Annotated in this window: 58 protein-coding genes (1 of these 58 running past the window's edge); 30 read left to right on the top strand and 28 right to left on the bottom strand. The window is 57.8% G+C overall.

The genetic code is table 11. From position 1 onward, the window contains the following. The first annotated feature begins 23 nt into the window (after positions 1-23). The 5 genes from EDF70_RS24725 (at position 24) to EDF70_RS24745 (ending at position 4,369) form a co-directional block, all read left to right on the top strand. The gene (locus EDF70_RS24725) at positions 24-392 is read left to right on the top strand and encodes a transposase (RefSeq protein WP_132279136.1); all 369 of its coding nucleotides are present in this window, start codon (positions 24-26) and stop codon (positions 390-392) included. Next, positions 389-736 carry an IS66 family insertion sequence element accessory protein TnpB gene (gene tnpB, locus EDF70_RS24730; protein ID WP_056533973.1) on the top strand — a complete coding sequence of 116 codons (348 nt, stop codon included), beginning with the start codon at positions 389-391 and terminating at the stop codon, positions 734-736. Before EDF70_RS24725 ends, tnpB begins: the two co-directional genes overlap by 4 nt. Before the next feature lie 217 nt (positions 737-953). Further along, a complete protein-coding gene (istA, locus tag EDF70_RS24735; protein WP_132279139.1) occupies positions 954-2,450 on the top strand; it encodes an IS21 family transposase in 1,497 nt (498 codons plus the stop codon). Beyond that, positions 2,447-3,205: an IS21-like element helper ATPase IstB gene (gene istB / locus EDF70_RS24740; protein ID WP_132279142.1), complete on the top strand. Its 759-nt coding sequence runs from the start codon at positions 2,447-2,449 to the stop codon at positions 3,203-3,205. Before istA ends, istB begins: the two co-directional genes overlap by 4 nt. Before the next feature lie 321 nt (positions 3,206-3,526). Then, the gene (locus tag EDF70_RS24745) at positions 3,527-4,369 is read left to right on the top strand and encodes a helix-turn-helix domain-containing protein (protein WP_132279145.1); all 843 of its coding nucleotides are present in this window, start codon (positions 3,527-3,529) and stop codon (positions 4,367-4,369) included. A 309-nt stretch (positions 4,370-4,678) separates the two neighbouring features. On the opposite strand, the gene EDF70_RS24750 is transcribed toward EDF70_RS24745, so the two are convergent. The 5 genes from EDF70_RS24750 to EDF70_RS24770 all read right to left on the bottom strand — a co-directional run bounded on the left by EDF70_RS24750 (position 4,679) and on the right by EDF70_RS24770 (position 11,436). Beyond that, positions 4,679-5,434, bottom strand: coding sequence for an SDR family oxidoreductase (locus tag EDF70_RS24750; protein ID WP_348639734.1), 756 nt, complete (start codon positions 5,432-5,434; stop codon positions 4,679-4,681). 113 nt (positions 5,435-5,547) lie between these two features. Then, entirely contained in the window at positions 5,548-6,456 is a 909-nt protein-coding gene (locus EDF70_RS24755; protein WP_132279148.1) for a LysR family transcriptional regulator, read from the bottom strand. Positions 6,457-7,611: 1,155 nt separating this feature from the next. Then, a complete protein-coding gene (locus tag EDF70_RS30230) occupies positions 7,612-7,983 on the bottom strand; it encodes a hypothetical protein (RefSeq protein ID WP_207908317.1) in 372 nt (123 codons plus the stop codon). Between the two features lie 266 nt (positions 7,984-8,249). Further along, positions 8,250-10,418, bottom strand: a complete 2,169-nt coding sequence (locus tag EDF70_RS24765) for a malate synthase G (protein ID WP_132279151.1) — start codon at positions 10,416-10,418, stop codon at positions 8,250-8,252. Between the two features lie 121 nt (positions 10,419-10,539). Then, a complete protein-coding gene (locus EDF70_RS24770; protein ID WP_132279154.1) occupies positions 10,540-11,436 on the bottom strand; it encodes a LysR family transcriptional regulator in 897 nt (298 codons plus the stop codon). 117 nt (positions 11,437-11,553) lie between these two features. Between EDF70_RS24770 and EDF70_RS24775 the strand changes: the two genes are divergently transcribed. Next, the gene (locus tag EDF70_RS24775) at positions 11,554-11,982 is read left to right on the top strand and encodes a heme-binding protein (protein WP_132279157.1); all 429 of its coding nucleotides are present in this window, start codon (positions 11,554-11,556) and stop codon (positions 11,980-11,982) included. 24 nt (positions 11,983-12,006) lie between these two features. Here EDF70_RS24775 and EDF70_RS24780 read toward each other — a convergent pair whose 3' ends face one another. After that, positions 12,007-12,693, bottom strand: a complete 687-nt coding sequence (locus tag EDF70_RS24780; protein WP_132279160.1) for a GntR family transcriptional regulator — start codon at positions 12,691-12,693, stop codon at positions 12,007-12,009. Between the two features lie 25 nt (positions 12,694-12,718). On the opposite strand from EDF70_RS24780, the gene EDF70_RS24785 reads away from it, so the two are divergent. The 10 genes from EDF70_RS24785 (at position 12,719) to EDF70_RS24830 (ending at position 25,630) form a co-directional block, all read left to right on the top strand. After that, positions 12,719-13,789 carry an Ldh family oxidoreductase gene (locus tag EDF70_RS24785; RefSeq protein ID WP_245519335.1) on the top strand — a complete coding sequence of 357 codons (1,071 nt, stop codon included), beginning with the start codon at positions 12,719-12,721 and terminating at the stop codon, positions 13,787-13,789. Between the two features lie 42 nt (positions 13,790-13,831). Next, positions 13,832-15,082 (top strand): iron-containing alcohol dehydrogenase, encoded by a 1,251-nt coding sequence (locus EDF70_RS24790; RefSeq protein WP_132279163.1) that lies wholly within the window; start codon positions 13,832-13,834, stop codon positions 15,080-15,082. 1 nt (position 15,083) lies between these two features. Next, the gene (locus EDF70_RS24795; protein WP_132279166.1) at positions 15,084-16,562 is read left to right on the top strand and encodes an NAD-dependent succinate-semialdehyde dehydrogenase; all 1,479 of its coding nucleotides are present in this window, start codon (positions 15,084-15,086) and stop codon (positions 16,560-16,562) included. Positions 16,563-16,587: 25 nt separating this feature from the next. Further along, positions 16,588-17,703, top strand: a complete 1,116-nt coding sequence (locus EDF70_RS24800; protein WP_132279169.1) for a mandelate racemase/muconate lactonizing enzyme family protein — start codon at positions 16,588-16,590, stop codon at positions 17,701-17,703. A 24-nt stretch (positions 17,704-17,727) separates the two neighbouring features. Then, a complete protein-coding gene (locus EDF70_RS24805; protein ID WP_165932122.1) occupies positions 17,728-19,341 on the top strand; it encodes an ABC transporter substrate-binding protein in 1,614 nt (537 codons plus the stop codon). 173 nt (positions 19,342-19,514) lie between these two features. Beyond that, positions 19,515-21,053, top strand: a complete 1,539-nt coding sequence (locus EDF70_RS24810; RefSeq protein WP_165932123.1) for an ABC transporter substrate-binding protein — start codon at positions 19,515-19,517, stop codon at positions 21,051-21,053. A gap of 11 nt (positions 21,054-21,064) precedes the next feature. Beyond that, positions 21,065-21,997 carry an ABC transporter permease gene (locus tag EDF70_RS24815; protein ID WP_132279178.1) on the top strand — a complete coding sequence of 311 codons (933 nt, stop codon included), beginning with the start codon at positions 21,065-21,067 and terminating at the stop codon, positions 21,995-21,997. Positions 21,998-22,000: 3 nt separating this feature from the next. Continuing rightward, a complete protein-coding gene (locus EDF70_RS24820; RefSeq protein WP_132279181.1) occupies positions 22,001-22,882 on the top strand; it encodes an ABC transporter permease in 882 nt (293 codons plus the stop codon). Next, complete coding sequence (locus EDF70_RS24825) at positions 22,879-23,751, top strand: fumarylacetoacetate hydrolase family protein (protein ID WP_281033635.1); 873 nt, start codon at positions 22,879-22,881, stop codon at positions 23,749-23,751. Before EDF70_RS24820 ends, EDF70_RS24825 begins: the two co-directional genes overlap by 4 nt. A gap of 34 nt (positions 23,752-23,785) precedes the next feature. Continuing rightward, positions 23,786-25,630, top strand: a complete 1,845-nt coding sequence (locus EDF70_RS24830) for an ABC transporter ATP-binding protein (protein WP_245519342.1) — start codon at positions 23,786-23,788, stop codon at positions 25,628-25,630. 781 nt (positions 25,631-26,411) lie between these two features. On the opposite strand, the gene EDF70_RS24835 is transcribed toward EDF70_RS24830, so the two are convergent. Beyond that, positions 26,412-27,296 carry a LysR family transcriptional regulator gene (locus EDF70_RS24835; protein WP_132279354.1) on the bottom strand — a complete coding sequence of 295 codons (885 nt, stop codon included), beginning with the start codon at positions 27,294-27,296 and terminating at the stop codon, positions 26,412-26,414. 120 nt (positions 27,297-27,416) lie between these two features. On the opposite strand from EDF70_RS24835, the gene EDF70_RS24840 reads away from it, so the two are divergent. From EDF70_RS24840 to EDF70_RS24855, 4 genes are all read left to right on the top strand, one after another. Beyond that, positions 27,417-28,154, top strand: coding sequence for an SDR family oxidoreductase (locus EDF70_RS24840; protein WP_132279184.1), 738 nt, complete (start codon positions 27,417-27,419; stop codon positions 28,152-28,154). A gap of 49 nt (positions 28,155-28,203) precedes the next feature. After that, positions 28,204-29,103, top strand: coding sequence for an SDR family oxidoreductase (locus EDF70_RS24845; RefSeq protein WP_132279187.1), 900 nt, complete (start codon positions 28,204-28,206; stop codon positions 29,101-29,103). A gap of 113 nt (positions 29,104-29,216) precedes the next feature. Next, positions 29,217-29,441 (top strand): hypothetical protein, encoded by a 225-nt coding sequence (locus EDF70_RS24850; protein WP_245519336.1) that lies wholly within the window; start codon positions 29,217-29,219, stop codon positions 29,439-29,441. 41 nt (positions 29,442-29,482) lie between these two features. After that, the gene (locus EDF70_RS24855; RefSeq protein ID WP_132279193.1) at positions 29,483-29,959 is read left to right on the top strand and encodes a DUF1097 domain-containing protein; all 477 of its coding nucleotides are present in this window, start codon (positions 29,483-29,485) and stop codon (positions 29,957-29,959) included. Here EDF70_RS24855 and EDF70_RS24860 read toward each other — a convergent pair. The 4 genes from EDF70_RS24860 to EDF70_RS24875 are packed head-to-tail and all read right to left on the bottom strand — an operon-like array spanning position 29,935 to position 33,892. Continuing rightward, a complete protein-coding gene (locus EDF70_RS24860) occupies positions 29,935-30,195 on the bottom strand; it encodes a hypothetical protein (RefSeq protein ID WP_132279196.1) in 261 nt (86 codons plus the stop codon). The genes EDF70_RS24855 and EDF70_RS24860 overlap by 25 nt on opposite strands. A 27-nt stretch (positions 30,196-30,222) precedes the next feature. Then, positions 30,223-31,683 (bottom strand): cytochrome c, encoded by a 1,461-nt coding sequence (locus tag EDF70_RS24865; RefSeq protein WP_132279198.1) that lies wholly within the window; start codon positions 31,681-31,683, stop codon positions 30,223-30,225. Then, positions 31,683-33,293: a GMC family oxidoreductase gene (locus EDF70_RS24870; protein ID WP_132279201.1), complete on the bottom strand. Its 1,611-nt coding sequence runs from the start codon at positions 33,291-33,293 to the stop codon at positions 31,683-31,685. The genes EDF70_RS24865 and EDF70_RS24870 overlap by 1 nt, the downstream gene beginning before the upstream one ends. A gap of 29 nt (positions 33,294-33,322) precedes the next feature. Further along, positions 33,323-33,892 carry a sugar dehydrogenase complex small subunit gene (locus tag EDF70_RS24875; RefSeq protein WP_132279204.1) on the bottom strand — a complete coding sequence of 190 codons (570 nt, stop codon included), beginning with the start codon at positions 33,890-33,892 and terminating at the stop codon, positions 33,323-33,325. Positions 33,893-34,134: 242 nt separating this feature from the next. Between EDF70_RS24875 and EDF70_RS24880 the strand changes: the two genes are divergently transcribed. After that, positions 34,135-35,139 (top strand): LacI family DNA-binding transcriptional regulator, encoded by a 1,005-nt coding sequence (locus EDF70_RS24880; protein WP_132279207.1) that lies wholly within the window; start codon positions 34,135-34,137, stop codon positions 35,137-35,139. A 48-nt stretch (positions 35,140-35,187) separates the two neighbouring features. Here EDF70_RS24880 and EDF70_RS24885 read toward each other — a convergent pair whose 3' ends face one another. After that, positions 35,188-36,120 (bottom strand): LysR substrate-binding domain-containing protein, encoded by a 933-nt coding sequence (locus tag EDF70_RS24885; protein WP_132279210.1) that lies wholly within the window; start codon positions 36,118-36,120, stop codon positions 35,188-35,190. Positions 36,121-36,267: 147 nt separating this feature from the next. On the opposite strand from EDF70_RS24885, the gene EDF70_RS24890 reads away from it, so the two are divergent. The 4 genes from EDF70_RS24890 (at position 36,268) to EDF70_RS24905 (ending at position 39,055) form a co-directional block, all read left to right on the top strand. Further along, positions 36,268-36,966 (top strand): type 1 glutamine amidotransferase domain-containing protein, encoded by a 699-nt coding sequence (locus EDF70_RS24890; protein WP_132279213.1) that lies wholly within the window; start codon positions 36,268-36,270, stop codon positions 36,964-36,966. Positions 36,967-37,027: 61 nt separating this feature from the next. Continuing rightward, positions 37,028-37,468, top strand: a complete 441-nt coding sequence (locus EDF70_RS24895; RefSeq protein ID WP_132279216.1) for a heme-binding protein — start codon at positions 37,028-37,030, stop codon at positions 37,466-37,468. Positions 37,469-37,657: 189 nt separating this feature from the next. Next, on the top strand, positions 37,658-38,419 hold the full coding sequence (locus EDF70_RS24900) for an alpha/beta hydrolase (RefSeq protein WP_132279219.1): 762 nt from the start codon (positions 37,658-37,660) through the stop codon (positions 38,417-38,419). Between the two features lie 339 nt (positions 38,420-38,758). Beyond that, on the top strand, positions 38,759-39,055 hold the full coding sequence (locus EDF70_RS24905; protein WP_132279222.1) for a hypothetical protein: 297 nt from the start codon (positions 38,759-38,761) through the stop codon (positions 39,053-39,055). A 133-nt stretch (positions 39,056-39,188) separates the two neighbouring features. On the opposite strand, the gene EDF70_RS24910 is transcribed toward EDF70_RS24905, so the two are convergent. Continuing rightward, the gene (locus tag EDF70_RS24910; RefSeq protein ID WP_207908318.1) at positions 39,189-39,782 is read right to left on the bottom strand and encodes a TetR/AcrR family transcriptional regulator; all 594 of its coding nucleotides are present in this window, start codon (positions 39,780-39,782) and stop codon (positions 39,189-39,191) included. A gap of 133 nt (positions 39,783-39,915) precedes the next feature. Here EDF70_RS24910 and EDF70_RS24915 point away from each other — a divergent pair, with 133 nt between their 5' ends. Both EDF70_RS24915 and EDF70_RS24920 read left to right on the top strand, forming a co-directional pair. Then, positions 39,916-40,680: an inositol monophosphatase family protein gene (locus tag EDF70_RS24915; RefSeq protein WP_207908319.1), complete on the top strand. Its 765-nt coding sequence runs from the start codon at positions 39,916-39,918 to the stop codon at positions 40,678-40,680. Between the two features lie 30 nt (positions 40,681-40,710). Beyond that, complete coding sequence (locus EDF70_RS24920; RefSeq protein WP_132279228.1) at positions 40,711-41,349, top strand: NAD(P)-binding domain-containing protein; 639 nt, start codon at positions 40,711-40,713, stop codon at positions 41,347-41,349. A gap of 117 nt (positions 41,350-41,466) precedes the next feature. Here the strand turns inward: EDF70_RS24920 and pqqE are convergent, their stop codons facing one another. From pqqE to EDF70_RS24955, 7 genes are all read right to left on the bottom strand, one after another. Further along, positions 41,467-42,558: a pyrroloquinoline quinone biosynthesis protein PqqE gene (gene pqqE / locus EDF70_RS24925; protein WP_245519343.1), complete on the bottom strand. Its 1,092-nt coding sequence runs from the start codon at positions 42,556-42,558 to the stop codon at positions 41,467-41,469. Between the two features lie 50 nt (positions 42,559-42,608). Continuing rightward, positions 42,609-42,920 carry a pyrroloquinoline quinone biosynthesis peptide chaperone PqqD gene (gene pqqD / locus EDF70_RS24930; protein ID WP_132279231.1) on the bottom strand — a complete coding sequence of 104 codons (312 nt, stop codon included), beginning with the start codon at positions 42,918-42,920 and terminating at the stop codon, positions 42,609-42,611. After that, positions 42,917-43,708 (bottom strand): pyrroloquinoline-quinone synthase PqqC, encoded by a 792-nt coding sequence (gene pqqC / locus EDF70_RS24935; protein WP_245519344.1) that lies wholly within the window; start codon positions 43,706-43,708, stop codon positions 42,917-42,919. The genes pqqD and pqqC overlap by 4 nt, the downstream gene beginning before the upstream one ends. A gap of 1 nt (position 43,709) precedes the next feature. Continuing rightward, the gene (pqqB, locus tag EDF70_RS24940; RefSeq protein ID WP_132279237.1) at positions 43,710-44,615 is read right to left on the bottom strand and encodes a pyrroloquinoline quinone biosynthesis protein PqqB; all 906 of its coding nucleotides are present in this window, start codon (positions 44,613-44,615) and stop codon (positions 43,710-43,712) included. After that, positions 44,612-45,268, bottom strand: coding sequence for a YceI family protein (locus tag EDF70_RS24945; RefSeq protein WP_132279240.1), 657 nt, complete (start codon positions 45,266-45,268; stop codon positions 44,612-44,614). The genes pqqB and EDF70_RS24945 overlap by 4 nt, the downstream gene beginning before the upstream one ends. A gap of 214 nt (positions 45,269-45,482) precedes the next feature. Next, positions 45,483-45,578 (bottom strand): pyrroloquinoline quinone precursor peptide PqqA, encoded by a 96-nt coding sequence (pqqA, locus tag EDF70_RS24950; RefSeq protein WP_132279243.1) that lies wholly within the window; start codon positions 45,576-45,578, stop codon positions 45,483-45,485. Positions 45,579-45,805: 227 nt separating this feature from the next. Next, entirely contained in the window at positions 45,806-48,184 is a 2,379-nt protein-coding gene (locus tag EDF70_RS24955) for a glucose/quinate/shikimate family membrane-bound PQQ-dependent dehydrogenase (protein WP_132279246.1), read from the bottom strand. 394 nt (positions 48,185-48,578) lie between these two features. Here EDF70_RS24955 and EDF70_RS24960 point away from each other — a divergent pair, with 394 nt between their 5' ends. After that, on the top strand, positions 48,579-49,238 hold the full coding sequence (locus tag EDF70_RS24960; RefSeq protein WP_165932125.1) for a TetR/AcrR family transcriptional regulator: 660 nt from the start codon (positions 48,579-48,581) through the stop codon (positions 49,236-49,238). A gap of 549 nt (positions 49,239-49,787) precedes the next feature. Beyond that, a complete protein-coding gene (grxB, locus tag EDF70_RS24965; RefSeq protein ID WP_132279252.1) occupies positions 49,788-50,429 on the top strand; it encodes a glutaredoxin 2 in 642 nt (213 codons plus the stop codon). Positions 50,430-50,662: 233 nt separating this feature from the next. Here grxB and EDF70_RS24970 read toward each other — a convergent pair whose 3' ends face one another. From EDF70_RS24970 to EDF70_RS24995, 6 genes are all read right to left on the bottom strand, one after another. Next, entirely contained in the window at positions 50,663-50,971 is a 309-nt protein-coding gene (locus EDF70_RS24970) for an antibiotic biosynthesis monooxygenase (RefSeq protein ID WP_132279255.1), read from the bottom strand. Positions 50,972-51,000: 29 nt separating this feature from the next. Then, positions 51,001-52,050 carry an ABC transporter ATP-binding protein gene (locus EDF70_RS24975; protein WP_132279258.1) on the bottom strand — a complete coding sequence of 350 codons (1,050 nt, stop codon included), beginning with the start codon at positions 52,048-52,050 and terminating at the stop codon, positions 51,001-51,003. A gap of 3 nt (positions 52,051-52,053) precedes the next feature. After that, positions 52,054-52,878, bottom strand: a complete 825-nt coding sequence (locus EDF70_RS24980) for an ABC transporter permease (protein WP_245519337.1) — start codon at positions 52,876-52,878, stop codon at positions 52,054-52,056. Then, complete coding sequence (locus tag EDF70_RS24985; RefSeq protein ID WP_132279261.1) at positions 52,847-53,671, bottom strand: ABC transporter permease; 825 nt, start codon at positions 53,669-53,671, stop codon at positions 52,847-52,849. The genes EDF70_RS24980 and EDF70_RS24985 overlap by 32 nt, the downstream gene beginning before the upstream one ends. A 24-nt stretch (positions 53,672-53,695) precedes the next feature. After that, positions 53,696-54,724, bottom strand: coding sequence for an ABC transporter substrate-binding protein (locus EDF70_RS24990; RefSeq protein WP_132279264.1), 1,029 nt, complete (start codon positions 54,722-54,724; stop codon positions 53,696-53,698). Between the two features lie 90 nt (positions 54,725-54,814). Next, on the bottom strand, positions 54,815-55,492 hold the full coding sequence (locus EDF70_RS24995; RefSeq protein WP_132279267.1) for a DUF1028 domain-containing protein: 678 nt from the start codon (positions 55,490-55,492) through the stop codon (positions 54,815-54,817). Positions 55,493-55,647: 155 nt separating this feature from the next. On the opposite strand from EDF70_RS24995, the gene EDF70_RS25000 reads away from it, so the two are divergent. Beyond that, a complete protein-coding gene (locus EDF70_RS25000) occupies positions 55,648-56,673 on the top strand; it encodes a LacI family DNA-binding transcriptional regulator (RefSeq protein WP_132279270.1) in 1,026 nt (341 codons plus the stop codon). A gap of 23 nt (positions 56,674-56,696) precedes the next feature. Here EDF70_RS25000 and EDF70_RS25005 read toward each other — a convergent pair whose 3' ends face one another. Together EDF70_RS25005 and EDF70_RS25010 are read right to left on the bottom strand one after the other, a co-directional pair. Then, a complete protein-coding gene (locus EDF70_RS25005) occupies positions 56,697-56,891 on the bottom strand; it encodes a hypothetical protein (protein ID WP_132279273.1) in 195 nt (64 codons plus the stop codon). Between the two features lie 22 nt (positions 56,892-56,913). Next, positions 56,914-57,408, bottom strand: partial view of an MFS transporter gene (locus EDF70_RS25010; protein ID WP_132279276.1) — the 3' end only. 1,074 nt of this gene lie beyond the right edge of the window; only the last 495 of its 1,569 coding nucleotides appear in the window; the start codon falls outside the window, past its right edge; its stop codon occupies positions 56,914-56,916.

Raw genomic sequence — 57,408 nt, forward strand, 5'->3', positions numbered from 1 at the left:
ACGTGTCTTATGCGGGGATTGCGATGCGCGTTGAGATTCTTGGGCAGGAACGTCGGCGCCGATGGCGCGACGATGAGAAGCTGGCCATTATCATGTCGGTTGGGGATGGTGGAGCGACAATCACAGAGGTTGCCCATCGGCACGATATCACGCGCCAGCAGATTTACGCCTGGCGTAGCGAGCTGAAGAAGAAGGGGCTTCTCTCGGTGTCTTCGAATGCATTGTTCATTCCCATCGACGTGAATGCCGTGCAGACTGATGTTCAGGACGGCAGGGAAAGCCGCGCCGGGATGATCGAGCTGCGATTGAGCTGCGGTCGCACCCTTCGCTTTGGCAGTGCGGTCGATACCGCCGCCCTGACCCAGCTTATTCGGGCGGTGGAAGCAGCATGATCGGGCCTGGGACCGGTGTCCGGGTCTATCTTGCTTGCGGGATCACGGACATGCGTAAAGGAATAGAAGGCCTGGCAGCCCTTGCACAGGATGTCCTGCGCCAGAAGCCAACGGGCGGCGCGGTATTTGCCTTTCGGGGCAAACGAGGCGATCGATTGAAGCTGCTGTATTTTGATGGCCAAGGCTTCTGCCTGTACTACAAGATCTTGCAGAAAGGTCGGTTCCCATGGCCGTCTGCGTCCGACGGGACGGCGCGACTGACGTCGGCCCAACTGGCGATGTTGTGGGAAGGGATCGATTGGCGTCGTCCGGATTGGGGAGCGCCACCGGCTCGTGTCGGGTGATTTTATCCCTCTGAAACCACTCGTTTTTATGGCAATTTCTCCTGACTTATGGTAGTCAGGATCATGTCAGACGCAACGGCAAATCTTCCGGATGAGAGCGGCGGTGCAAAAGTCTGCCACGGTAACGGCGCGATAATCACGCCGTAGGGGCGGAGTAAAATCCGGCCACCTATCTTCCTTCTGCATTGGAAGCAGGAGGGACAAGGGGATCTACACCGTGGAATTGTATCTCAAGGTTCGCTTGGCCGTGTCGGAGGGGATGACCCGGCGTCAGGCTGCAAAGCATTTCAACATATCTCGCGACAGCGTTGCTAAGATGTTGTCGTATTCGACGCCGCCGGGCTATCAGCGTCAGTTGCCGATCCGGCGGCCGAAGCTGGATGCGTTCGTCTCGACAATTGATCATTGGCTCGATGAGGACGTGAAGGTGCCGCGCAAGCAGCGCCACACGGCCAAGCGGGTGTTCGACCGGCTCCGGGACGAGCGCGGCTTCACCGGTGGCTACACGATCATCAAGGATTACATGCGCGAGCGGGATCAGCGCCGCCAGGAGGTGTTCGTGCCGCTGGCTCATCCGCCGGGCCATGGGCAGGCCGACTTCGGTGAGGCTCTGGTGGTGATCGGCGGTGTCGAGCGGAAGGCGCACTTCTTCGTTTTGGATCTGCCGCACAGCGACGGCTGTTATGTGCGGGCCTATCCAGCGGCCGTATCAGAGGCCTGGGTCGACGGCCACATCCATGCGTTTGCGTTCTTCGGGGCCGTGCCGCAATCGATCGTCTACGACAATGATCGTTGCCTGGTCGCAAAGATCCTGCCTGATGGGACCCGCAAGCGTGCGGCGCTGTTCAGCGGTTTTTTGTCCCACTACCTGATCCGGGATCGTTACGGGCGGCCGGGCAAGGGCAACGATAAGGGAAACGTCGAGGGGCTTGTTGGCTATGCCAGACGCAACTTCATGGTGCCGATACCGCAGTTTCCAACATGGGAGGCGTTCAACGTCTGGCTGGAGGAGCAATGCCGCAAGCGCCAGCGCGACAAACTGCGGGGCGAGAGCGAGACGATCGGCGAACGGCTGCAGCGGGATCTGGCTGCCATGCGCATGTTACCGGCATCTCCATTCGATGCGTGCGATCAGGCCGGCGTCAAGGTAACGGCCCAGTCGTTGGCGCGTTACAAGACCAATGACTATTCCGTCCCGGTCGCCTACGGCCATCAGGATGTCTGGGTCAGGGGTTATGTCGACGAAGTGGTGATCGGCTGCCGCGGCGAGATCATCGCCCGTCATCCCCGGAGCTGGGACCGCGAGGACGTCGTCTTCGATCCTGTGCATTACCTGCCGCTGATCGAGCAGAAGATCAATTCGCTGGATCAGGCAGCACCTCTCCAGGGCTGGGATTTGCCAGAGGAATTCGCCACGCTGCGCCGTTTGATGGAAGGCCGCATGGCCAAGCATGGCCGGCGAGAATATGTGCAGGTCTTGCGCCTGCTGGAAAGCTTCGAGCTCGCCGACCTGCACGCGGCGGTAAAGCAGGCGCTCCAACTCGGCGCGATCGGCTTCGACGCCGTCAAGCATCTGATCCTGTGCCGAGTGGAGCGCCGGCCGCCACGACTGGACCTGTCCATCTACCCGTATTTGCCGAGGGCGACGGTCGAGACGACGTCGGCGAAGGCCTATATGCGACTGCTTTCCGCGCATGGGGAGGAAGCGGCATGAGTGACGAAGTGCCCGAGATCCTGCTCTCCCATTATCTCAAAACCCTCAAGCTCCCGACCTTCCAGCGCGAGTACCAGAAGCTGGCCCGGCTATGTGCCACCGAGGGCGTCGATCATGTCGAATACCTGTTCCGGCTTTCCGAAAGAGAGATGATCGAACGGGACCGCCGCAAGGTCGAGCGCCGTATCAAGGCGGCCAAATTCCCCGTCGTCAAAAGCCTCGACAGCTTCGACTTCGTAGCCATCCCCAAACTCAACAAGATGCAGGTGCTGGAACTGGCGCGATGCGAATGGATCGAGCGCCGGGAGAACGTCATCGCACTCGGGCCAAGCGGCACGGGCAAGACGCATGTCGCACTCGGTCTCGGCTTGGCCGCATGCCAGAAAGGCCTGTCCGTAGGCTTCACTACGGCCGCCGCTCTGGTCAGCGAGATGATGGAGGCACGTGACGAACGGCGTCTGCTCCGCTTCCAGAAGCAAATGGCTGCCTACCAGCTTCTCATCATCGATGAGTTGGGCTTTGTGCCGCTGTCCAAGACTGGTGCGGAATTGCTGTTCGAGCTGATCTCACAACGCTATGAACGCGGCGCGACCCTGATCACCAGCAATCTTCCGTTTGACGAATGGACAGAGACACTGGGATCGGAACGACTGACTGGTGCACTGCTCGATCGCATCACCCACCATGTCAACATTCTCGAAATGAACGGCGACAGCTATCGTCTCGCCCAAAGCCGCGCCAGAAAGGCCGGCTAAACCCTCCTTGAAAATCGCCACGCACGCATGAGACCCCCGCTCGGGCTACGCCCTCCCGGAGGTCTCATGCGTGCGCCAAAAGTGGCCTGGTTTTACTCCGCCGCCTGGCCTTAATTTGCTCCGGCGTTGACATCGCTTGGTGTCGAGAGCACATCGCCGAGAATGTTCTGAGCGAAGACGGTGCTGCCTGCGCCGACCAGACAAATCTTTGGCATGGGATGGCCTTCTTATGGATTTCGTTGATATCAACATGCATCATTGAATTCCGGAATTCATCCGGTTATAGACCTATTTATTCCCGGATCGGCGCATGGGCTGACGATGAAAGAAGAATTCTCCGAATTTGTCGAATGGTCTGCTCCGTCTCACAGCTTTTTCATAGAGCGCCACGTGGCGAGCGCGATGAGTGCTGCGCATTGGCATGACCACGTGGAATTAAACGTGCTGCTAGACGGCAAAATGACCTACCTGTTCAATGGGACACAGGTGCAGATCGAAGCCGGACAGCTTTCACTGTTTTGGGCGGCAATCCCGCATCAGGTGATCGTGGTGGCACACGACGCGCCGGTGATTTGCATCTACCTTCCGCTCGTTGATTTTCTCGCCCTGCCGCTCGATCAGTTTGCTCGCCAGGCCGTCATGCAGGGAACTTTCGTCAAGGAAGACGTTGCAGGGCAGAGCACCAGTTTAGCGGCAGGCCGTTGGCTTGAGGAATGGGAAACTGGTGGGGAGCTTCGGCGGCAACTTGTGTGCGACGAGGTCAAGCTCGCGGTTCGCCGACTAATTCTCGATAAGGCCGGCGCGCCAACGCCTGCAGTCAGTTTCGGGGTGCCGCACAATCAATCCGTCGGGCATGCCCAACGTATTACCGAAGTCATCAACGAGCGATATGACGAAGCGCTGACCCTGACGTCGCTTTCGAAACTTGCGGGTGTGCATTCCGCTACTGCAAATCGCGCATTTCGAGATGTCTTGGGAATTTCGGTCGTGGAATATCTCACACGTTACCGTTTGGCGCGCGCAATGCAGCGACTTGCCGAAACGGATGACGGCATCCTGGATATCGCACTCGACTGCGGCTTCGGCTCCAACTCGAGGTTCTACGAGATTTTCCGCCAGAGGACCGGAACGACACCGCGTCAGTTTCGTGCGTCGACGCGCTAGATCACTTCATCGTTGAAAGAGGCAACGGTTCGCAAAACGAGATCGCTGAAGGATGCGGGAAGATTGCGGGGGCGGGTTACATCGCGAAGGCGATATCGAGATACTCAATCATTTCGGAAGCGTAGCTTTGATAGATAGCGGGTCGAACGTTCACATCCCATCACATCAAAAGCTTTGATCTTATTGGCCTTGGGTGCAGCATGTCGGTGGTTAAAAGACAGCGTCGCAGCAAAGCGCAGACGACTGCTTTGCGCCGACACCAGTCATCACACGGCTAAGCGGATGACTGGTCGTGCCCCGCCATTGAGATCAGACTTGCGCCCAGCCACCGTCCACGGTCAGTTCAACGCCGGTGATGAACTCCGAATCGTCCGACGCCAGAAAAAGAACCGTCTTTGCAATATCGTGGCCGGTACCCTTGCGGCCGAGCGGTGTGAGGTCAATCGCTTGGCGGTTCATCTCGCGGATCATCTCCTCGCTCAGCCCCGTCTTACGCATGATATCGGTGTCGATATAGCCTGGAGCCATGGCATTGATCCGGATCCCTTTGGCGCCGTATTCGGCCGTCAGCGAGCGCGCAAGCGAGCGCAGTGCCGCCTTGGTGGCGGAATAGACGGACAGACCAGCCGTACCGCGCACACCTTGGATCGAGGTATTGAGAATGACGGAACCGCCCGAGCCCATCAGGCCGATAAGCTTCTGGATCGTGAAGAACGTGCCTTTGAAATTCGTGTTTGCGGTAAAATCGAAGTCCGCGTCGGTCACCTCCTCAAACAGTCCTGGTCGCGCGCCGCCTGCATTCGCGAACAGGATATCGAGGCGACCGTATCGGCTTTCGACATGAGCCCGCAGAGCATCAAGATCCTCCAGTTTCGCAATGTCTCCATGAAATCCGTCAGCCCCCTGGCCGATCTCTTGGACCGCAGCCTCGAGCGTTGCCTGATCGCGGCCTGTGACGACAACCTGCGCGCCCTCCTGAACGAAGAGCTTTGCGGTCGCAAACCCCATCCCGGCGCTGCCACCGGTAATGACGGCTATTTTTCCATCCAGCTTATTCATTGACATGGTCCTTCCGCTTGAAGCCGCACGGATGCAGCGATGGAAGGGAACCTAGGCAGTGACAAAGCGGGATCCCAGACAGGTCGATCGACTAGGATCTATTCCTAGCAGGAATGATGCTAAGCCGAAGTACGCAGGCCAGGTTTTTCAGCGCAGATCTCGACGAGAAAATCGATGACGACCCGAAAGCGTTGCGGCATCCTCCGGCCGCTCGCGCATATCACGTGGATCGGCGACGGTTCGGCCGCGAACTCTTCGAGGATCGGGACGACAGTGCCGGCTTTCAGATCTGCGGAGAACATCGCAAGTCCGGCATATCCAATGCCAAGCCCCATCAACACCGCTGCGCGCTGATCCTCGATATCGTTCGATCTGAGATTGCCCTCTGGCTGCATGATGAGCGGGCCATCGGGGCTGTTGAACCTCCAGGGCTGTGTCGCGCCCCGCGTTTGTCCGGCAATGAGATTGTGCGACCGCAGATCGGCCGGAATGCGCGGCGTGCCAAACGTCCTCAGATACGCGGGAGCCGCCAGGGCCCCCATGTGCAGATCGCCGATCTTGCGGGCGATCAGTGTCGAATCCGCCAATGGCCCGACACGCAGGGCAATATCGATCCCGTCGATGATGAGATCGACACGGCGCTCCGCAACCGAAATATCCAGCGTGATGTCCGGGAATTTTTCAAAGAAGGCGGGCAGCCGGGGAATGATGAACATTCGGCCAAAGGCAGGCGGTGTCGCCAGTCGCACCACACCGCTCGGCCTGATGTTCTTCTGGCCGATGCGGATTTCGGCCTCGTCAAGATCGCCAAGGATACGGATCGCGGTTTCGTAGAGGTCGAGGCCCGCTGCGGTCGGCTGTAAGCCACGGGATGTTCTGCTGAGGAGTTGCGTCCCCAGATGCTGTTCAAGGGCGGCGATCTGCTTGCTGACCGCAGGCTGTCCGATGCCGAGTTCACGGCCGACATGGGTGAAGCTGCCGCGCTCGACAACGCGTATATACACTCTGAGCGATGAGAAGCGGTCCATGAGCTATTCCTGTTTGGGAATAGCGTTGGCATGTCCATCGCTTGACCGCAAGCATTTCGGAGCCAAGCTGTGGGGCCGGTCATGGCCCTGTGTTTCGGCAGGGTGCCTGAGAAAAACGCCTAAACATCGCGATGGGCAGTCGGTTGTGTGGGGAAACTGGAGGGGCTTGGGCAAGATGGCAGCTTTGCTCCAAAAAGCCGCGATTGTCAGTATGGATCGCGAACGACCGCAACGGAGTCGGGCGCAGAATGGCAGCTTCCGGCCTGATGTTTCCGAGAACCGGACAGTCCGGTGTCAGCCCATATCAGCCATTCACGAGGGCAAGTAGCTGCCCGTATACGGAAATTCGGCGCGAACTTATCGGCCAAACGACGTGGTCGATGGTTCGCATCCTTTCAAGAGGTCAGGGCCGCCATTGTCTGCAGCGGATCTCTACCGCTGTTTTCTTGTTCTGGCTCACAGCTTCTTCAGCGCGTAGGAATCGAGGTGGCCGCAAGTAAGGCAACGAAATGTCACGACGTCATAAACTACTTTGCCCTTGAGGCTCAAACCAGAAAAGAAGCTTTTCACGGGTTTTCCTGCAACCCATGTCTCGGATGACAAAACAGCGCCATCTCCCTTCTCGAGCAAAAAACCCTCTTCCATGTCTGAGTTGCATCTACTGCATTGGTACGACATATCCACGACCTTATAAAGCTGCGTTCTCGTCACGTTATCGACGACTGTGTGCTTGTCGCCATTCACCTTGAGCAGAAATCGCAGAAGATTTCAGTTAGCTGCCTCGAATAATTCTCTCTAATGCTGCGATTAAACGCTGACCTTGTCTTCGCCATAACATGGTCCGTTTAACAAAACTGTGCGTGTCGTGAAAATTGTCGTGAGGACGAGGATAAGCATCTGGCCCGCTGCTTCCTCAATCGAGCATACGATCGATTCAAGTTTAGCGAATTGGAGGTAAATCTAACGGAACTGGCGAGTGACAGGAGGATTGCGAATGTCGAGGGTAAGCCGTCTCTTCGAAAAGCTGGGTACGCTGCGGGTGCGCAGACAGTCCGTAAACGCCCTTGACATGGCGTAGGAACTCTTTCGGGACGTTGAGACCCTTCGTCAGCTATAAGAGCCTCTCCACGGACAGGCAGAGCGTTAGTTTCCGTCTTATTGAGACGGCTTCCTTCTCCCGAACTCCGCCTTCTCTGCAGAAGAAATGGACGCTCCGACCCTCGATCTGGGTTGGGTGCAGCAGAGCGCCGATCCGGCAGTGGTCCAAAGCAGTGAGAGCGCATTGGCGAAGGTACTTTCGAGCCGGATCTGCCGCATGTCGGGGGACGACGACACGCCCACCCGGCGCCCAATCAAGGATCTCTTCGCGCTTGGTGAAGGGAAGGCTGTTGAAATCATCCGGAAGACGCAGCGAGATCCTGCATCGCCCAGCCGCGTGATATCACCGAGGTTTTGACCATGAAGGGAGCGCGCCTGATGAGGTAGCTTGTCTTTGAAATATCCCTCCGAAAGTCCGTCGTCGATCATATGGTACGTTTCCTGTTTAGCTTCACATCGATATGGGAAGCTCTTTCATCTAGTATTGCGCCACATTCCTCCAACTAAGATGCGGGCTGAAATAACTTTTCCAGTTGTGGCCGGATCACTCAAAAGTGCAAAGCGGCTCGGACACGATCGAGGCTCGACAAAACTCATTGTCGCGCTTCCATGGAAACTCAATCACAGATCAGGCGACAGCCGGTAATGTGAGGGCAGAACACCGGTCACGCGCATCGCTGGTTCAGAATTGTTTCTCAGCCGATAGCGCTTTTGATCTCCAGCCGCCTGCGATGGAGCACCGGCTCGGTATAACCATTCGGCTGCTCGCGCCCCTTGAGCACCAGATCCAACGCTGCATGGAAGGCGATGGAGTTGTCGAAGTTTGCAGCCATCGGCGTGTAGAGCGGGTCGCCGGCATTCTGCTCATCGACGGTGCTGGCCATGCGTTTCATCGTCTCAACGATCTGGTCTTCGCTCACCACCTTGTGGTGCAGCCAGTTGGCCATGTGCTGGGCGGAAATGCGCAGCGTCGCGCGGTCTTCCATCAGGCCGACATTGTTGATGTCTGGAACCTTGGAGCAGCCGACGCCCTGATCGATCCAGCGCACCACATAACCGAGAATACCCTGCGCATTGTTGTCCAGCTCGCGGCTTATCTCCTCCGGTGTCCAGTTCGGACGCAGTGCCACCGGGACCGACAGGATATCCGCGAGTTTTGCACGGGTTCTGCTCTTCAGGCCATTTTGCACCGCCGCGACATCGACCATGTGGTAATGCGTGGCATGCAGTGTTGCCGCCGTGGGAGACGGTACCCAGGCGGTATTGGCGCCCGCTTTCGGATGGCCGATCTTCTGCTCCAGCATTGCCGCCATCAGATCCGGCATCGCCCACATGCCCTTGCCGATCTGCGCATGACCGGACAGGCCGCATTCGAGGCCGATATCGACATTCCGGTTTTCGTACGCCGCAATCCAGGCAGCCTGTTTCATGTCGCCCTTGCGGATCATCGGGCCGGCTTCCATGGACGTATGGATTTCGTCGCCGGTACGATCAAGGAAGCCGGTATTGATGAAGACAACCCGATCCTTGGCGGCGCGAATGGACTCCTTGAGGTTGACGGTGGTGCGCCGCTCCTCATCCATAATGCCCATCTTGATGGTGTTGACCGCCATGCCGAGCAGCGTTTCGACGCGGCCAAAAATCTCGGCGGCGAAGGCAACCTCCTCCGGGCCATGCATCTTCGGCTTGACGACATACATGGAGCCGAGCCGGGAGTTTTTTCGCCTGCCGTTGCGCCCGATATCGTGAAGGGCGATCAGCGCCGTCACCACCGCATCCATGATACCTTCCGGCACTTCTGCACCGTCCCGGTCCAGAATGGCCGGGTTGGTCATCAGATGACCGACATTGCGCACCAGCATCAGCGAGCGGCATTTGAGTTCGAAGGTCGAGCCATCCGGCGCGGTATAGTCCAGATCCTGGTTGAGCTTGCGGGTGAAAGACTTGCCGCCCTTCAAAACCCCTTCGGTCAGATCGCCTTTCATCAGGCCGAGCCAGTTGCGGTAAACGACCATCTTGTCGTCGGCATCAACCGCAGCAATGGAATCCTCGCAGTCCATGATCGTGGTGATCGCCGATTCGGCCCATACATCCGAGATATGCGCCGGATCGTCCTTGCCGATGGCTGTCGTCGAATCGATCAGGATCTCGACATGCAGATTGTTCTTCTTCAGGAGGATCTGCGTCGGCGCAGCTGGTTCGCCGAGATAACCGGCAAACTGGGAAGGGTCAGCCAGACCGGTGACCTGCCCATCTGTGAGCGTCACGAACAATGCAGCCGATTCGACCCTGAATGATGCCGCATCCTTCCAGCTGGCGCCCGACAGAGGCGCAGATTGATCGAGGAAGTCCCGCACCCAGGCGATTACCTTGCTGCCGCGAACGGGATTATAGTCCTTTCCCTTTTCCGCGCCATCGGCCTCCGAAATGGCATCCGTGCCGTAAAGCGCATCGTAGAGCGATCCCCAGCGGGCATTCGCAGCATTCAGCGCGTAACGCGCGTTCATCACCGGCACGACGAGCTGCGGACCGGCAATCCTGGCGATTTCCGGGTCGACATTTTCGGTCGCAACCGAAAAATCCGGTCCCTCAGGCAGAAGATAACCGATCTCACGCAGGAAAGCCTCGTAACCGGCCATGTCCGTGGGCGCACCGTTCTGGCGATACCAGTCATCAAGCTTCAGCTGGAACGCATCGCGCTTGGCGAGCAGGTCGCGATTTTTCGGCGCAAGATCATGGACGATCTGCGAAAATCCCTCGAAAAAGCGATCGACGTCGACGCCCGTTCCCGGCAGCGCTTCGTTCACGAGGAAATCATGCAGGGTGGTTTCGATGCGAAGTTCATCTCGTTCAACTCGTGACACTGCAGGCTCCATGCTTGGTAATATCTCTCAGAAGCTAATTGTCGAATGAACGTCTACCGGTATCAATGGAATATAATGCGCTTCACTTTTTCCAAAATGGAGAAAGTGGGTCGGAGCTGGCTCAGACTTCCCAGCAGGGGTCCGGGCCATAGATGTCCTGCAGATAATCGATAAAGATACGGACCTTCGCCGGCAGATGCGCGCGTGTTGGAAACACGGCCGAGATTGTCGCGTTGCGTGAGCCTTGGTAGGCGGGCAGGACGCGCACCAGTTCTCCCTTGGACAACTCTTTGCCGACATCCCAGGTCGATCGTAGCGCAATGCCAAGACCGGCAATCACGGTTTCGCGGATGACCTCGCTCGAATTTGTGCGCAGCATACCTTCCGGCCGATATGTCAAAGGCCCATCTGGTCCTTCAAGTCGCCAGGGCTCTCCATTATGCGCGGGGAGGCATTGATGATCTTGTAAATCGCTGATTTTTGTAGGAGCACCGGCTCTGTCCAGATAGGCTGGCGCAGCGCACAGCACCCTTGTCACAGCGCAAATTTTTCGCGCGACAAGTCGGGAGTCCTTCAGTTCACCAATACGTATAGCGAGATCGTAACCGTCCCCGACAATATCGGTGACGCTATCCGAAAGCATAAGCTCGATCGTTAGTTGGGGATAGGCAGCCATCAAGCCAGGCAGATGCGGCGCGATATGCATGCGTCCGAAAGACGTTGGTGCAGCCACTCTCAGCGTCCCGACGATCCTGGATGACCGACCAGACGCAAATGACTGCGCTTCTTCGACACTGGCCAGTATGTTGATGACCCGATCATAAAAGCCCTGTCCGGCTTCCGTGATGGTTATCTTCCGGGTCGTTCTTTGCAACAGTCGCGCGCCGAGTTGCTCCTCCAGCCTCTGAATGCGCTTGGAAACGACCGCTGGTGTGATGCCCAGTGATCGGGCGGTGAGCGACATGCTGTGTGTCGCCACAACCTTGGCGAAAATGGCCATATCTTCGATAGCGATCACTGCGATTAACTCCCCTGCGTCAAAAATGAATGTTCGTTGTCGCTGCTAAATATCGACGCGTACATCGCGTAGGTTCGGTTTCAAAACGTTCAGGGAAATCATCGAAAGGGATCGACTATGTTGACCGTCGCGCGATTGAGTGTTGAAGACGCCAGGCTTCTGATCGCGGGTGCCAGCGCCAAGGCGCGCGAAATTGGCCTGCCGATGTGTATTGCCGTATGTGATGAATCCGGCCAACTGATTGCTTTTGAGCGCATGGACGGCGGCAAGATCACCAGCACAATTATCGCACAGGACAAGGCCTATACAGCTGCTGGTGCCAAACGCACTACGGAAAGCTACGGCATGGCGAGCCAGCCGGGAAGTCCCGCCTACGGTATCAATTCGGCCATCGGCGGCCGCCTTATGGTCGTGGGCGGCGGCTTGCCGGTCTTGGCAGGTGGAGAGGTCGTGGGTGGCATCGGCCTCAGTTCGGGAACGCCAGCGCAGGATACTGAATGTGCTCAGGCGGGGATCGACCATTGGGCCGCGTCGATAACCGCCTGACACCCTTAGCATGTGGGCGCCTCGCTATTCATTGAGAAATGCGTCCTCAAAGCGTCGCTTGGAGCATAAGATGTGTTCGCGCATCGCTGCCTCGGCCTTTTCACTGCTGCCGTTCTCGATGGCGGCGATGAGCGTTTCATGCTCGCGATTGGCGTCTGTCGTAGCTCGCGCGTGGAAATAAAGGCGAAACAGGTGAACATGGGTATGGAGGCGCTGGAGGCTGTCATGCACCAGCGCGTTCCCGCAGTTGCGTGCGATGAAATCATGAAAGGCGGCATCTCGTTTGGCAAACTCGCCATAGGCTGCACGTGATTGCGCTTTGTCTTCGCCCTGCATGTCGGCATCCAGCGCCTTCAGTTCGGCGATGATGCGTGCATCACGCTTTAGAGCAAGTTGACCTGCGGCGAACGGTTCCAACAGGAGGCGCAATTCGTACAGCTGGTTGAGGCGATCTCGATTCAGCTGCTCGGCAGCACTATAACCAACGAGATGGGTTTTGATGACCAGGCCTTGTGCTTCCAATCGCGACAATGCTTCCCGGATCGGTGTCTGAGAGACGCCGAGGGAGCGCACCAGCTTGTCGATAGAGATCCGCCCTCCGGGTGGGATCTTGAGAGACATCAGCTGTGCATACAGCGCCTCGTAGACCTCGTTTCCCAGACCTGTCGGGCGCCGTAACTGTCCGATCTCGCCATCTGCCGACAACTTCATTTTATCCCTCACGGTGAGTTTGGTCTTGACGATTGCAATCTATCAACTTAGCTTCCAGACATCAATCAGATATCCGATAGGATTTTATATCGTGTCACATGTCGATGCAGCAACCCTCCGCAACCTCGCACAGATAGCCCTTCAAAAAGCAGGGGTTTCGGAAGTGAACTCTGCTCTGCAGGCCGATCTTCTGATGGAGGCTGAACTGCGTGGCGTGTCCTCGCACGGGCTGCTTCGACTGTCGCGGATCGTGGCGCGGATCCAGAATGGCGTTACCGATCCTGCTGCGACCGGTGCGCATCAATGGGCGTCACGTGCCTTCTTGACGGTCGATGGCCAAAAGGGCTTGGGGCCTATTGTGGCGCAGTCTGCCATTGACGCTTTGTTGGATCGTGCCGAGGAGACTGGCATCGCGGCGGCTGCAATAACCAACTCCAATCACATCGGCATGCTCGCCTGGTATGCCGAGCATGTTGCATTGAAGGGGGTCTCCATTGTCGTGCTGTCCACCAGCGAAGCACTGGTTCACCCCTGGGGTGCGCGCCAGGCGATGATCGGCACCAACCCGATCGCGATCGGCGTGCCGACTGCCGACGGCCCCTTTGTCATGGATACGGCAACCAGTGTCGTGTCGATGGGCGAAGTGCACGATCATGCGCATCGAAAGGCCAGCATTCCCGATCATTGGGCGTTGGACGAAAATGGCGATCCGACGACAGATGCCGAAGCCGCAAAAAAAGGGGCGATTGCACCCTTCGGACAGGCAAAGGGATACGCGCTCGGCCTTGCCTTCGAACTGCTGGTCAGCGGATTGGCCGCGTCTGCAATCGGTCGGGATGTGCGCGGGACCCTTGACGATACCAATGTTTGCAACAAAGGCGATCTGATTATCGTCATGCCCGGACCACGCCGCGAGCTTGCGGGTTATTTGCAGGCAATCCGCGACATGCAGCCGGCAGCCGGTTTCGACGCCGTGCTTGTTCCTGGAGAGAGAGGTCGTGCCTGCCGCGATCAACGCCTTCGGGATGGGGTGCCGGTAGTGCCCGAGGTCTACCGGACCCTGCTGCAGCTGGCCGGAGTGCCGGCTGCAGCCTGAATTTTATGACCGCTTGATTTCACGAAACCTGGGAGGAGCAAAGTGACTTTATTCGGAGCAACCCGCACACCGCGAAACATCGTGTTCGGTGCGGGTCAGCGCAAGGCGCTTCCGCAATTTGCAGCAAGGGCCGGACGGCGCGCGCTGGTCGTGACGGACGAACGTCTGGCCGCGGATCGCGATTTTCGCGACCTGATTGACGCTGTCGGAGCAGCTGGTGTCGAGACCCGGATCTTCACCGGTGTTATCGCGGAACTGCCGGTGGAATGCATTGCCGCTGGTGTCGAGGCAGGTAAAGCCTTTGGCGCCGATAGTGTGATCGGCATTGGCGGCGGCAGCTGCCTCGATGCCGCCAAGGCGATATCTCTTCTGCTGGCCCATGGCGGCGCGACGGCAGACTATTACGGTGAGTTCAAGGTACCTGGCCCGATCCTCCCTCTGATCTCGCTGCCGACCACGTCCGGCACGGGGTCAGAAGTGACACCCGTTGCCGTTCTGACCGATCCCGATCGGGCTCTGAAGATCGGCATTGCCAGCCCGTATCTGATTTCCGAGACCGCGATCTGCGATCCGGAATTGACCTATTCCTGCCCGCCATCGCTGACTGCCGTTTCCGGCGCCGACGCACTGACGCATGCCATCGAGGCCTTCACCACCGCGCGTCGCGAACCGTCGGCCGGTCTCGTGCACGAGCACGTCTTCCTTGGCAAGAACGCGTTCAGCGACCACTACGCCCTGCTTGCCATCGAACATATCGGTGCCAGCCTGCGGCAGGCCGTCGAAAACGGCAATGACCATGTCGCACGCGAACGTCTCATGTTTGGCGCCATGGCTGCCGGGCTTGCCTTCGGCACTGCAGGCACTGCGGCAGCGCATGCCGTTCAATACCCGGTCGGCGCAATGACACATACGCCGCATGGCACCGGTGTGGCACTGATGATGCCCTATGTCATGCAGATCAACCGCGACTGGTGTGCGCCGGAACTCGGTGAGATCGGCCGTGCGCTTGGGGTATCCATGCCGGATGGCCCGGTCGAACTGGCCGCAGATGCCACGATCGATGCGGTGGCCGATCTCCTTAGGGCAATCGGCATCCCGTCCTCGCTGAAGGAACTCGGCGTTACGCGAGGGCAGTTGCCGACCGTCTGCGAACAGTCGCTGGGTATCGCTCGCCTCATCAAAAACAACCCGCGTCCACTCGACGTGTCATCCATGGATTTGCTGGTCGCCGCGGCGTTCAGCGGCGATCGCGCATCCCTGGTAACCGCCGCCGACAAAAGAAAGGCCAGCTGAAATGAACGTAGTAACCAAACTTTCCTCGATGCTGAGTTTCGACGTCATGTCACTACCAACCGGACTGTTCATCGACGGTGAATGGCGCGATGGCGGCGAGGGCAAAACGATAGATGTTCTTGATCCCTCGACCGGTCAGGTCATCGTTGCCGTTGCCGACGCCACGATCGACGATGCAATGGAGGCTGTCGCGGCCGCGCATCGTGCCGCCAAGGGATGGGCGGCGACGGCGCCGCGCAAACGCTCAGAGATCCTGCGTCGCTGCTACGAGCTGATGATCGAGCGAAAGGAGATGCTGGCCGAACTGATCAGCCTGGAAAACGGCAAGACCCTTACGGACGCACAGGGCGAAGTTGCTTATGCTGCCGAATATTTCCGCTGGTTTGCCGAAGAGGCGGTCCGGCTGAACGGTGAAATCTCAACCGCGCCGAGCGGTGCCAACAAGATCATGGTCGAATACCAGCCGATTGGCGTCGCGGTGCTGGTAACGCCCTGGAATTTCCCCGCAGCGATGGCGACCCGCAAGGTTGGTCCAGCGCTTGCCGCCGGATGCACCTGCGTGCTCAAGCCTGCGACCGAGACACCGTTGACGGCTCTGGTTCTCGCCGCGCTCTACAAAGAAGCGGGCGTTCCCGACGGTGTCGTCAATGTGGTCACCACCTCGAAGTCGGGGCCGGCGGTCAGCGCTATGCTGAACGACAAACGCGTACGCAAGCTTTCCTTTACCGGCTCAACGGAAGTCGGCCGCGTCCTGCTGCGCGAAGCGGCCAATACGGTCGTGTCGTGCTCGATGGAGCTCGGGGGCAATGCGCCTTTCGTCGTGTTTGATGACGCCGACCTCGATGCCGCGATCGAAGGTGCGATGATCGCCAAGATGCGCAATGGCGGTGAAGCCTGCACTGCGGCCAATCGCTTCTATGTCCAGTCTGGTATCGCCAAGGCTTTTTCCGATCGCCTGGCCGAGCGAATGGCAGCGATGATGGTGGCCGCAGGTTATGACAAGACCGCGCAATGTGGCCCGCTCATCAATCCGAAAGCAGTCAGTCGCATCAAGGGCCTTGTTGACGACGCGACCGCCCGTGGCGCGACTGTCCTGGCCGGCGGCGGCCCGCTCAACCGCAACGGCTTCTTTTTCGCGCCGACGGTTCTGACCGGCGTGACGACGGATTCGGAGATTGCCGCTGAAGAAATTTTCGGACCGATCGCAGCGATCACGACCTTCGAGACCGAGGACGAGGTTGTCGATCTCGCAAACGGCACCGAATACGGCTTGATCTCCTACGTCTATACCAAGGATCTCGCCCGCGGCCTGCGCATTTCCGAACGGATGGATAGCGGCATGGTCGGCCTTAACCGCGGTATCGTGTCCGATCCGGCAGCCCCTTTCGGAGGTACCAAGCAAAGTGGTCTCGGTCGTGAGGGCGCGCATCACGGCATCCTGGAATATTGCGAGGCCAAATATATCGCCGTCAGCTGGTAAGCGGAACGGTTGGGAGGAGACTGTCTTGAAAATATCGAAAATCGACGTGTTCCAGCTGGCCATGGGAGATGGCACTGGCTGGATGCCAAAGAGTGCTTTCGTCAGGGTCGAAACGGACGAAGGTCTGTTCGGGCTTGGCGAGGCATCCCCCATGCAGGGTGGCTATTCTTCGCTGGTGGTGATTGCCCGTGACATGGCCCCATTTTTGATCGACAAGGATCCCCTCGATCATGCCGTTCTGCTCGATACGCTCTTGCACAAATGCATCAAGCTCGGCCCAGACGGCATCGTCACCGGCGCGTTGGCCGCGCTCGACATCGCGCTGTGGGACCTCAAGGGCAAGATGCTCGGGCAGCCGGTCTACAAACTGCTCGGCGGCGCCTGGAATAAGACCTTGCCATGCTACAGCTCGGTCGGCGGCAACGCGGATCGCACAGTAAATGACGTGGTGCGTGCGGTGGCTGCCCGTGTCGAGAAAGAACAACCAGCCGCGGTTAAGATCCGCTGGGACGGTGATCGGACCCGTCAGGATGTCGATATCAAGGGTGATATCGAAAAAGCAAAGGCTGTACGAAGGCTGCTCGGCGAGGACTTCGTCATCGGTTTCGATGCCAATAATGGTTATTCGATCGGCGGCGCCATGCGAGTGGGTCGCGTCCTTGAAGACCTCGGCTACACCTGGTTCGAGGAGCCGGTACAGCATTACAACGTCGCCGCCATGGGTGAAGTCGCGCAGCGGCTCGACATCACCGTATCGGCTGGCGAGCAAACCTATACCGTTCAAGGCTTGAAAGACTTGATCGAGGCCGGCGTGCGTATGGTGCAACCGGATATCGTCAAGATGGGCGGCATCACCGGTATGATGCAGTGTGCTGCGCTTGCGCGGGCGCATGGGGTCGAACTGGTTCCGCACCAGACACAACCGACTGTCGGCCATCTCGCCAACATTCATGTGCTCAGCACAATCATGCACCTCGCAAAACCGGTGGAGCTTGCCGACAAATGGGAAAGAGGAGAGCCCATTTTCGTCAACCCATCGCAGCCGATCGACGGTTGCTTCACCGTTCCGGATACGCCGGGGCTGGGCATCCAGTTCGATGAAAGGGAAATGCAGGCACGGCGCCTGCCAATCGCCGGGTAATAATCGCCATCTGGGAGGATGAAAATGACGATTACACGCAGACAGCTTCTCGCTACCGGTGTTGCCGGATCAGCACTGGCCATCGTCGGGGCAGGAGGATCCCCGGCGCTGGCGCAGGCTGGCAACGATACCATCACCCTAGCTTTTGCCGCACGCTCGCCGGTGGCCCTCAATCCGCAGTTTCAGGGATTGCTTGGGGCAGATAATTGGGTCTGCGCGCAGGTCTACGACACGCTGGTGAAGACGCCGGATGGCCGTTGGGCAACCAACCCGGAAGAATTTGTGCCGAGCCTTGCGGAAAGCTGGCAGGCATCGGAAGACCAGAAGACTTGGACCTACAAGCTACGCTCTGGTGTCAAGTTTCATAAAGGGTATGGAGACCTGACCGCAGAGGATGTCGCCTTCACCTTTGGCCGGCATCTCGATCCGAAGATCAACACTGCCACCAAGACCTATTACAGTAACATCGCGACGGTCGAAGCGTCGGACCCCTTGACCGTGGTCATTAAACTCAAACAGCCCGATCCCTTGCTGAACGCATCGAGCGTTTCGCTGCTTGCCTCGGCGATCCTTTGCAAGAAAGCTTTCGAGGAAAAGGGCGATGCCTTCAACATGGATCCGGTCGGTTCGGGGCCGTATCAGGTTGAACGCGTTGATAGCGCGAGCGGCGTTCACCTGAAGGCCTTCGCCGACTATTTTGGCGGCCCAGCAGCCACGCAAAACCTGCGCATCCGCTATATCGCTGATACAACGGCAAGAACACTTGCCTTTGCATCCGGTGATGTCGACATGATCGAGGGCGTGCGTTCACCCGGCTGGATGGATTCCATGCGCCAGCAGGCCATCTCGACGATTTTCGACGCCACCGCGCCGGGCAGCATCAATACGCTCAACATCAATCTGACCAAGGGGCCGCTCGCGGATATCAAGGTCCGTCAGGCCATTCGATACGCCATCGATACCCAAGCGATCGCCGACGCATTCGGCGGCATTGCTACGCCTATGGTTGGACTGATCGCATCACAATTCCCGGGCAAAGTTTCGGCCGATCAGCTCCCCGAGGCACTTCGCTACGGACACGATCCCGAAAAAGCGATGGCGTTGCTTGCCGAAGCTGGTCACGCGGGCGGTCTGACCATTCCCTGCTTTGTCAGCCAGCGCGAGGATTATGCCTCGATCATGCTGATGGTTCAGGAGCAATTGCGCGCGGTAAAGATCAATCTCGACATGAAAATCATCGATCACGCAACCTTCCATGCCGACAATCGGAAGGACAAGGGAACCCTGATCCTGCAGTCGACGAGTTATCCGCCTGTGCCGACGCTGACGATATCCAACATCCTTGCAAAGGCCGGCGAAACCAAGCCGGACGGCACCGGTGGCACGAACTTCAGTCATTACGGTGACACCATCCCCGGCATCGACGATCTGATGGAAAAAGCACTGGCGACCGCCGATTTCGATCAGCGCATGGGCGTTGTCCAAGATATGGAAAAACAGATCCTCAAGGACTTGCCGGCCTTGGGAATGATCACGCTTTCCTACGTCGTGGCGCGCAATCCTCGCATCGACCTTGGTTACAAGGTCGAGTCAGGACCCGCTTACTGGCCGATGAACAAAGCGAAACGCGTTGCCTGACAGGCGACCCCTCTGTTCCGCCAGGAAGACATGTGCCCGGAGCGCTGAACTCCGGGCCTAACGCCAAACGCGTCAAGAAAAACGGGAGTGTCCTTATGAATATTACACGCAGAAATTTGCTTGCCACGAGCGCAGCCGGGATCGTGGTCGCAAGTCTTCCTGCCGGAGCGAGTGTGGCTTTCGCCCAGAAAGCCAATGACACGATCACGTTTGCCGTCGCAGCGCGTTCCAGCAACAGCCTCAATCCGCAGGAGGTCGGCCTGAGTGGAGCCGACAACTGGGCCGTTTACCAGATCTTCGACCGGTTGGTGAACCTGCCAGCCGGTCAATGGGCAAAGGAGCCACAGGACTATCTGCCTGGTTTGGCGGAAAGCTGGACCGTCAGCGAGGACGCCCGGACCTGGACATACAAGCTGCGCAAGGGCGTCAAATTCCACAAGGAATATGGAGAATTGACTTCGGATGACGTCGTCTTTTCCTTCCGCCGACATATCGATCCCAAGACCGTCACCAACTCGAAAACGTTCTATACGAATATCGACTCAGTGGAGGCACCGGATGCAGCGACGGTCGTCTTCATGCTGAAAAGCCCGGACCCGCTATTCAATACGTCTTGCCATTCTCATGTCAGCGCTTCGATCCTGTGCAAAAAGGCCTTCGAGGAGAAGGGCGCGGACTTCAGCAAGGACCCGATCGGTTCGGGCGCCTACCAGTTCGAAAGCCTTGATTCCAGTCAGGGCATGCTTCTGACCGCGTTCCCCCAATATTTCGATGGTCCGGCCAACACGGAGAAAGTCCGTATCCGATACATTTCCGACACGACCGCGCGCACACTTGCATTCGCGTCCGGCGATATCGACATGATCGAGGGTGTACGTTCGCCAGGCTGGATGGACACAATGCGTGGGCAATCGAGCGAAACCATTTTCGATGCCACTGCGCCGGGAAGCCTCAACAGCCTCGCAATCAACCTTACGCGCGGGCCGCTCAAGGATGTGCGGGTGCGTAAAGCAATCCGCTATGCCATTGATGCCACCGCCATTGCCGGCGCGTTTGGAGGCATCGCAGCGCCGATGATCGGCGTTGTTGCATCGCAATTTCCAGGTGCTGTGCGTGCCGAGGATCTGCCGGAAGATCTGCGTTATGCTTATGATCCGGAAAAGGCAACGGCACTGCTCGCCGAGGCCGGTTTTGCCGGCGGACTTACCATCCCCTGCTATGTCAGCCAGCGGGAAGACTATGCCTCGATCATGCTGATGATCCAGGAGCAATTGCGTGCGGTGAATATCAATCTTGATCTCAAGATGATTGACCACGCTACCTTCCATTCCGACAACCGTCTCGACAAGAACACCCTGGCGCTGTGGTCGTCGAGTTATTCGCCGGTGCCGACCCAGATCATCTCGGACCAGCTCGCCAGGTCCTTCGAGGTCAAATCCGACGGCACTGGCGGCACCAATTTCGCCCATTACGGTACGGCCATTCCCGGCATTGACGACATGTTGAACACGACGCTTGCAGAACCGGACTTCGACAAGCGCATGGCGCTGGTTCAAGGCATGGAAAAGCAGATCCTCGCCGATCTGCCACTGCTTGGCATCGTCACGCTCTCCTATGTCGTGGCCCGTAATCCGCGCGTCGATATCGGCTTCAAGGTCGAATCCGGCCCGGCCTACTGGCCGCTGCGCCACGCCAAGATCGTTCAGGCATAGGAGGCACCATCATGCCCAGTCTTATTGCCAGCAAACTTCTCGATGCCATCCCGACCCTGTGGCTCGTACTTACGCTCGTCTTTGTGGCGCTGCGCATTCTTCCGGGTGATCCGGCGCTGGTGGCGCTCGGTGATTTCGCTACCCCCGAACAGCTCGCGCTCTTCAGGGAGCAGGCGGGTCTCGATGCACCGCTGTGGCAGCAGTATTTCGCCTTTCTATGGGACGTGGTGACTTTCGATTTCGGGAATTCGCTCATCACCAAGGAGAGTGTGGCCGGAGTGATCGGCTATAACCTGCCCTTCACGGTGGCGCTGGCCATCGGGGCGACGGCGATCGGTGTTATTATCGGTGTGCCGTTCGGTGTGCTTGCCGCGGTACGCAAGAACAAGGCACCCGATCAGGGTATGCGCGTCTTCTCGCTGGTCGGTTATGCCATTCCGGACTTCTATCTCGGCGCCGTCCTGCTGATCGTTTTTGCGCTCAACTTGAAGCTTTTCCCGATCAATGGCGGCGGCGAAGGCTTTTGGGGTCAGCTGTATCATCTGGCACTTCCGGCCATTACGCTGGCTGTGCTGAAGATCGCCTTCCTCGGTCGTCTGACGCGCACAGCACTTCTGGAAGTGCTCTCCAAGGATTACGTGCGCACGGCAAAGGCGAAGGGCGCCCCGCCCAAGACGGTCATCTACAAACATGCGCTGCGCAACGCCCTCCTGCCGATCGTCACCGGCCTTGGCCTCAGCCTGCTCGCAACGCTGTCCGGCGCGGTCGCAGTAGAACTCGTGTTCAACCGGCCAGGCCTCGGTTCCACCCTGATCAAGGCGATCGCCGAACGTGACTATACCCTGATCCAGGGTGCGGTCGTAGTGTTTGCGCTGATGGTGGTGGTCGTCAATCTTCTCGTCGATGTGCTCTACACGATCATCGACCCGCGTCTGGGGAGCTAAATCATGGCTGCTGTCGATATCTCCGTCACGCCGGATGCCGGCGAAGGAAAATTTGCCGTTCTGCGCAAGCTGCTGTTCGGCAAGGTGTCCACCACCATCGCCTTCATAACCGTGCTGTTGTTCTGCATCCTGGCGATCTTTGCTCCGTGGATCGCCCCTTATGATCCGTTAAAGCAGAGCTTTCTGTCGATCAACAAATATCCCTCATTGCAGTACTGGCTCGGCACCGACCAGTTCGGGCGTGATGTCCTGTCGCGCCTGATCCATGGCTCGCGGACCTCGCTTCTGTTTGGCCTGATCGCGCCGGCATGTGCCGCGGTGATTGGGACGACGCTCGGCGTGCTTGCCGGCTTTTTCGGTGGTCTCATCGATCGCATCGTTTCCAAGATGATCGACCTGATGATGGCCTTTCCCGAACTGCTTCTGGCAATTATCGTGTCGGCGGCGCTTGGCGGTGGCTTCTGGAACGTCGTTCTGGTTCTCACCATTGCCTTCGTGCCCGGTTTTGCGCGTGTTGCCCGCGCCTCGACACTGGCGGTGCGACAGGAGCCTTACATCGAGGCCTCAATGGCAATCGGTGTGAAGACGCCGGTGATTATCTTCCGGCATGTCGTTCCGAACATTGCTGCGCCCATCGTTCTGTTGTGGACGCTCTGGATCGCGTCGGCCATCCGTCTCGAAGCGGCGCTGAGCTTCCTCGGCATAGGAACGCAGCCGCCGGCCGCTAGCTGGGGCAATATCATCCGGGAAGGACTTGGCAATGTGTTCGGATCTCCTTGGCCCATCATCGGTGCCGGTCTGGCTATCACCACGATCGTGCTGTCGATCAACCTCATCGGTGACGCGGCCCGGGACATGCTCGACCCAAATTCGAGCGAACGATGAGTGACAGAACGGTGAGACTTGTTCGTTTCGGACCTGCCGGAGCCGAATGCCCCGGCATCATCGACGGCAAAGGAGTCATCCGGGATGTTTCCGGGCATGTGTCTGACTGGACAGGCGACAATCTAGGTCCAGACGTTCTGCAAAAGATCAACGCCCTCAATGCCGACGAATTGCAAATAGTCCCGACCGGGGCGCGGCTTGGGGCATGCGTTGCGCGACCCGGCAAATTCATCTGCATCGGCTTGAACTATCACTGCAATGCCGAAAGCCTAGGCCAGCCGATCCCGGATGAACCCGTCATTGCCATGAAGCCGCTGTCGGCGATCTGCGGTCCGAATGACGGCATTGAGTTGCCGCGCAGTTCGACGACGACCGATTGGGAAGTCGAACTCGGCATCGTCATCGGCAAGCCTGCGAAATATATTGATGAGAAAGATGCCCGCAGTCATGTTGCCGGCTACTGTCTGATCAACGATCTCGCTGACCGCGATCTGCAGAGCAAACGGGGCGGCGACACCAGTAAGGGCAGGGGCCATGACAGTTTCGGCCCGATCGGACCGCATTTCGTTCCCGCTCACTGCATAGCCGATCCGCAGTCGCTTGATCTCTGGCTAGAGATCGACCGAGAGCGCACCCAGAACGGCAAGACCGCCAACATGATCTTCGGCGTCGATTATCTGGTTGCCTATCTGTCGCAATTCATGACGCTTCTACCTGGCGACATCATTGCCAGCGGCACGCCCGCGGGGATCGGTATCGGCATGAAGCCACCACGATTTCTCGCGCCCGGTCAGACTGTTCGGCTCGGTGGTACGGGCTTGGGTGAGCAACATCATGTCGTTCGCGCCTGCGCAGAACATGCGACCTGATGAGAACAACAATATGGAGGAGAACACCATGCAGATGACGGCCAAACTTCAGATGGTAGACGGCTCACAGACGGGGACGGTGGCGGCATTGTCGGTGCGCAATCTCAAAACTTCCTTCCGCCAGGGCGGTGCCTGGACGGAGGTCGTCAAGGGTATTTCCTTCGATGTTGCGCCTGCCGAAACCTTGGCCATTGTCGGCGAATCCGGTTCGGGCAAAAGCGTCACTGGCTATTCGATCATGCGTCTGCTCGCGGAGAATGCCCGAACCGAAGGCGAGGTCATGCTCGCCGGGCATAACCTGCTGGCTCTGCCGGAAGAAGAGATGCGCCGCATCCGTGGCAATGCTGTCTCGATGATTTTCCAGGAAGCGATGACCAGCCTCAATCCGGTCATTCCAATCGGAAAGCAGATCGCGGAGGCAATTTCGTTGCACAATCCGGATATGGCGCCCGAAGTGATCAAAAAGGAAGCGCTGCGGTTGATGGAACGCGTACGCATTCCAGCGGCGACGACCCGGTATGAGGAATATCCGCACAATTTTTCCGGCGGCATGCGTCAGCGCGTGATGATCGCCATGGCGCTGGCATGCAAACCACAGCTGCTGATCGCCGACGAACCGACAACGGCGCTTGATGTCACCATTCAAGCGCAGATCCTAAATCTCATAAAAGAGATCCAGGAGGAGGAAAAGATGTCGGTGATCTTCATTACCCATGACATGGGCGTTGTGGCCGAGGTTGCCGATCGTATGGCGGTAATGTTCCGTGGCGATATCGTTGAAACCGGCACGACGAGCGAGATTTTCAACGACGCCAAGCATCCTTATACACGAATGCTCCTTGATGCCGTGCCGCGTCTGGGGTCAATGCGGGGTATTGCCCAGCCGATCAAGTTTTCGCTGATCGACCCCAAATCCGGCATTCGTGGTGCACCCGACACGCCAATTAATACTGTCAAATCGGGAGAACCTGTCCTGCAGGTAAAGGATCTTTCCGTACGGTTCGACATCAAGGCCGGCTGGTTTCGGACTGTCTCCAGCCGTATTCACGCGGTCGAACGTGTATCCTTCGATCTGAATGCCGGAGAAACCCTGTCGATCGTCGGCGAGTCCGGCTGTGGCAAGTCGACCACCGGTCGCGGCCTGATGCGTCTGGTCAAAGCCAGCGGTGGCACTGTCAAACTCGCCGGGCGTGAACTGATGGCTATGTCGTCATTTGAGCTTCGTGATGCCCGCCGCGATATCCAGATGATCTTTCAGGACCCGTTCGCCAGCCTCAGTCCGCGCCGCACCGTGGGGGAAGCGATCGCCGAACCTTTCCTGACACACAAACTTGGCTCGGCAACGCAAGCCCGTAAACTCGTCGCAGATCTTCTCGAAAGGGTGGGACTCAAACCCGATATGGCAAGCCGGCTTCCTCATCAGTTTTCAGGGGGCCAAAGGCAACGTATTTGCATCGCCCGCGCGCTAGCATTGTCACCGAAGGTCATTGTCGCCGATGAGTCGGTCTCTGCACTCGACGTGTCGGTCAAGGCGCAGGTAATCAATCTCCTCATGGACCTTCAGCGCGATCTCGATATTGCCTTCGTGTTCATCTCGCATGACATGGCCGTTGTCGAGCGTGTCAGCCATCGTGTCGCCGTCATGTATCTTGGCGAGGTCGTAGAAATCGGACCGAGGGAAGAAATCTTCGCGAACCCAGCGCATCCTTACACCCAAAAGCTACTCAAGGCGGTCCCGATGCCGGATCCGGCCCGGCGCTTAGTTCGACAGGCGCCTGACACAAGTGAACCGAAGAGCGCGTTGCGACCTGTCGATTTTGTGTCGGACAACATGCCAATGACGGAAGTAACAAAGGGACATTTTTTTCGACCTGCATAAGCGTATTTTCGGTTCACGCTGTTCTGAGCGAGGTAAGACTGTTTGAAAGTTGCGTGGACCATCCCGACTAGGTTTGCATTGATCGAATGCCTCACTTCAACAGGGAGGCGATTTAACCAAAAAACTGATCGTTTTCGCCGATATCGAGGACTGTGATGGGCGCCCATGGGGGCGTCAGTTTGTATCTCACCAAGAGCTTCGATATTACACAGAAAGGGCAAGGTCGATCGTGGGTGCATTTATGGCCTGTAACCGTGCCCAGTTTTCGAGTTTGGCAAACCGATAAACCTTTCTGGCGCCATTATGGGCGGGCACGCACGCGCCCGGCGATGGAATTCTTCAGCCGGCTCCGATGTCCATACATAGGGATCCGGCTGGCGGCTGGAGCGTTGAGGTGCCGGTGCGGAATTCTAGCATGTCGCGCACTTGATCTGCTGTCCATTTCAAGGTGGTAGAGTGGCTAAGCGCACTGATGTCACGGCTTAAAAAAGATATATGGTGGCGAGTCGTGGTTTGCGAGATGCATTCCGACGCCTTTACTGGCTACTCGTCAGAGCCTGCTTTCAGCACGGCGTGCGAGAGTGGGTCCGGCATGGCGCCGAAGGCGTACGGCTCTTCAGTTCCAGACTGGGCGGGAATTCAATTGATCGGGGTCATGAAGTTTAGCGAGACCCTTTCCGGCGTGGTCTGAGTGTACTGCTGTGTGCTTGGAAGCAGCGCCCTGACAGTGAAGCCTCCGGGGCCGAGGACTGTTGTGGGTTTCTCGTTCGTCCACGCGTCTTCATGTCGCGAACACTCCTTGCAGCCAATCGATGAATACGCGCACGCGCGGGGTCAGTTGCCGGTTCCGCGGGTAAAGGACCGATACCAGCGAGGGTTCAGGCGGAAATTCACTGAGCAATTCGATCAAAACGCCTTCGGCGATATCCTTCTCAACATGATAGCGCGGCACCTGAATGATGCCGAGGCCCATTCGGGCAGTGGAAACAAAGGTTTCGGCCGCGCTCACGGTGATGGCCGCCGGAATGACTGTCGTAAGCAGTTTGCCGTCCACCCTGAATTCAAGCGGAATAGGTCCGCTGCTGCCGGTGGTGCGAAACCCTATCATCCTATGCATTGACAAATCTTTGGGGTGCGCCGGTCGCCCATAGATCGAGACATAACCAGGCGAGGCGACAGTAACTTCCTCCAGTGTGGCGACGCGCAGCGCGATCATGTCGCTATCCTGGGGCGTGCCGACACGCAGCACGCAGTCGATCCCTTCGCGCACAAGGTCGACCAAGCGATCGCCCTCGCTGAGATGGAACTCGATGTCCGGATAGGCCGCGAGAAAGGACGGTAGTCGGGGTAAGACGAAATGCCGTGCCAGCGTGCCATGGACATCGACCCGCAGCAGTCCTTTCGGCTTTGCCCCGGCAAAGGCACCCTCGGCATCCTCGATATCATCGAGGATCGACAGGCATCGTTGATAATAGGCTTCGCCGTCCAGCGTCGGGCTCACGTGACGTGTGGTCCTCTCAAGCAGCTTGACGCCCAGTCGCGCCTCAATCTGCTTCACCGCATCCGTTACCGTGGACCGCGGCATACCCGTATCCTCCGCCGCAAGGGTGAAACTGCGCCGTTCGACCACCCGCATGAAGACACGCATGGCATCAAGTCTGTCCATCTTATTGTTCGCCATTGTCGGATTCTGATGCGGAATAATGGCTGATTATTCGCCAGATAGAAAGTGACATCTTCAGCTTCGTCATCAAGCGCGACATCGCGCACAGAGCGGAGAACGAAAATGTCTACATCTGAAAAAGTCGCCATCGTCACAGGAGCCTCCCGCGGAATCGGCGCTGCTATTGCGAAGCGCCTTGGTCGAGACGGCTTCACCGTCGTCGTCAATTACGCGGGCAGCGCCGAAGCTGCCGCAGCCGTCGTACACGAGATTGAAGCGGCCGGTGGCAAGGCTATAACCGCCCAGGCCGATGTTTCGGACGTCGAACAGGTGAAGCGTATGTTCACATCGGCAGAGGCCGCCTTCGGCGGCATCGATGTGCTCGTCAATAATGCCGGTATCATGATGCTGGCACCCCTGGCAGCCACTGACGACCAGAATTTCAGCAGACAGATCGACATCAACCTGAAGGGTACGTTTAACACTCTTCGGGAGGCGGCCACACGCCTTCGCTCGGGCGGTCGCATCGTCAACTTTTCCACGACGGTGGTCGGTCTGAAGCTGGAAACCTATGGTGTTTATGCTGCGACCAAGGCCGCAGTCGAGACCCTGACGGCGATCATGGCCAAGGAAATGCGCGGCCGCAACATCAATGTCAACGCCATCGCACCGGGCCCGACCGCGACCGACCTTTTTCTCAATGGCAAGTCCGATGAACTGATCGAGCGGATGTCCAAGGTGAACCCGTTGGAACGGCTTGGCACGCCTGAAGACATTGCTGATGCCGTGTCATTCTTTGTCGGCCCGGACAGCGGCTGGATCAATGGACAGGTGCTGCGCGCCAATGGCGGAGTCATCTGATCAGGCCTCCTCGATACCAACACTATCATCCTCTGAAAGGGCTGTTGTCATGTCAAAGAAAGTCGTTCTTGTTACCGGTTCGTCAAGCGGTTTCGGTCGTCTGACGGCCGAAGCGCTCGCCCGCGCCGGCCATACCGTTTACGCCTCGATGCGCGATATTGCCGGGCGCAATGCCGCAAACACTGGGCAGATGCGCGAACTCTCCCAGAAAGAGGGCATCGAGCTCCGTCCGCTGGAACTCGACGTACAATCGGAGGCATCCGCCAATGCCGCCGTCGAAACACTGATCGCGGAAACCGGCCGGATCGACGTGGTCCTGCACAATGCCGGCCACATGATGTTCGGCCCAGCCGAGGCGTTCACGCCGGAACAGTTCGCCCAGCAATATGATGTCAACGTCCTTGGCACGCAGCGCGTTAACCGCGCGGTGCTGCCTCACATGCGCAGCCGCCGCGAAGGGCTGCTGGTATGGGTGTCTAGCTCCAGTTCCGCAGGCGGTACACCGCCTTATCTTGCGCCATACTTTGCAGCAAAGGCGGCAATGGATTCGCTCGCCGTTCAATATGCCCGTGAACTCAGCCGGTGGGGCATCGAGACGACGATCATCGTGCCGGGCGCCTTCACCAAGGGTACCAATCACTTTGCACATTCTGGCCGGCCGGCCGACGAAGATCGAGCCGCGGACTATGAGGCTGGGCCCTATGCCGGTTTTGGCGATGAGGTTCAGAAAGCCTTTGCCGAGATCGTTCCCGACGATGCCGATCCGGCGCCTGTGGCCGGCATGATCGCCGACGTGGTCGGCATGCCCTTCGGAACCCGGCCTTTCCGCCTCCACTACGATCCAACCGAAGATGGTGCCGATATCGGCTTTGCCGTGCTCGACCGGCTGCGGGCGGAAATGCTGCATCGCGTTGGGCTGTCCGATCTACTGAAGCCCGCAAGGCCCTGAGCCTGACCCAGGAAGCAAAGGAATGATCGGGAGCATCTCGCCGATCTCGCCATCAACCCGGATCGGGAGGACGAGAAATACATACGTTTGTCATCGTTGTCTGCGGGTTTGTCTTGCTGACGCTTTTCCTGACATTCGGATGGCTCTGGCATATCGGGCAATTTCCGAGCGCCAGCGTCGCAAAGCTGTTCATCGTCCTTTGGGTGGTGATGTCCCTCGTCAACATGTGGATCGGGGTTTCGAAGGCCGGTTATTCGATAAGTGAGGAGCTGTTCGTGTTGCCCCAAGTGCTGCTGCCGCCGGTTCTTGCTGCTGGTCTCGTGCTCCTCGCATCCTGATCCAGACACACGCAAACAGATATGAAACAGGAGACATACAAATGACTGCCTTCAATTCGAACTACATCGGGCTCACGCTGGTCGCAGCCATTACGGCTTCGATAGCCGCGACCACGTCCGCTGGTCTTGGCTGGCCGGTCTGGGCGATGTTCATAGGATGGGTCACTTTCATTACAGGTGATCATTCCTTCAACGGCGCAGTCCGCAGTTATCTCTGCGCAGCGATCGGCATCGCATTTGGCAGCCTTGCGGCAATCGGCGTCGGAACGCTGATGCCACTCATTGACTACCTCGCTTTCGGCGCCGTCGTATTTGTCGTGGCAATTATCGTCGTTTCCCTCAGGGCCGCGCCGATGCTCAACAATATTTCGGCGTACTTTCTCGGGCTGATCGCCTTCTTCGCCGCGCACGTTCCGCCGAGCATAACAGCGGTCACGGAGCTGGCGGCCGCTGGCGCATTGGGAGCCGCCGCCGCGTTCTTTGCTCATTCGCTTCAGATGAAGATGGCCAGCAGATAATCGAACGTGAAGCGCGCCTTAGGGCGCGCTTCAATCCGCAAGCAGATGTCCGCGATACTCGACGCCACGCAAATCATTGCGGTCGATATGAAGCAGGTCAGCGGAATAGACAGATCGTACTGTCGAGAGCGATCGGTCGGCAGATCCGCGTGATAAACCCTTGGCACGGCTATTCGACGCTTACAGCGCACATTCCCGAACTTTGAATGCCGTCGCTCCAAAATGATCGACAGCATTCATGTTGCCCAACGCCGCGTTGCTCGTTAACTCCCGTGAACCTCGCGTCGCTGGAGCCTTACCACTCCAATCGCTAACAAAGCGAATGCGATGATCGCAGCTACTGGCACACCAATCAAATAAGTGCCAAATTTTGCCAGAAGTGGCTTCGGCCCCCCACTCCGAAACTCAGCCACCGTTTCGGGCGTGATCGTCATCGCAGGGTTGCCGAAATTCTGCGCGACAAAGCTGGCGACGGCGGCGACCTGGCGGTCATTCATGTCGTTTTCGAAGGCTGGCATCAGCGTCGGACCGCTCGATCCGGTGCGATGCACGCCCTCAAGAACGGTCATCACCAGATTGTTCGGGTGCACCGATCCGGTTGCCGTGCTCTGATAGAGCGAGGGGTAATAGCCATCCTTGCTGCCGGCGCCGCTTGGCATGTGGCAGGACGCACACGCGGAATCATAGAGGACGGCACCATCGTTGATGCTGGTAAAGTCGCTGCGGGTGGCGTCCGCATAGACGGACGCATCGGCGGCGCGTCCTTCATTTGCCGCATGCAGACCCTTGCGGGCTGCGGTGCTGTCGAAACTGTAATGGTCCTCGACCGGCGTGCCGAAAGTCGCAGGGGCGGCCTTTTGCGTAGGGTCCGCAACCGCCGGAACAGTCCGGAGATAAGCCGTGATCGCGGAAATATCGCCGTCTGTCAGTTTCGAGAGACTGAGTTCCACAGCCTCAGCCATCGGGCCGGCTGCTACGCCCTTGCCGGGAACATGGCCTTGCTTGAGGTATTGCGCAATCTCGGCATCTGTCCAATCTCCGAGGCCCGAGACCCTATCCGTGGTAATATTCGGCGCTTCCCAGGCTCCGACAAGTCCGCCGGCAAGGTTCTCGTCCGTCTTCATGGCCATGGTCAGATCGCGCGGCGTGTGACAGGTTGCGCAATGTGCCAACCCTTCCGACAGATAACGACCTCGCGCCACCTGCGCATCTTCCCCAGACTTCGCGGTAAAGCGTGTCTTGTTGAGATTGAGCAGATTCCAGCCAGACATCAGGATGCGCTGGCTGAAGGGAAAGGAAAGCTCCGTCTTGTGGGCTGGTACGGCATCCACCGGCGCCACGCTCGATTGGAAATAGGCATAAAGCGCCTTCATGTCCTCGTCGGTGATCAGGCTGTAAGAATCGTAGGGCATTGCCGGATAGAGGTTACCGCTCGGAGAAACACCCTCGCGCACGGCGCGAGCGAACTGTTCTTCCGTCCAGTTGCCGATGCCGGATTGTTTAGAGGGCGTAATATTGGTCGACCAGATGGTTCCCATGGGCGAACCGAGCGGATAGCCGCCGGCAAACGGTTTTCCGCCCTTCGGCGCCGTATGACAGGCCGCGCAGTCGCCGGCGGTCGCCAGATATTCACCGCGTTTGACCAGATCTGCGTCTTGAGCCATGGCGGCGGTGCTAATGACGCCAACGACGAGCGTTACCAGTGTCGCAAGATGTCTCATCATTAGATCTCCCTTGCGATGATGTCGGCCGAACGCAGTGACAACGCGCATCCGGTCATTGTGGGATTGTTCGCAGCGGATGCCGGCATGACGCCCGATGTTGCAAGAAACAGGTTATCATGGTCGTGGGTGCGGCATTCGCCGTTGACCACCGAATCCTTGGGATCGCTGCCCATGATGACCGTGCCCATCGGGTGGTCGCGGTTTTCCCACACCGTCGTGTTTTTGCTGAACACGACGGCGCCGAGGAGGGACTGGAACTTGTCGAAATCCTGCTTCACCACTTCGCCGGCGCGGCGCACATAATCATCGACGTCGTAATGGATCGAGTTCAGCGGCAGACCGAACCTGTCCTTATTTGTGGCGGACAGCGTCACCCGGTTTGTCGGATGCGGGAGGGATTCGATATTGGAGGAAACCGGCGTGAAACGCGCTGCCATGTGGCGGATTTGCTTGTCGAGTTCCGGCCCGATGACCCCTTCCTTCATCAGATGCTCGGTAATCGGCACGTTGCCGACGAAATTGCCGATCTCATAACGGATGCATCCATGTTCCGAACGCCATGGTCCGTCGCGCCAGTTGAGGATGTCGCCCTGCTGGACCGGGCCGCGTCCCGACCACATCGGTTCGTCTGAGAGGAAGGATGCGCCAAAAGCGTTATGATCCATCAGATTGCGCCCGACCATGTCCGAGGAGTTGGCGACGTCTGAAAGCAGCAGCAGCCTAGGTGTCTCGATCGCATGTGCCGCGACGATGACGTAGCGCGAAGTCAGGGCGTGGCTATTGCCTTTGCTGTCGTGGTAGTGCACGGCAGCGATCTTCTTGCCGTCCGGTGATTTTTCCAGCTTATAGACTGCCGCGTTCTCGATGAGCTTGGCGCCAGCCTGCTCGGCGAATGTCACGTTGCGATCGCCGGAATATTGCGAGCCGATCGGACAGACCGGCGAACAGTTGTTGTTGCCAACACAGGCGGGACGTCCGCCATAGGGGTCCGTTGCCCTGCCATTCGGCTGATAGGTATAGTTATATCCCCCAGGCGCCACTTTTTCCGCAAATCGCTTCGAGAAGTAGGAAAGCTCCTGCGGGCGGATCGGATAAGGATGCTGTCGGGGCGGATAGGGCTTGCCACCCTTGCCGGAATAGTCGGCATGATCATCGCCTGACACGCCCATCTTGCTCTCGGCCTCGTAATAGAAAGGCTCGAGATCATCATATCCGATCGGCCAGTCACGTCCGACGCCGTATGTAGATTTCAGCTTGAAATCGTTGGGAAGATTGCGCCAGCAGGCGCCGCCCCAATGCCAGGTCGTGCCGCCAACCAGGCGCAGCATGCCCGCGACGTAAGAGACCGGGCCGGTGTTTTCGACATAGCCCGGCACGAACGAGGTCGGCGCCCAGGGTTCGTTCGGATAAGGCTGGTTGCGGTTGCCGCCATTGGAAGAGACATTGCCGCTGGAGCGGAAGCTGTCGACGATCTTCCAGCGCGGAACACGAGGTCCGGCCTCAAGGATGATGACCGATTTTCCGGCCTCGGCGAGCTTCTGAGCGGCAAGACCGCCCATGGCTCCGGAGCCGACGACGATGACGTCGGCGTCGAATTCAGTGTTTGCCATGATGTTACCTGAAGGGGAGTTGGGGAGTGTCAGTCGGTGGCGAGGGATGCCGGAGCGGCGGCCCAATAGCCCGGACCGGCGCGCGCATAGGTCGGCAGGACGGTAACATCCAGCGTCGGCCTCCACATCAGGGCGCCGGTATAGGTAATGAAATCCGGGCCCGGTTCGGCTCGCTCAAGAACCTCGCCGACGCGGCCGAGATACCAGGCTGAAATCAGCGAAACGGCCGCTGCTTTATGTGCGGGATCGGACATGGCCGGTGATTGCGGCAGGTCCGTAAACTCTTGAAGATCGGCTACCTGGATCGCCTGAACCAGAGATGCGTAGGCCGCTTCGAAACCATCATCGCGGCGAACGAGAGCCGACCAGGCCATATCCGCAAGCGTGTCGTCAATTTCCGGATGGCCGGTTAGCAGCCTTGAAATCCGCATAAAGTCGGCAGGCGCCTTGGCAGTTGCGGCCACTTGCGCAAGTGCGCCGGACGCCGTGAGGCTGCCGGTCGCCAGCCAGGCGGCGGGAACAGAGTATGTGAGCGCCTTCAACAAATTGCGCCTGCTTAATCCCTTTGAAGATGGATCGGCTTGGGGACAGTCTTTCATGACGATATCCTGGGAGGTGGCGACCGCGAAACGGGCCAGCCGGTGGCATTGTTTTATGGTGTCATTCCTCCCAATGCACCACGGCGGACTTGATTGATGGAATTGACATCAATCAATGAGAGCGCTCTCATTTCGAGATATAGAGGCAATTCGCCGCAGCGTCAATTCGATTTAATAGAAGTTGCGCAATGTTGCCGAACGCCATATTTTTCCGTAAAAACAATGGGTAGGAGGACTGGCCGTTGAAAAAAGTAACGATAACGCTCGATGATGTCGCTCGTGCCTCAGGCTTATCGCGCGCCCAAGTGTCGCGTGCGCTGAGAGGAGATCCAGGGGTCACTGTAGCAACGCGCGCGGTCGTGGAAGCGGCCGCCCGTGAGATCGGTTATCGGCCGAACCTTGCTGCACGAACACTGGCCTCTTCTCACTCCACCAGCATCGGCATCGTGATCGGTGAGCCGTTGAACCCTTTCCATATGTTGCTCGCACAACAGCTCGATACAGGGCTTGCCGCGATCGGCTATGACGCGATCGTATCGTTGCGCGCCATCAATGATGAAGCGGTTCTGGCCGAGAGCGATCGGCTTTTATCGATGCGTGCCCGCGGTGTTTTCCTCATTTCTACTCCGCAGAGCGATGAGGCAGTGGTGGCGTTTTCGAAAACGCTTCCCTGCGTGTATCTGGGGCGACAACTGCCGAACCTCGATGTCGCTGCTGTCAGCTCAGATGACGAGGATGCGAGCATCAGGCTTGTTCGCCATCTTATAGACCTCGGTCATCGCCGGATTGCCCATATCGAAGGCGGCAACAAGGCAGGCGCGCGCGAACGAAAGACTGGATACCGGCGTATCATGACGGAAATGAAACTTCCGATGATCGAGGTGCCCGGGACTCATGACATCGATTCAGGCCGGGTTGGTGTTGAATTTCTTCTTCGGGAGGAAAACCGGCCGACGGCGATCTTCGCGGACAATGATCTGACTGCGATCGGCGTTATCAACGAGCTTAATCGGCGTGGGATACGTGTGCCACAGGATATTTCCGTTGCGGGTTATGACGATATTCCAGCGTCTGGCAGCGAGACCATTTCTCTGACCACTCTTCGCCAGGATCCTCATGCTCATGCAGCTGCGGCCATCCAACTCCTAACTCTGATGCTTGATGAACCTTCGATAGAAAAACGCTCAAGGGTCATTCGATCAGAACTCATAGCGAGAAGATCCACCGCTGTGCGCAGGGACCCCTAGCTGGCTGGAAGGCAGGTTTCCGTAACGTATCCCTTTAAGCGATGGTGGCTAATGGGTGCGCGAGATTGGTTTAATTCCAGTGCGTACTAGGTTTTCGACAAGTTCGCCCACCACACCCCTAAGCCAACGATGTGCCGGATCGTGTCGATATCGCACGTGCCAAGCCATCTCGACTGGAAATGTTCCAAGATCGACAGGTGCTTCAACGACCTTCAGCCGAGGGTCGCGCTCCAGGCTACGACAGATCAGTCGAGGAAGGGTTGCGCAGTAGTCAGTGACTGCGATCATCTCGGGGACGGCGAGAAAGTGTGTGACAGAGACTGCAACGTCGCGCTTGAGGTTCTGCTGCCCCAGCGCCTGGAACAGGCCCGCACGAATTCGACCCGGTGGCAACACGTTGACGTGCTTCAGGCTCTCGTAAAGGTCGCGCGTCAGGTTGGCGCTGACATCCGGGTGATCGTGGCGGACGATGCAAGCCAGTCCGTCGTCCATTAGGTGCTGGACAACAAGGTTGTCAGGGGGATCGATGACTCGCCCAAGCACGATGGCGGTCGTCCCCGAAATGACGCCAGTATCAGCGAGGTCATTGCCAAATGGTGTCATGCGTAGCTTGATGCCGGGCGCTTGCTCTCGCAGCCTTGCCACCAGCGCTGGCATCAACACAAGTTCGACGTAGCTGTTTGGTGCGATTAAAAAAAGGCGCTCCGCGCTTGCCGGATCAAAATCCTGTTGGTGGACGACCAGCTCGTCAAGCTGCGCCAATGCGGCTTCGATCGTCGGCGCGATCTCCTCGGCAAGCTGTGTTGGTCTGATGCCGTAGCGCTCCCGGATAAACAGCGGATCTTTGAGCATGTCGCGAAGCCGATTGAGCGAATTCGACAGCGCAGGCTGCGTTATGCCGAGGCGAGCGGCAGCGCGGGTGACGCTTCGCTCCTCCATGAGAGCGAGGAAGACGGGCAGAAGGTTTAGATCGTATTTCATACAGATATAATCGCACGTGAATATCTGAAATCCAACAAGTAAATTTCTCAAATATCTATGCAGATGACATGATCACTTCATCGAAAGGCCAGCAGCGCTGATCGACAATCCAGGCCGGTCCGGCCGCGACCATCAAAGGATAAGACGATGAAAGTTCTCATGGTGCTGACTTCGCACGATACGCTCGGTGACACCGGCCGCAAGACCGGGTTCTGGCTTGAGGAGCTGGCAGCTCCCTATTACGTCTTCAAGGACACCGGCGCCGAGATCACGCTTGCTTCGCCCAAGGGCGGCCAACCGCCGCTCGACCCGAAGAGCGACGAACCGATGTTCCAGACCGAACTGACGGCTCGTTTCAAGGCAGACGCCGACGCTAACGCACAGCTCGCCCAGACGGTGCGCCTCGACAGCATCGACCAGAAGGATTTTGATACGGTCTTCTATCCCGGCGGCCATGGCCCGATGTGGGATCTGGCTGAAGACATGAATTCCATCGCGCTCATCGAATCCTTCATCGCCGCCGGCAAGACCATCGCCCTTGTCTGCCATGCTCCGGGCGTGCTGCGCCATGTCAAGAATGCCGACGGCTCGCCGTTTGCTCAGGGTCGCTACCTCACCGGTTTCACCAACACTGAAGAAGAAGGCGTTGGCCTGACCAAGGTGGTCCCTTTCCTGGTCGAGGACGTGCTCATCGCTCAAGGTGCCGTGTTCTCCAAAGTGAAGGATTGGGGCGTTCACACGGTCGTCGATCGCCAACTCATCACCGGCCAGAACCCGGGATCTTCCGGTGAGGCCGCCGAAGCTCTGCTCACCGCCCTGCGCCAGACCCGTATCCGGGTAGCCTGATTCAGCATCGTGGCCGACCGCCAGCAGTCGGCGGTCGGCCGCCCGAAAATCGGATATCGAAATGATCAGCCTCAAACCAACGCTCTCGGCTGCACAGGCCCGGGAGATGATCGAGACATCAAAGTCCAAGGCGGACGAGTTAAACGTCCCATGCTCGATCGCCGTCATTGGTCCAGACGGCTACTTGCTTGCCTTCGATCGCCAGGACGGGGCCATGTCGGGATCCGTTGAACTGGCGATCAACAAAGCGTTCACCGCTCAGATCTTCAACAACGGGACTGACAGGCTGAGCGTATTGGCTCGACCGGGTGCTGAGCTCTTCGGAATTCAGCATTCCCACAACGGTCGCGTCGTCGTGTTCGGGGGAGGCGTCCCCATCCAATTCAATGGGCAAGCGATCGGTGCGATCGGCGTCAGCGGCGGCACCGTCGCAGAAGATGTGGCCATCGCGGAGGCTGGCGCTGGAATTCTGGCCGAACGTCTTGTCCCCTGTGGTGCCTAGGCCAAACATGGTGCTGAAGCCAATTAACCATCGGCCCCGCAATCTAATTCCATTCTGAAAGCCGCATATGCGTGGCTTGATCCCTCATCGCAAAGCGTGGCGCCCGATTTCAACTTCGGTTGGTCGGGACAGGACAAGTGCGCGCCTGTTCTCTCTCCCCATCAATATTTTTTCAAAAGGATGCATGAAATGAAACTCCTGAACTCGCTCATCTCGGCTGTCGCCGTTGTTGCAATCACAGCCAGTGTCGCTCTGCCGGCCGCTGCGGCAGACTTCAAGGCCAAGACCGTTGTCCTCGTTCACGGAGCATTTGCCGACGGTTCGTCTTGGAACAAGGTCATCCCGCTTCTGAAGAAGGCAGGATTGAAAGTCGTGGCGGTCCAGAACCCGTTGGACACACTGGAAAATGACGTTGCCTTCACCGACCGGGCGATTGCCGACGCTGAAGGCCCGGTCGTGTTGGTCGGCCATTCCTATGGCGGTGCCGTCATCACGCAGGCGGGTGTCAATCCGAAGGTTCATTCACTGGTGTATGTCGCGGCTTATGCGCCAGAGGTCGGCCAGTCGGTACTCGATACGCAGAAGCCATATCCGGATGCGCCAGGCAGGCCGTTCATCAAGCAGGATGATGCTGGATATCTGAAATTCACTGACGAAGGCATCTTCGACTACTTCGCGCCGGATCTGCCTCGCAGCGAGCGTGCATTAATAGCGGCCACACAGGGTGCATTTGGCGTTAAGGCCGTTTCAACGCCCGTTACGCAGGCCGCCTGGCACACTGTTCCTTCCTTCGAGGTTGTGTCCACCAACGATAAGGTGATCCCGCCGCAGCTCCAGCGAGATCAGGTCAAGCGGCTCAAGGCGACAGCCGTCGAGGTGGCTGCAAGCCATGTCGTCATGCTGTCGCACCCGGACGTGGTGGCGAAGTTGATCCTCGAGGCCGCGAAGTAACTCCGATGTCATGGTGGGTCGTTTTCGTCTCGGCCCGCCATGCCCATCAATTTGCTTCTCGCCCTGAAGTTCCCCGATGACGGATATTCTTTCCACCCGTCCGTTAGCCCACAATCTTCTTCGGGCTATCGAGACCGATGCTGCCACGGCCTACGTTCCGGCAGCACTCGCCCGCCCGGCGCTTTCGTTCGCCGCCACCGTCCTCGATGAGGTTATCGACGTGACAGGTGGACATCGCTTGATTGCCCTGATCGACCCACTGCCAGTTCCCCCTTTTCCCCCGTCTCGGCCATATGAGCGAGCATTGGCATTCCCTAGCCCCAGATCGTCGGTGGACGGATGGCAATCGTTTCGCACTCTGGGCGACGGTTGTTTGCGGCGATCCAGCTCTATCGTAGGTTCGTCGACGAGCGCCTGGAGCTTGTCAGGAACTACGCCGCAGCGATCACACGGCTTGTGGCTTCAATTCTGATGGATGGCGTTCGAAGGCGTGAGTTCAAGATCGATGACGTCGAAGCGGCGGCCGAGGTCGCGCGTGACGCTGTCACGGTCTATGTTCATCCGGCGAAGCGGCGGCTCGGCCAGGCGTTTCCGGTGAAACCAACCTACGTCGCGTCATGGGCACTCCGGTTGTAGCCTTCAAAACGGGCGTATCCCTGAAGGGTGCCTGACGGCACCTTGCGAACCCGATCACATCCTGTGACGATCCACGTTAGACTGGGAGACAAGCGCCAGCCGCGACGTTTCAGGACAACCGCGTGCGATGTCGTCAATCCGGTTGCCTCAAATAGCCAAACACCGCACGTTTGACGCGGATAGAAAGCAGTTCCTGGTTTGTCTCGCCGCGCTCGCCAGCAGCGTCGACTAACCCTTTCGTGATTGCGATCACATCCAGGCTTTCGACTTCGGGCGCTCTGTCGAACCCGGCAGCCGTCAGGCTGACTCTGATAATCTCGACAAGAATTTTTCGCGCTTCGGTATCCGGCGGTACTGGCAACTGGCTCTCCAGTTGGTCCAGCAGGCGCGCCAGAGCTGGCCGACGCAGTTGGTGCTTGACGGCCGCGTCAAGAATTCCGGCGAGCCTTTCTTTTGGTGGCGTTAAATCCGCAATCCTCTGAATGTCCGCCAGCAACGCATTGTTCGACAACGCAATGAGCTCCCGCGTTATCACCTCCTTCGTCGGGAAGTATTGATACAGGGAGCCAATGCTCACCCCCGCTACTCGGGCGACCGCGTTCGTCGTGTATCCTGTTGAACCTTCGCTCTCAAGAATGCGAGCTGCAGCCTCCAGTATATTTGCGACGGTCACCGCGGAGCGCGCTTGTTTTGGCCGTTTGCGCGGCATTCCCGGCTTTTTGTTCATGTCGGATCGTCCTGTCCGTATGCGAGTTGTCGAATGAGAGCAAATGCTCACATAATTTAGACATTCGCTTACGAGGGTGTAAAGGTCCTGGAAAATGCATCAGATACCAAACGAAAGCCGGATTCTCTGTGGGGTGATCGACGCCGTTGTCTGTGCAGGGAGCGCGATCAAAGACCGCGTCTCGGACAGCAGAATACCGACAACAATCGAAGAGATCATTGAACTCATCCGTAAAAACGATGCAGTTTCTACTGCCATTCTGAAGCGTAAATTGGCGGCCGTTATCCCAAGTGCGGTGGTGGACGATGAAGAGACATCTGAGGGTCTGCTTCCCCCGGGAGAATGGTGGATCATCGATCCGGTGGAGGGCGCCGTTAATCACGTACACGGTGTGGCGGATTGGTGCGTTTCTGCGACACTGATACGTGACAACGAGGTGGTCCATACGGCGGTTCACGTACCGCTTTCGGGAGACATATATTCAGCAAGCAGGGGAGGTGGGGCGTTCCTAAACGGAAAGAGGATCAACGTATCCGCTAAAAGGCACCTGAGCGGCTCCATGCTCGGGACCGGCCAAGCAAGTCCAGGTGAAGGCGTAACTGTGCATCGCCTGATAGGCGAATCCACTTCTCTCATGCTGCAGCACGCACTAACTGTTCGCGTCTCAGTGCCTTCAACCATGCAGTTGATCCAGGTTGCCGACGGAAGAATGGACGGCTTCTGGCAATTCAGTGCCATCCGCTCAGGATTGGTCGCAGGAGCGCTACTCGTTCAGGAGGCTGGCGGCTTGGTTACAGACGTCGCAGGAAAGCCATGGTCAATGGCCAGCAGCAGCTTCCTGGCTTCTCCTCCTCAACTTTCAGCTCCCATGCATCGCCTGCTCGGCGGTCTCTCGTAATTTTCACAATCCTTCAAACAGGTAAAAGAAATGACGAACATCACCATTCTCGGCGCAGGCCGGGTCGCTAAAGCCATCGCCACCCGGCTGGCTGCGTCCGGACGTCCTTTCACAATTGGCGTCCGCGATGTCGATCGCTCAGCACAGAACTGGACGGGGCCTTCAACGATATTCAAGACGAGTTCGGAAGCCATCCAGGAAAGCGATGTTATCTTTAACGCCACGCCCGGAGAAACGAGCGTCGAGTTCTTGAAGCCTCTCTCGGGACTGTTGGCGGGGAGGATCCTCGTAGACGTGTCGAATGCGCTCAAGCGGGACGATAAGGGCATGCCAATCGGCCTGGCCTACCCGGATAGCAGCGTCGGCGAAAAACTTCAGGAAGCCTTGCCGGACACCTCCGTTGTGAAGACGCTGAACACCATGCTGTTTTCGGTCATCTGCAATCCGAACGCGTTGTCGGTCATGCCTGTCGCCTTCCTTTCCGGAAACAATGACGAAGCGAAACATATTATTCGCGGCCTGTTGCAAGGTTTTGGCTGGCGGGGCGAACTTATCGAGGACCTAGGGGGCATTCGGTCAGCTCGTGGACCTGAATCCTTCATGAATTTCGTGCCGGCGATAATCGCGAAGCACGGATTCGATCCGTTCGCACTCACGATCGCAAGATGAGATCAAAGGCGGACATATCGTTCGGCGGACTCGTCAAAGATACCCGTGAGCGAGACCCTCGCCATGCTGAATTTGTCGCTGATCAGATCGGCGCCACCCCAGAAGCATTTGCTCACCTCATCTTCCGCGGTAGACGAAGAGCGGTGCCTCAACGCGGCTATCCGCTTCGGCCTGTTCGTTCAGAAGCTGGCGCAACGGTGAACGAATACAGACAGGGTCGGTGGCCGATGCATCACCCGCAAAAGCCATGGCCTGACAGCGGCAACCGCCGAAATCGACCGCCTTGCGCTCGCAGCTGCGGCAGAGTTCCGGCATCCAGCTGTCGCCACGATAGGCGTTGAAAGCAGATCCTTCGTACCAGATCGTCTCGAGCGCTTTGTCGCGCACATTGTCGAATTGCAGCGAAGGAATAGTCTCGGCGGCGTGGCACGGCAGAACCTTGCCCGATGGGGTGACGTTGAGGCCGGTGCGCGCCCAGCCGCCCATGCATGCCTTGGGATAGGAGGCGTGGTGGTCGGCGCCGACATAATCGATGACGATGATGCCTTCGAGGCGCTTGCGGGCGTCCTCGACAAAGGCATTCGCCTTGAGGAACTGTTCCCTGGTCGGCATCAGCGCCTGGCGGTTTTTGTCGGCCCAACCGTGGAACTGCACCGTCGCAATCTCGATGCGCCGCGCGCCGAGCTTGACGGCCAGATCCAGCATTTCGCCCATCTGTTCCATGTTCTGTTTGTGGCAGACGGCGTTGACGGTGAGTGGAATGCCGGCCGCATGGGTCCATTGGGCAACCGCGATCTTGCGCCCGTAGCCGCCCTTGTAGCCGCCGACGCGGTCGGCAAGCTCGGGCGTCGCGCCCTGGATCGACAATTGAAGATGGTCGAGTCCGGCATTGGACAGTTCGGCGATGCGCTTTTCGGTCAGCCCGATGCCGGAGGTGATGAGATTGGTATAGAGTCCGGCCTTGGCGGCGGCGGCCGTCAACTCGACGAGATCGCGCCGGGACGCCGGTTCACCGCCGGACAGATGCAGATGTAGCACGCCGAGGGCGGCCGCCTGTTTAAACACCGAAATCCACTCCTCGGTGGACAGCTCGGTCTTGACGCCTTCCAGTTCAAGAGGATTGGAGCAATAGGGACAGGCGAGCGGGCAACGATGCGTCAGTTCGGCAAGCATGGCGATTGGGGCCGGGATACGGATGCGCTTGACCACGCCATCCGCATCCGTCCACTCGCTTGTCGGTCCCACTGTCACATGCTCGTTCACGATTTCAGCTCCAGCATCCGGCGCTTGGAAAATTCACCGACAAAAGCGATCACGTCGGCAAGTATCTGGTCCTTGGGCGCCCCGAACTTTGCTGAAAAATCATCAGCGATTGCATCCAGGCTGCGCTCGCCGTCGAGCGCATTGACGATCATCACCGCGATTTCATCGAGTGCCAGCGCCCGTTCGGGCGCAAGCAGGACATTCTGGCCGCGCACCGGATCTTCCCTCAGCCGCACCCCGCGCGCCAGCTTGGCGACGGTCTGGCCGGTGATAGTGAGGGCAGCACTGTCAACCACCGGCTCGCTCATTCCGTTACTCCCTGGACTTGCTTCAGCACGGGCTGATCGAGGTCGCCAATTACGCCTTCCCGGCCGTCCCAGCCGCCCGGCGGCAGAAGCGCCGGTAAGACGTAGGCGTGATGAAGCGCATCGAGCTGAGCCCATAGAACGTCGGTCTTGAAGGTCAGCGCTGCTGCAGCGGCGTCCTGCTTCTCCTTCGTGTCAGCATGGTCGAGCACATAGTTGAGGCCGAAGGCCACATCGACCGGCGCCTCGTCGAGGCGTTTGCGGAAATAGGACAGCGCCTCGTCATTGGCGAAGGCATAATGCTCGATCAGTCCTGCAATGCGGTTCTTGTGGATCGTCGGCGCAAACAGCTCGGTCAGCGAGGCGGCGACCGCATCGAGCATCGGCATGTCGCGGACGAAACGCACATAAGCGTCGCAGGCGAACCGGGTGCCGGGCAGCACGCCGCGGTTGGAGGCGACGTAATCGGGGTCAAGGCCAACGGCTTCGGCAAGCTTGAGCCAGCGGCGGATGCCGCCACCTTCTTCGACGCCGCCGTCATGGTCCTCGATGCGCTTGCGCCAGGCGCGGCGGATCGAGGCGTCCTCGCAGCGGGACATGAATGCCGCGTCCTTCACCGGGATCCGGCTCTGGTAATAGAAGCGGTTGATCACCCAGGCACGAACCTGCATGATGTTGCAATGGCCCCTATGCAGCATGCCGTGAAACGGATGCTTGTCGTGATAGCGGGCGTCGCCGATGGCGCGCAGCCGGGCTTCGAACTCGGTTCTGTTTTGAGCGGCGTTGTAAATGTCAGGCAAGATCGATCTCCATGCCGTCAAATCCGACGGCAAATCCGGCCGCCTCGACGGCCGCCCTTTCCGGGCCGCAGCGCCAGATCGGGTTGGTATTGTTGATATGGGCATAGACCATCCGTCCGATGCCCAGTTTGGACAAATGCGCAAGGCTTCCATGCGGTCCGGAGATCGACATATGCCCCATGCGCTGCCCGGTTTTCACGCCGGTACCGGCGCGCACCATCTCGTCGTCGGTGTAGAGCGTGCCGTCGAAGAAGACGAGATCGGCGCCGCGGATGCGGTCCGCCAGCCAGTCCGGAAGGGTGGCGCAGCCGGGGATATAGTAGGCGCGCTTGCCGCTGGCCAGAAATTCGATGCCGATCGTCTGCTCGCCTTCCAGGCCCAGTTCAGGCTCACCCTCTTCAAGATAAAGCGCCACCTTGCCGGGCACGGCGAACATCCGCGCCTGAAGACCGGGAAGTGGCGAAAAATCTTCGTCAAGGCGAACCGTGCGGCGCGTCACATGGGCAGGATCCAAAACCTTGAATACCGGATTGTCGTCGAGAACGCGCTCGATTGCAGAGGTAGCGAAAAGCTCGAAAGGCTGTTTTTCCCGAACCGTCAGAAGCCCACCGATATGATCTACATCGGCATTGGTGATGACGATGCTCTTGATCGGGCTGTGGCGGAGCGATTCGGGATGAAGCGCGCGTGTCTGCTGGATCTGCTGGCGAATATCGGGAGAAGCATTGAAGAGCGCCCAATCGGCGCCGTTGGTGCTGACCGCCAGCGACGATTGCGTCTGGGGCCGAAGGCCAGAGGCCGGATCACGCGCGGCGGCGCAATTGGCGCAGTTACAATTCCATTGCGGCAGACCGCCACCTGCGGTGGAGCCGAGGACGATGAAGCGAATCCCGTTCATTTCGCAGGCTTCTGCCCGTTGACCTGACCAGATGTTCGAGGTGGCTGCAGCTCCGTTTCGATGATGACGGTGACTTCGTCATCGACCGACTTGATCTTTGGTGCAAGTCCCCACTCGCTTCGCTTGAAGGTCATTTCGGCGGAAAAGCCGATCTTCGGGCTGTCTTCGGCTGGTTGCCGCGCCATCGAGCCGTTGAAGGTGACGTTGAGCGTCGCAGGATGAGTTTCGCCACGCAATGTCAGATCGCCAGTGACAGTCCCGCGATGTGCATCGATCACCGTAACCTGGCGCGACACAAAGTGGATTGGTTTACCGGCCAGAAACCGGTCTTCGGCACCGATCTCCTTGTCGAAATCCTCGCGCTCGGGAAACGGGAAATTCGTCTGAACGGAGAGGGGGTCGATGGTGGCGATGACGGAAGAGGTGTCGGGACGTTCCGCACTCCATTTCAACTCGGCCGTCATACGTGTGAAACGCGCGGTATAGTTGGAAAGGCCAAGATGCTTTACCTTCCAGATCACGCTGGAATGTGCCGGGTCTGCAAAATAGATGCCGGAAGGCGCCGGATCACCGGTTCCATCGGCGGCCAGGGCTGCGCACGAAAAAAGCGTAGCGCTTGCAGCAATCGACAGGGCAAGCCGGTTCAATGACATCTGAATTTCGCTTTCAATTCGATGCCGACCGCTAGTGCGGGTTCGCATCGCATCCGGTCGCCTCACTGTGCAATGCACATTCGAGAGCGAGATTTGGCTTGTTGGTCACCGGCGGCATCACCATCAGCGCGTTGCAACTGACACTGTCAAAAAATGCCGCCGGTAGATTTTGTACACGCCCGTCCTGATTGTTCAGAATGCGGACGTCAGGTTATCAGAACAGGACGGGCTCATCGCCATCCGGCTGTGCATAGCGGTTGATTTCCATTCCGCAGCTGACTTCAGTAAACTTCGGTGCAGACCATTTCATGTTGAAACTCCTTGTAAGACTTAGCGGCTCATGCGGCCGATCTAGGGTTTTTCGCAGGTTCCGGTTGAGAGGAGCCTGTTCTCACGCACATGTTTCGTGGCTTGCACTCAACATATCTGGTTCACAGCAAGGATGAGAGCTGGCAGCAGCCATAGCTATCAATTTGCCGCGGATTGCGCTTGGGGCGGTCGAAATGACCGTCCCAAGTGCTTGGTCTAGTTGGGGCCTCAGGGAAGGGTGTAGGCCATGATGTAGTCACCGGCCTTGGTCCCGACGGAACCATGGCCACCGGCAACAATGACGACATACTGCTTATCGCCGGTCGTGTAGGTCATCGGCGTCGACTGACCGCCGGCCGGTAGCCGTGTTTCCCAAAGCTGCTCGCCCGTTGTCAGGTTATAGGCCCGGAAGTAGTCGTCTACGGCAGCGCCGAGGAACGCGACGCCTGAACGGGTGATCATCGGACCGCCAATGCCTGGAACGCCGAGCTTGATGTTCAGCGGTAACGGAGTCATGTCGCGAACGGTGCCGTTGCGCAACTTGTAGACCACGTTTTCTCCACGCAGATCCGCGCCGGCAACATATCCCCATGGCGGAGCAACGCAGGGAATGCCGAGAGCTGATAGGAACGGTCCCATGAACACTCCGTAGTCGGCGCCATCATTTCGGTTCAAACCCTGCTCGCTGGCCTTCTCATCCTCACCCTTAGGCGGAATGGTGTTGGCAGGAACGAGACGCGACGTGAAAGGCAGGTAGGTCGGCATGCCGAACATGACCTGACGCTCCGGATCGACGGCTACGGAACCCCAGTTGAAGGTGCCGAAGTTACCAGGATAGACGATCGTGCCCTTGAGAGACGGGGGGGTATATTGGCCTTCATAGTCCAATGATCGGAACTGGATGCGGCATGCGAGCTGGTCGAGCATTGTTGCTCCCCACATGTCGGATTCCTGCAGCGTCTTCGGTCGGAAGGTCAGCTTGGTGATCGGCTGTGTCGGAGACGTCCACTCGCCGGGGATGGCGCCACCAGGGGCCGGCAATTCCTCGCGTGGGGACAGGGGCTCGCCGGTGCGGCGGTCCAGAACCCAAATATCGCCTTGCTTGGTCGGACCGACCAGCGCTGGAACAACCTTGCCTTCACGTGTGAGATCGATCAGCACTGGCTGAGCCGGAACGTCCATGTCCCAGAGGTCGTGATGAAGCGTTTGGCGGACCCAGCGCTTCTGGCCAGTCTTGATGTCGAGCGCGACGATCGAGGACGAATGTTCTTCAACCGCCGGCGATCGATCCGAACCCAACTGGTCGGGAACGCGGTTGCCCATCGGGACGAAGACGAGGCCGAGCGTCTCGTCATAGCTGAATACAGACCAGCTATTGGGAGAGTTGGTGGTATAGTGTTCTCCAGCAGCCAGATCGATTGGCTTGCTGACGTCGGGATTGCCGCTGTCCCAGTTCCAGACGAGTGCACCGGAATCGACATCAAAGGCGCGGATGACACCGGACGGTTCTTTGGTCGAGAAGTTGTCGTTGACCGCGCCGCCAATAATCAGCTTGCCGTCAGCTGCGACCGGTGGCGATGTCGAATAGTAGTAACCCGACGGGTTGTACTGCATGCCTTTGGTGAGATGGAGAACACCGTTGTCAGCGAAGAAAGAGCATACCTTGCCGGTGTCGGCATTCAGTGCGATCAGTCGAGCGTCTGCGGTCGGAAGATAGACGCGACGCGGGCATTCGGCGAGTGCCCGTTCGTGCAGGGCAACCTGTTCAGGTGTCGATCCGGTCGGTGCTGCAACAGGCGTTTCCCACCACGTTACGCCGCGGCATGTCTGATGCTGCCGATCCGGATCCATGCCGGAATTGGCGTCATAACGCCAGTTTTCCGTGCCCTTGGCGGCATCGAGCGAGATTGCCAGGTTATGCGGTGTGCAGACGTAAAGGCTGTTGCCGATCTTGATTGGCGTGACCTGATAGGTCGTTTCGCCAACGTCGTCCGGACGTCTTACGTCGCCGGTCTGGAATTGCCAGGCTAATTTGAGGTCCTTGACGTTGCCGGGCGTCACTTGCGTCAAAGGCGACCAGCGCTGACCAAAGCCCGTGCGGCCATACTGATGCCATTCGCCATCGCCGGCCTCGTTGCCGGTGTTGACCGCAGAGCGCATCGGCGTTGCGACCTCTTGCGTCAGCTCGCCGTGGATCGCTGACGGATCCTTGAACATGGAGTAACCCGCAACGGCTGCGGAGGCGATGACCACACCGGCAAGCGGCCAGGGGAAAGTTGCCGCGACGTTGCGCGACGAGAGCTTTTTCCAAGTAACGGGCAAAAGGAGAAGGATGCCAATCACGACAGGGATGCCGCCGCGGGGTCCGAGCTGCCACCAGTCGAAGCCGGTTTCCCAGATCGCCCAAAGCAGTGTGGCGCCGAGAAGAATAGCGAACACATTCAGCGCTTCCGCGCGCCTGCGCAGCAACAGAAAGCCGGTCAGCAGGAAGCCGATCCCGACGATCGCATAATATGCTGATCCGCCGAGTACAAGAAGCCACGCACCACCAGCCGTCAGGGCAACGCCAAGCAGCAGGAAGACAGCAGCCAGAATAGTAACAACCATGATGGCGTTACTCCTTTCATGGACAATAGGAAGACGTGGTGCCGGGTGGAGTTCATCCTGGCATCAGTTGATAGAAATCAAGGAGGGCACGCTGGACCGTGCCGGATTGATAGCTAGTTCCCAACTGGCGTCGATTCACACCGCAATCACTTGCTGGATGTTTGAATGCATTCAAACATTGCACACCTATACGGTCGCGGCGTAGTCCCGCGCTCGCTCAGTAACGGTCAAATAGGACGGTGTCTCGCGCTAGCACTCCAGAGCATATCAATGGTAATGTCTGTTACCACCGTGCGACAAAGTGTCAAGATGAAACTTGGGTCCGGAGCACGCAGAGGGTATCATGCAGTAACGGATGTGTGCGATCCGTGCACAAGACGGGGGACGCCGAAGCGTGAAATTGGAAAAAAGCGCAAATAGAAAAGCAGTAACGGTGCGGGAAAAACCAAGACGGCTGTTGCCCGTCGCGCAGCAGGAATCCGTGATCATTTCCATCGCTGCTGACCTGTTTCTCCAGCGCGGATATGGCGGCGTGTCTATAGATGCCATCACATCAATTGCGGGAGGCTCGAAACGAGACATTTATTTGCTTTTCGGTGACAAGGAGTCGCTATTCGAGCGATGCATCACCATGCTGGTGGAAGAAAATACAGCTCCTTTGAAACGAATATCTCCTGTGGACGACATCCGGACCTGCCTCAAATCTGCTGGTCTGTTGATAGTCGATATATTTCTCCAGCCGAAGACACTGGCTTTGCACAAGCTGATTGTTGCCAATGCCGACCTTAAACTATCGGCTTCTAAGTCATTTCTGGAAGGCGGCCCGCAGCGCGTATATCAAGCCGTCGCCGATCTGCTTGTGCATCACGATCGCTGCAACCTTACAAATGTTTCCGATGCGAAAGCGTTTGCGAAGATTTTTGTTGGGGGCCTCACCGCGGAGTTGCAGATCCGTGCTCTTATGGGTGAAACCATTGATATCTCGGAGCGTGAAGCCAAGGTCGACCTAGCTGTGCGAAGCTTTCTTGAGGGCGTCTGCGCCCAGAATCCCTAATGGAAAACGGCGTGGCTACAATCTCCGACGCAACATTGCCGCCAGTGAAAACTTCGCGATATGTCGCCCTAACCGTCAAATTTTCCTCCAATCGGATGTGTAGCCCGGCTGATAGAATGTCGGGACCGGCAGCGCTGTTTGCAAAATGCTAAAGACTGTGGTGCCGTCAGTCGACGTCTGCGTGTTCAACCTCGATCTAGGCCCTGACGGGCAGAATTTTACACCGCCGCCGAAGTGCTGCAGGACCGGGCTGCTTCCTTCTCAACTTTGTTGTCGGCCCAAATTCTGCTGAGGCACCTCTCTGCTGAGCTTAGTTGTAGACGACCGGTCGACACTGAGTGTCCCGTCGATGGATTGGTCAAGCCGCTAGCAGAATATACACATCGGTGACGCAGGTTTGTGACGAGAGCGCGCTGTTGCTCCACTGTGCGACTGCGCTGCGCAAATCAGCGGACCAGACCCTTCCTTTTGTAATGCGATATCGAGGAATGCGGTAGCGATGCCTGACTTTGATCGCTGACCGGGTAATCCCCTGAGAGTGAGAATAGAATGAAACTATATATCTATGAGCACTGCCCGTTTTGCGTGAAGTCACGGGCGATATTCGGACTCAAGAAGCGGTCCTTTGAAGCCTTGTTCATGCTGAACGACGACGTGGCAACCCCAAAAAGACTGGTAGGCAAAAAAGTAGCGCCCATCTTTGAGCGCGATGGTAGGCACATGGCCGAGAGCATGGATATCGTTGCAGAAGTTGACGCTCTTGATGGGCCGGTTTTGACTGGCGTTACCAACCCACTGTTAGCGGACTGGATCAACCATAGTACGTCCACAGTTTACGCGTTGGCGATACCGCAATGGGCCGAAGCGGATTTCCCCGAATTTGCAACGACTGACGCGCGCGCGTACTTCAAGACCAACAAAGAGAAAGCAATCGGTCCGTTCAAGGACCGGCTGGCAGAAAGTGGGCGCCTCATTGCAGCGATGAACGCCAGTCTCGAAGACTTGGCTCCGATGGTAAAGGCAGCGGATGCAGTAAATGGTGATTTATCGACTGATGATATCCATCTATTCGCACACCTCAGATCGCTCTCCATCGTTCGGGGCCTCGCTTATCCAAAAGCGGTTGAAGAGTACCGCATGAGAATGTCGGTCAATATGGGCATCGATCTTCACGATAGGATCGCATCTTAACGAGAATCTTGTGAATGGATTATCGAACGCTGACAGCGACTTTTCCGGCTGCCTCTCTATAACCAATTGGCGCGAACCTAGGAACCAAGCCGAGGTTCGCGCCGAAGGGATCCGGCTACGCCGTTGATCGCCCAGGTGAGGTGTGAGACAAACCGACGTGTTGTAGCAGGAACGGAACTAAGTATTGTTGCCCAGCCGACTGTAACCGCCGGCGGTTCCTCGGACGATTGCTGTCACGGGCACCACGTCGCTTGGAAATGCGCAGAGCGATCGTCGAAGCGCGTCAGAAATGCCTGAGTATCCAAGGGCACAACAGCTTTGGTGCAGTCTTCGCCAGCGAATGCAACGATCGTCTCCATCGAATCCCAAAAGGTGATTTCGACAAACTCGACTTCGTTGGTCTCAAGCGTGCGACGCATGAAATATGATCCCTTATAACCGTCGATCCGATGAAGCGCCGGCAGAGTTTCAGTGGTCAACAGTCTCTCATAAGCATCGGCGGTTTCGGGTTTTGCCCAACCGCGCCAAACGCGACCTATCATGTTCAGTTCCTTTCGTTGTGGGGAAGTAGTCAATCCGCAAGGAGCGATAGCCGGTCTGCGGATATGGAAAGTTTGACGCTATCGCCGGCTTCTAACAGGTGGTCGGGGGACGCCAGGCATCTGACGGTTTGCCCCCCGAGATCTACAATGTACCGAACCCGTGAACCGAGGAAAATGCGAGTGAGAACAGTGCCCGAGAGGCCAGTTTTCTCTTCCGCAGGCAGCACTTGAATGTCCTCCTGGCGAACCATGACTGTGCGTGGACCTGGTGCCTTGTAGGATCCAGCCAAAGTGATGACTTGGCCGCCGGCGAGGCGGGCGGTTCCTACACCGTTGTCGATGTCCAGTTGGACTCGCAGAAGGTTTGTCGAACCCATGAACGACGCCGCAAATCGCGTACGCGGTCGGGCATAAAGCTCGGAGGGAGTACCCTGCTGTTCAATGTTGCCAGTGTTTAGGAGAACAACCCGGTCCGAGAGGCTGAGCGCCTCCTCCTGATCATGGGTGACGAAGATGGTGGTCAGGCCCGTTTGCCGATGCAACTGAATCAGCTCTTCCTGCATGCTTTCGCGCAGCCTTGCATCAAGGTTGGACAAGGGCTCGTCAAGGAGAAGGACCTGCGGCTGTGAGACTACCGCCCGGGCGATGGCAACGCGCTGTTGTTGCCCGCCGGACAGCTCTTTCGGGCGACGTTCCGTCAGATGCGACAATTGAACGAGATCCAGGACCGCGCGCGCACGCTCAAGCTGTTGATTGCGCGAGCCAAGCCCTCGCATGCGCAGGGGGAACAAGACATTCTGGAGTACGGTCAGGTGCGGAAACAATGCGTAGGACTGGAAAACCATCGCGATGTCGCGCCGTTCCGGCGGCAATAGTGTCGAATCTCGGCCGCCGATGAAGATTGAGCCAGAACTCGCTGTTTCGAGGCCTGCAACCATACGCAGCAATGTCGTCTTGCCGCAGCCGCTGGGGCCTAAGAGACTGACGAACTCACCCTTGTGGATTGTCAGCGAGATGCCCTTGATGACATCGGTGTTGTTAAACGTCTTGGTGACGTTGTCGAGAATGACTGCGGTCATGGTCTAGCCCGCTACGCGCTGGATGCCGAAAAGGCGATCGATTACGAAAATCATGATGACGGTCAGGAGGATCATCATGGTGGATGCGGCCGCGATCGAAGGGTCTGGGCTGAATTCGAGCTGGGTATAGATCTGAATAGGAAGCGTCATGATTTCTGGTGACCGAAGGAAGAGTGATAGGATCGCCTCGTCGAAGGAGATGTTGAAGGCGAAAAAAGCGCCTGCAGCGATGCCCTGCATGGCTTGTGGAAGGATGACGTGGAAGATCGCTTTCCATGGTCCGGCACCGAGCGTGCGGCCTGCCTCTTCTAGGAATTTGTCCGATGTTGACAGCACTGCGAGCGTCGTCCGGATCACGTAGGGAACAGCGATGACGGTATGGCCGATCCAGAGCGTGACAAGAGACGTCCCCCCCATATAGGCGCTCCAAGCAATCAGTAGTCCGAGAGCGAATACGATGGTCGGCAATACCAGTGGCGCGAGAAAAAATGCTGCAATGATGCCTGCACCGGGTAGCCGTGCGCGGTGGATCACGATCGCCATAGCAGAACCGATCAGCGTCGCTGTAACCGTCACCAGCACTGCCAGCTTCAGACTTGTCAAAGCGGCTTCAAGATAGATCGGCGAACTGACGATTGTCTCATACCACCGGAGGCTCAAACCCTGCGGCGGGAAGGTGACGTAGTCGCCGGCAGTGAAGGAGACGCCTGCCACGACGACAAGCGGACCAAGCACAAATAGAACGATCGCTGTGACGTAGACAATGGCGAAGATCTTTACGAAGGATGGAATACCCTTAACCATTTGCTTTCCTCGATAGTCGAGCATAGGGGATCATCAGGAGCAGCACGCCGGCTAGGAGAACGATCGATTGTGCTGCGGCGAAGTGCCAGTCGAGCGTTTTGGTGGCCGTCTCATAGATCGCGCTCGCCAGGACCGGAAGACGTGCGCCACCCAGCAGCGTCGGTGTGATGAAATAGCTGGCTGACAGTGTGAACACCAAAAGCGAACCGGCAATGACGCCCGGCATGGCAAGGGGCAGTACCACGAGACGCATGGACTGCAAGTAGCTGCAGCCCATCACCCGGGCGGCCTCCTCCAGCCTCAGGTCGACCTTGCTGATTACGCCCAGGATAGACAGAACCATGAAAGGAAACAGGACCTGAATCATCCCGATGACGATCGCAGTCTCGGTTTGCATCAGGGTGAAGTTCCGGTTTGCCAGACCCAGCGCGTTCATCAGCTGCGGCACAAGACCGCCGCGGCCAAGTATGACCATCCATCCGAATGTTCGTACCACGACGCTTGTCATGAGCGGCAATGTGATTGCGATCAGAAGCCAGAGTCGTAGTTTGGGCCCTCCGCGCGCCATGATATAGGCGAGCGGAAAGCCGGCGGCAAAGCAAATCGCTGTAATGACCAGAGAGAGCTTTACCGTCCTCCAGCCGATCGCAACATAAAAGGGATCCGTCAGGAACCGTGTCAGGTGCATAAGCGTAAAATTGCGATCAGCATCCTGTACTCCTAGAAGCAATATTCCTGAGACAGGCATGACGAACGCTACGAGCAGCAGCAATATGCCGGGGGCTGCAATAGCCAGATCGTGTCGCAAGAGGTGCATGAGGATCCCTTTCTATCGACGAGCTTAATGCGCGATGAGTTTCTTCCAGTCTTCGACCAGCTTGTTGCGCATGCCATCAACAGTCGCCGGGTCGAAGCGTACCAGAGAGTTTACCGCTTCGCCGTGGACGACCTCCGCTGCGACCTCAGCGTCGAGGACCGTCTTCGTGTTGGTTGGCGAATAGCGCATCTCCTTCGCAAACGCGGCCTGCACCTCTGGAGAAAGCGAATAATCGATCAGTTTCTTTGCCAAAGCGCTGTTGGGTCGGTTTGCGACGAGGTTCGAAGTAAAGAATACGGCCGGCATGCCTTCTTGGGGTGCCACAAACTTCACAGGCTGACCGCTTTGTCGAATGACATAGGCGTAATCCTGAGAGAAGGGCGCTAGCCAAGCATCGTTCTGGGCGAAATTCTGCTGTACCTCAGGCGAAGACGTGATGATGACGGAGCGATCGAGCAGCTCACCAACCTTGGCCAGGCCAGGCTGTGTCATATCGAGTGAACCGCCCCACACTTGGTTCATCATGAGCATCCCGAGCAGGCCGTAGGAATTGGACAGATCGGTCAGAACGAGATGGTCCTCGTACTTCTGATCCCAGAGATCCTTCCAGGAAGACGGAGCGGCAGGAGCAGTCTTCTCATTATAGAGAAGACCGATTGCGGTCACGAGGCTGACCGGCCCCTCGCCGCGGGCGAGACCCTGCGTTGCGAAAGGATAAAGGTTGGCTGCATTAGAGAGTTCATCCGCCTTGATCGGCGCGAGCAGCCCTTCCTTGGCGGCGACGACTTCCTGCCCGCCGGAGAACTGGACGATATCATATTGCGGGGCGTTTTTCTGAGCGCGGAGCTGTGCCAGCATATCCGCAGAGTAAACTGTTACGACCTGAATTTTGACGTTGTTGGCTTTTTCGAAAGGCTCGAAAATCAGCTGCTTCTGGAGCTTCTCATATGTCCCGCCCCAGGAGTTCACGACCAACGTTTCCTGCGCCAGGGCGCCGGAGTTCAAGGCTGCTGTGCTGGCGATAAGTGTCGCCACGAAAGTGCAAAGTCGCATGCTTAGTTCCCTTTTTTCATTGGTTCATTGGAGAAATAGCAAGAGCGGTTCATTGCACCTGCCGAATATCGGCAGGTGCAGTGGGCCTCATCAGACGTTCATCGGTGAGTCGGCGAGGAGGGTGAGCGCCGCAGGTGTAAGTACCTGCTTCACGAAGCGTTCTTGATGTGGCTTGAAGAAGTCCCACAGTGCTCGCAGTTCGGTAAGCGGGTTTTCTTTCCAGTCAATGCGCAGATCCACCAGCGGCCACGAGTTGCGATCGGCAATCAAGAGAGCGGACGACATTATGGGCTTGGTTTCGCCGCCGGCAATCAGACCGGCGTCTAGCGCGAGAAGGAGACGCTCTGCGAAAGGGGTTTCCAAGTTTGCTTCATAGGCTTCGACCATGCGGCGAGGCACGTCCGTATTGGCGATGAAGTTGCCGGTCGCGACGCACTGGAAGCCAGTGTGACCAGCGTTAATGCATTCGATCTCTGGTCCGTTGAAAAACGCAGTCCGGCCTTCACGGTCGACGGCTGCAAATTGACGCTCTTCGGGAAAGTCGTTGCTGGCAGCTAGCAGGTTAACGACCTCCTGAGCTGACAGGCCCTTCGAAAGCAGATCGATGCCGATTGGACCCTGACGCGTGTCTGTACGATGCTGGGTCGTGACCGCGCCGACGCCAGCCTTTACCCACGGGCATCGATTACCAACTGCAACTGCCGATGTCGCGATGGCGATTCCAAACATACCAGTGGCCGGGTCGCGGGCTGCGATTGAAAATGTCATTGTTCACTCCTTTTTTGCAAGACCGAGTTATTTTACCGGTAAAATACGTTGAATCGTGCTAACGTCAACAGGTATTGTCTAAATATTATTCGTGCCTACAATGTGGGCAGGTTGGCGACGCGCATGTCGAGGATATGTGCATTCGAGGGCACTAAATGACTAAAAAAATGGCTTCAAAAAAGGCGGCAGTTGTTGGCATCAGAGACGTCGCTCGAGAGGCAGGCGTATCCACCATGACCGTAACAAACGCGTTCAAGTACCCAGACAAAGTTGTAGCGGAGACGCGCAACCGCGTCATCGAAGTAGCGCAGCGGCTAAACTACGTTCCTAACCTCGTTGCCGCCAATTTTTCCTCAGGCAAAACAAAAGTTGTCGCAGCAATCACTCCGTCAATCCAGAACTCCAACTTTGCCGGCATGATAATGGGGCTTGAGCATGAACTGGAAAAAAACGGATATCACCTGATCGTATCGGTGGTTGAAGCGCCTTCTCGCGAGTACGATGCTGTTATGGCCGTGATCGGTCGGCGCGTTGATGGCATTGTGCTGACTGGCGTGGATAGGGACGACAGAACCCGAAGTATATTGGCGCAATCGGGTATACCAATTGTCGAGACGTGGAACCTGTCCGGACCGTTTGTCGACGTCGGCGTAGGTTTCTCAACGCAAACTGCTGCGCGAGAAGCGACCCAAATCATGGTCGACAAAGGGCTCCGGAATATTGGTGTTGCGGGTTACGACACTCAAGGTAACAAGCGCTTCCAGGAGCGTCTCGATGGATTTGTGGAAGCATTGACGTCGGCGGGGCTCAGGACGGATCTGGTCGCGACGGTGCCGGGCTGGTCCGGTTTCGCCGGCGGCAGGGAGGCGCTCGAGCGTCTGCAGGCTATCGAGCGGAATCTGGAGGGCGTCTTCTGTTTTACAGACGTTCTTGCTGCAGGAGTAATGTTCGAATGCATGCGAAAAGGAATTAGGGTACCCCAAGACCTTGCAGTCGTGGGGTACGGTGACTACGAAATCGCTGCAGAACTGCCGCCTGGCCTTACAACAGTCCACACGCCGGGTGACCTGATTGGTGAGCACGCAGCGCGAATGATCATCGCGAGATGCCGTGGGGAGGCGCAATCTGAAAAGATTGTTGATGTCGGCTACAACATAATCGTCCGCGGCAGCACTGGCTGATCCGTGATTTGACGATGTTGAGTTCAGCAGATGAGGCGGTACCATTGCTCGACATAGGCGAGCATTTGTGCCGCGGTCTGCTCGCTCTCTGTACACAAAGCGATGAGTTTTTTCGAGGCTTCTAAGGCGACATCGTCGCCAAGGCTAAGTTGATGATTTCGGCAAAAGTCATTCAGTACGCTACGAATGGTGCGCAGCGAGTCAACATACGCTTTCATTATCTAAATCCGATCTCGACTCTTAAGCTGACAAAGGTCCGCGGGGTGCGCGCTGGACGAAAGCCATGACGACAAGCGCTCCCAAGGAGCAGAAAAATGTCAACCAGAACGCATCTATCAAAGACAGGACGCTTGCTTGCCTCTGAACAAGCTGACTTATGATTGAAGTTGCTCTGGGCTGCGAGTTGGTCATCCCTGCTGCCGCCAGACTGTGTCTAACAGTGGATATCGCGCTCGCTACATTTTGTGAGCTGCCCTCTACGTTTAGGCCCAAAAGATAGGAATGCAATTGCTCCTGCTTGCGCAGATAGGTCGTCATAAGTGCTTGGGCCACTTCCTGTCCTAGTAAACGCAGAACCTGAATATAAGCCCCAACGGCGATCGCTTTCTTTGGATCCCCATGCGCGATGGAGACGACAATGACAGGAAGGAAAGTCAGTATGTGACCAGCGCCCTGCAGAACGAACATCGTGCGAAACGAGTCGCCGTTCCACTGCGAAGTGAGGCTTGTCCCGAT

The organism is Neorhizobium sp. JUb45, from assembly GCF_004343585.1.
GTDB lineage: Bacteria > Pseudomonadota > Alphaproteobacteria > Rhizobiales > Rhizobiaceae > Neorhizobium.

Coding starts and splice junctions, on each gene's coding strand:
- EDF70_RS24990 (WP_132279264.1), bottom strand. CDS start 54,724: ATGCGACTTTGCACTTTCGTGGCGACACTTATCGCCAGCACAGCAGCC.
- EDF70_RS24910 (WP_207908318.1), bottom strand. CDS start 39,782: ATGAACAAAAAGCCGGGAATGCCGCGCAAACGGCCAAAACAAGCGCGC.
- EDF70_RS24980 (WP_245519337.1), bottom strand. CDS start 52,878: ATGCTCGACTATCGAGGAAAGCAAATGGTTAAGGGTATTCCATCCTTC.
- grxB (WP_132279252.1), top strand. CDS start 49,788: ATGAAACTATATATCTATGAGCACTGCCCGTTTTGCGTGAAGTCACGG.
- EDF70_RS24825 (WP_281033635.1), top strand. CDS start 22,879: ATGAGTGACAGAACGGTGAGACTTGTTCGTTTCGGACCTGCCGGAGCC.
- EDF70_RS24840 (WP_132279184.1), top strand. CDS start 27,417: ATGTCTACATCTGAAAAAGTCGCCATCGTCACAGGAGCCTCCCGCGGA.
- EDF70_RS24835 (WP_132279354.1), bottom strand. CDS start 27,296: ATGGACAGACTTGATGCCATGCGTGTCTTCATGCGGGTGGTCGAACGG.
- EDF70_RS24920 (WP_132279228.1), top strand. CDS start 40,711: ATGACGAACATCACCATTCTCGGCGCAGGCCGGGTCGCTAAAGCCATC.
- EDF70_RS24750 (WP_348639734.1), bottom strand. CDS start 5,434: ATGTCAATGAATAAGCTGGATGGAAAAATAGCCGTCATTACCGGTGGC.
- EDF70_RS24875 (WP_132279204.1), bottom strand. CDS start 33,892: ATGAAAGACTGTCCCCAAGCCGATCCATCTTCAAAGGGATTAAGCAGG.
- EDF70_RS24885 (WP_132279210.1), bottom strand. CDS start 36,120: ATGAAATACGATCTAAACCTTCTGCCCGTCTTCCTCGCTCTCATGGAG.
- EDF70_RS24860 (WP_132279196.1), bottom strand. CDS start 30,195: ATGCTGTCGATCATTTTGGAGCGACGGCATTCAAAGTTCGGGAATGTG.
- EDF70_RS24890 (WP_132279213.1), top strand. CDS start 36,268: ATGAAAGTTCTCATGGTGCTGACTTCGCACGATACGCTCGGTGACACC.
- EDF70_RS24775 (WP_132279157.1), top strand. CDS start 11,554: ATGTTGACCGTCGCGCGATTGAGTGTTGAAGACGCCAGGCTTCTGATC.
- EDF70_RS24805 (WP_165932122.1), top strand. CDS start 17,728: ATGACGATTACACGCAGACAGCTTCTCGCTACCGGTGTTGCCGGATCA.
- EDF70_RS24780 (WP_132279160.1), bottom strand. CDS start 12,693: ATGAAGTTGTCGGCAGATGGCGAGATCGGACAGTTACGGCGCCCGACA.
- EDF70_RS24905 (WP_132279222.1), top strand. CDS start 38,759: ATGGCAATCGTTTCGCACTCTGGGCGACGGTTGTTTGCGGCGATCCAG.
- pqqA (WP_132279243.1), bottom strand. CDS start 45,578: ATGAAATGGTCTGCACCGAAGTTTACTGAAGTCAGCTGCGGAATGGAA.
- pqqD (WP_132279231.1), bottom strand. CDS start 42,920: ATGAGCGAGCCGGTGGTTGACAGTGCTGCCCTCACTATCACCGGCCAG.
- EDF70_RS30230 (WP_207908317.1), bottom strand. CDS start 7,983: ATGATCGACGACGGACTTTCGGAGGGATATTTCAAAGACAAGCTACCT.
- EDF70_RS24795 (WP_132279166.1), top strand. CDS start 15,084: ATGAACGTAGTAACCAAACTTTCCTCGATGCTGAGTTTCGACGTCATG.
- EDF70_RS24900 (WP_132279219.1), top strand. CDS start 37,658: ATGAAACTCCTGAACTCGCTCATCTCGGCTGTCGCCGTTGTTGCAATC.
- EDF70_RS24830 (WP_245519342.1), top strand. CDS start 23,786: ATGACGGCCAAACTTCAGATGGTAGACGGCTCACAGACGGGGACGGTG.
- EDF70_RS24815 (WP_132279178.1), top strand. CDS start 21,065: ATGCCCAGTCTTATTGCCAGCAAACTTCTCGATGCCATCCCGACCCTG.
- EDF70_RS25005 (WP_132279273.1), bottom strand. CDS start 56,891: ATGAAAGCGTATGTTGACTCGCTGCGCACCATTCGTAGCGTACTGAAT.
- EDF70_RS24865 (WP_132279198.1), bottom strand. CDS start 31,683: ATGATGAGACATCTTGCGACACTGGTAACGCTCGTCGTTGGCGTCATT.
- EDF70_RS24855 (WP_132279193.1), top strand. CDS start 29,483: ATGACTGCCTTCAATTCGAACTACATCGGGCTCACGCTGGTCGCAGCC.
- EDF70_RS24985 (WP_132279261.1), bottom strand. CDS start 53,671: ATGCACCTCTTGCGACACGATCTGGCTATTGCAGCCCCCGGCATATTG.
- EDF70_RS24755 (WP_132279148.1), bottom strand. CDS start 6,456: ATGGACCGCTTCTCATCGCTCAGAGTGTATATACGCGTTGTCGAGCGC.
- tnpB (WP_056533973.1), top strand. CDS start 389: ATGATCGGGCCTGGGACCGGTGTCCGGGTCTATCTTGCTTGCGGGATC.
- EDF70_RS24845 (WP_132279187.1), top strand. CDS start 28,204: ATGTCAAAGAAAGTCGTTCTTGTTACCGGTTCGTCAAGCGGTTTCGGT.
- EDF70_RS24970 (WP_132279255.1), bottom strand. CDS start 50,971: ATGATAGGTCGCGTTTGGCGCGGTTGGGCAAAACCCGAAACCGCCGAT.
- EDF70_RS24895 (WP_132279216.1), top strand. CDS start 37,028: ATGATCAGCCTCAAACCAACGCTCTCGGCTGCACAGGCCCGGGAGATG.
- istB (WP_132279142.1), top strand. CDS start 2,447: ATGAGTGACGAAGTGCCCGAGATCCTGCTCTCCCATTATCTCAAAACC.
- EDF70_RS25000 (WP_132279270.1), top strand. CDS start 55,648: ATGACTAAAAAAATGGCTTCAAAAAAGGCGGCAGTTGTTGGCATCAGA.
- pqqB (WP_132279237.1), bottom strand. CDS start 44,615: ATGAACGGGATTCGCTTCATCGTCCTCGGCTCCACCGCAGGTGGCGGT.
- EDF70_RS24995 (WP_132279267.1), bottom strand. CDS start 55,492: ATGACATTTTCAATCGCAGCCCGCGACCCGGCCACTGGTATGTTTGGA.
- EDF70_RS24945 (WP_132279240.1), bottom strand. CDS start 45,268: ATGTCATTGAACCGGCTTGCCCTGTCGATTGCTGCAAGCGCTACGCTT.
- EDF70_RS24745 (WP_132279145.1), top strand. CDS start 3,527: ATGAAAGAAGAATTCTCCGAATTTGTCGAATGGTCTGCTCCGTCTCAC.
- EDF70_RS24975 (WP_132279258.1), bottom strand. CDS start 52,050: ATGACCGCAGTCATTCTCGACAACGTCACCAAGACGTTTAACAACACC.
- EDF70_RS24870 (WP_132279201.1), bottom strand. CDS start 33,293: ATGGCAAACACTGAATTCGACGCCGACGTCATCGTCGTCGGCTCCGGA.
- EDF70_RS24820 (WP_132279181.1), top strand. CDS start 22,001: ATGGCTGCTGTCGATATCTCCGTCACGCCGGATGCCGGCGAAGGAAAA.
- EDF70_RS24725 (WP_132279136.1), top strand. CDS start 24: ATGCGCGTTGAGATTCTTGGGCAGGAACGTCGGCGCCGATGGCGCGAC.
- EDF70_RS24955 (WP_132279246.1), bottom strand. CDS start 48,184: ATGGTTGTTACTATTCTGGCTGCTGTCTTCCTGCTGCTTGGCGTTGCC.